This is a genomic window from Pseudomonas sp. N-1-13 (genome assembly GCF_057787095.1).
The window spans coordinates 5,165,726-5,222,029 of sequence record NZ_JBYNRI010000001.1 but is presented as its reverse complement, the minus strand read 5'-3'; the positions used below and the strand labels follow the sequence as shown (position 1 = coordinate 5,222,029).

Below are 56,304 nucleotides of genomic sequence, written 5' to 3'. Positions count from 1 at the left end.
CGCATGACGACGGTCAATCGCAACAAACTGGTAGTGGACCATTCGATCAACCCCCACGCGCCGCTTCATGAGGTCGAAACCAATCGGGCGCTGGCCCGTTGGCTGGCGCAGATTCTCGGCCTTGAATACGGCGGCAGTTATGACCAACAGCATCATGCTGGCCATGATCTGTACTTGCTGCCCACGCAAACCGTCATAGGTGCCGAAGCCGCCCTGCGCTTGGGCGTCAAAGGGCCGGAGGATCTATGGGGCGGTTACGTCGAGCATGATTTTATCTGCACCAAGGCAATCACCCACGGTCTGTTGAACAGGCACGCGGTCGCGCCCTTGGGCTGGTCACCGCTGTTTGCCAAGTTGACCCGGGGGGCGGTGCTCGATGGCGTGACTGTGTTTGCGCTCCAGGATGCGCGCCAGGCGGCCGAGCACCTGCTGTACACCGGAGCGATCCGCTTCAAGCCTATCCATGCCTGTGCCGGACGCGATCAGCGGGTGATCAAGAGTCTGGCGCAATTCGATGAAATCGCCGCCGGCCCCGAGGCTCAAGCGCTGTTTCGCGACGGTGTGGTGCTTGAGCAGAACCTCGAACAGGTCAAGACCCAAAGCGTCGGCCAGAGCTTCATCAACGGCAAGGTCTTGAGCTATTGCGGTGTGCAACATCTGACGCGGGACAGTGAAGGGCTGGAGGTTTACGGCGGCTCGGACCTGTTGGCGGTGCAGGGCGGCTATATTGAATTGCTCAAGCTTGAGTTGCCCGACGATGTGCGTGAGGCGGTGCGGTTGGCGCAGGTGTTTGACGATGCCGCCAATCAGGCCTTTCCAAGGTTCTTTGCCTCGCGGCGCAATTACGACATCGCCCAGGGCATTGATGTCAGCGGGCAGCCTCGCGGTGGCGTGCTGGAACAGTCATGGCGCATGGGCGGCGCCAGCAGTGCTGAGCTCGCGGCGTTGCAGGCGTTCATTGAGGATCCTGCGTCCAGCGCGGTTCGTGTGTCCTCGGTGGAGACCTACACTGACCAGCCGCTGCCCCCTGGGGCCAGGGAGGTCTATCGCGGCCCGGCGCACAATGGTGACTTTCTTCTTAAATACGTAACGGTTCATTCCTATGACGGCTAGAAGCGAAACCATTCAGATCGAGATCGACGACGAATACATGAACGGCACCTTTCTGAGCCCTAAATCCAAGGTTCCAGGGGTGTTGTTCGTCCACGGTTGGGGCGGTAGCCAGGAGCGTGACCTGGAGCGCGCCAAAGGCATTGCCGGCCTGGGTTGCGTCTGTCTGACCTTTGACTTGCGCGGGCATACCGGCGGGGCGGGCATTCCGTTATCCCGGGTAACCCGGGAAGATAACCTGCGGGATTTGCTCACCGCCTATGACCGGCTGCTCGCCCATCCAGCCTTGGACACCTCGGCGATCGCCGTGGTGGGCACCAGCTACGGCGGTTACCTGGCGGCGATCCTGACGTTGCTGCGGCCAGTGCGCTGGCTGGCTTTACGAGTGCCGGCGCTGTATCGCGACGAGCAATGGCACACGCCCAAGCGTGACCTGGACAAGACTGACCTGCTGGATTATCGCAGTACCCTGGTGCACGCCGACACCAACCGCGCCTTGCACGCATGCTCGCAGTTCACCGGTGATGTGTTGCTGGTGGAGTCGGAGACCGACGACCATGTGCCCCACGCGACGATCATGAGCTACCGAGCGGCGTGCCAGCAGACCCATTCGCTGACGCACCGGATCATCGACGGCGCCGACCATGCCTTGAGCGACCCAGTGTCCCAACAGGCCTACACCTCAATCCTGGTGGACTGGATCACCGAGATGGTAGTGGGTGAGCGGTTGAGCATTATTCAGGCGCGGTGATTGCGTTGTGTTCATGCGGCCCTTATCGCGAGCAGGCTCGCTCCCACAGGAGATCTTTGGTGGACAGGAATCCTATGTTCGCCGCAGATCAATTGTGGGAGCGAGCCTGCTCGCGATGAGGCCCGCTCAGACAACCCATACTCAGAACCCTGTCACTTAGGCCCCGGCTTGACCCGCAACGCCTTGGCCTTCGCCTCGATCACCAGGTACATCACCACCGTGATCAACAACGGCAAGATGAAGTAGATCGCTCGATAGGCAATCAGCCCCGCCAACAGGCCTCCGCGAGAAACCTCGTGCTGCAGCAGGGCAATGAACACCGCCTCCAGCACCCCCAATCCCGCCGGAATGTGCGTGATGACCCCGGCAATGCTGCTGATCATCAGCACCCCGAGCACCACCGGATAATCCAGCTTGCCCGGCAGCAGGGTGAAGATCACCGCCGCCATCAACGACCAGTTCAACGCCCCCAGCGCCAGTTGCAGCCCCGCCATGCGCAGCGACGGCAGGTTGATTTCCATGCCACGGATGGTCCAGGCCCGACGTTTGGAAAACCGGCAGGCCACCAGGTAACCGGCACTGATGCACAACAGCAGCACGCCCACGCCTTGCAGCGCAGTGCTGCTCAGTTTCCAGCCCGGTGGCATCGTCACCAGGCCACTGCTGAACACCACCCCGGCCAGGGTCATGTAGCCGAACCAGTTCGTGGCCAGGCTCAGGCCGAGGATCTTGGCGATGTTCCCGTTGCTGACCCCCAGCCGTGAATACAGCCGGTAGCGCATGGCGATGCCGCCGACCCAGGCACTGAGGTTCAGATTGAAGGCGTAGCTGATCACCCCCACCGGCAATATCTGCCGCCAGCCCAGTTTCTGCCGTATGTAGGTGCGGCCGATCAGGTCGTAGCAAGCGTAAGTGATGAAACTGGTAACGGTGAGCGCAGCGGCAATGAGCAACGTGCGCAGTTTGAAGTCCGCCAGGGTCGCGAACACTTCGGCCCAGTCAATGCGCCGGGCCAGGGCAGTGAACAACACGATCAGCAGCAGGAAGAAGGCCAGGGTCAGTGGGCGTTTCCAGCGGCTCCAGCGTGATTTGGGTTTGCTGTGTTCGGCCGCGTGGGCATCAGATGCGTGGGCATCACTTGGCGCCGTGTGCGCGTCAGAGTGGTTCATGGGGTTCGCTCCGAACCGCCGTGGGCGGCGAAAAAGGTTTCAGGCGCGGCTTATGGGCTGGCAGCCAGCCGGCCCAGGCCGGAAAGTGGCGCAGGAAGTGAAACACCATGAAGCCGATGGTCATGCGCCACAGCAGGCCCCGAGGGGCAGGGTTGGCCGGCATGACGGTGCAATGGTTGCTGCTCAGATCATCGAGGCGCTCGAACAATTCACGGTTGAAGGCCCGGTCGCGGATCAGCACATTGGCTTCCAGGTTCAGGGACAGGCTCAGGGGGTCGAGGTTACTTGAGCCCACCGTGCTCCAGTCCTCATCCACCAAGGCGACTTTGCCGTGCAACGGCCGTTCGCAATACTCGTAGATCACCACGCCGGCCTTGAGCAGATAGTTGTACAGCATCCGCGCTGCGAGCTTGGCGATCATCATGTCCGGCTGGCCCTGCAGGATCAGTCGTACTTCCACGCCACGCCGCGCGGCATTGCGGATCTCGCGCAGCAGCCGGAAACCGGGGAAGAAATAGGCATTGGCAATGACCACGCGTCGCTGGGCGCTGCGCAATACTTGCAGGTACACCTCTTCGATGTCGGTCTGATGCTCATGGTTGTCGCGATAGACCAGCCGCACCTGACCATCATGATCGTTGAAGGCCAACTCGTTGCGGCGGCTGCGGCGGCGTTGCCACCAATATTTGGCCCGGCTGGGCCGACCGCTCTGCAACAGCGCGAAGTGATGGATATCCACCACCGCCGGTCCTTTGACCTCCACGGAATAATCCTGCTTGGCCTCGGGACCGAAGTCGCCCAGATGGTCTGCGGAAAAATTGATCCCGCCGATAAACGCGATCACACCGTCCACCACGACGATCTTGCGGTGCAGGCGCCGGAACCAGTTGGTGCGGATGCCCAGGTGCCGGGGTGCGGGATCGAATATCTGCAAACGCACCCCGGCGTCGCTCAATGTCGCCAGAAATTCCGGGGTCAGCTCGCCGCAGCCAAAACCGTCCAGGCTGACGGTGATGCGCACGCCACGTCCGGCCGCGTCCACCAACAGGTCCCGGAGTTCGATACCGACTTTGTCCTCGAACAGAATGAAGGTCTCAAGGAGGATTTCCTTTTCGGCCCGGCGTATGGCCTCAAAGACCCTGGGAAAATATTCCTCGCCGTTCTCCAAAAGCGTGACCCGGTTATTGCCGTGCCAACCGTACTCGATGTCCACCAGCGCCGGATTGCGCTCGGTCGGCGGAACCTCTACCTGTTCCACCGTCGCCTTGTTCATAGTCGCGCTCATAATTCGATCTCCACCGAAAGCGGTGCATGGTCGGAAAGGTGCGACCAGGGGCGTACGTTCAATACCTTGGGATGACGGGCCTTGAGGTTGCGCACGTAGATGCGGTCCAGACGCAGGACCGGCAGGCGCGCCGGAAAGCTGCGGGCCGGCTTGCCCCATTGCTCGGCGAACACCTCCCGCAGGCCGCTGGGTTCAAGCAGCTCGCTGGCTTTGCCGCGCCAGTCATTGAAATCCCCGGCGACGATGACCGGCGCCTCGGGCGGCAGTTCGCTCAAACGCTGGCAAAGCAGTTTCAATTGCTCGACACGATGTCCCTCGCGCAACCCCAGGTGCACGCAGATGGCGTGGATTTCCCGCTCATCGCCGCCCGGCAGACGCAGCACGCTGTGGAGCATGCCGCGGCTTTCATGGCCGCTGATAGACACGTCCAGGTTGTCGTGGCGAATGATCTGGAATTTGGACAGCAATGCGTTGCCATGGTCCCCCGCCGGGTACACCGCGTTGCGCCCGTAGGCGAACTGTGGCCAGAGGCTATCGGCGAGGAATTCGTATTGCGGCATGCTCGGCCAGTTGGAATAGCGCTGCGGGTGGTGCTCGTGGGTGCCGTGGACTTCCTGCAAGAACACCACGTCGGCGGACACACTGCGCACCGCCTCGCGCAGTTCCGGGAGGATGAAGCGCCGGTTCAGGGCGGTGAAACCTTTATGGGTGTTGACCGTCAGGACGGTGAAGCGATTGATCCGGTCGAGGCCTTGCGTCCGTTCCTGGGTTGGATCGCAGGTCGTTTCGGTGAACTCCGGGATGCTCATGGCAATACCCCCTCGGCCGGGCGCTCGCCGGGCGTGGTGGCCAGGTCCTTGTCCAGGTCGAAGTGCTCCAACAAGTGACGCGCGTCATAGGGCGCACGGACTTTGATGTCATTGTCGAAATAGCAGAACACCTCCCGGCTCTTGCGGGCGCGGGGTTTCTTTTTCGGGTCGATCAAATGGGCATCGCGCGGTTGTGTGCCGTGGCTCCAGGCCTCGATCCGCTCGCCCCAGCGTTTCAAGGCCGCATCGGTGTAGCCGCTGGCGTATAGCTCCTCGGCTCCGTGCAGGCGCAAGTACACAAAGTCGCTGGTAACGTCTTCGCGATACGGCCATTTTCCCGCGGTGTCAGCGATCACCAGTGCCACGTCGTAGCGTTTGAGCAAGGTGATGAAGTGTGGATCGATAAAGCTTTCATGACGGATCTCCACCGCGTGACGCAGCGGCCGCTTCTTGTCGGCCTGGGTGCTGGCGTGGCCGTTCAGGCGCGGTTCGTGCTCCCGGGCCAGGGCGGCGGCATCTTCGGTGTTGTGGGGCAGTTGCTTGAGAAAGTCTTCGAACAACTCGGGATCGAATTTGAAACTGGGAGGAAACTGCCAGAGGATCGCGCCGAGTTTCTCCTTGAGCTCCAGCACGCCGGAAGCGAAGAAATTGGCCAACGGCTTGTGAATGTCCCGAAGACGTCTGATGTGGGTGATGAAACGCGGCGCCTTGACGCTGAAGACGAAGCCGGGCGGGGTCTCGGCGTACCACTGGGCATACCGTTCGGGGCGTTGCAGGGCGTAGAACGATCCATTGATTTCGATGCTGTTGACCGCTCGCGAGGCGAATTGCAATTCCCGTTTCTGGGTCAGCCCCTTGGGGTAGAAATCCCCCCGCCAAGGCGTATAACGCCAACCGGAAATGCCAATGTGGATCGCCGTCATGTGTCCCTCCCGTGCCAATGACCTCGTACCGCCTGTGTCTTTTGATGACTGTCGCGCGGGGTAGAAAGTTTCGATGGAGTTACCGACGGTGAGGGCAGGTGAAGTCCTGCAGTCTTGTTCGCTGTGTTTCAGTAGTTGCTGAATGGGCCCCCAGCGCAGATCAAATGTGGGAGCGAGCCTGCTCGCGATGAGGTCCGTCCAGACACCCTCAACTTCTCTGGATCAGCTTGTTCCTTGCCTCAGTCATGCCCTGCGCATCCAGCTCCAGCCACACATGCTGTTTGCCCGCGATCTGCGCCGCCGCCGGCAGGCCATCGCGATACACCAGCCGATTGCTCGCCAGCGCCGGTACTTTCGCTCCCGGCAACAAGGTGCCGGCCAGGTTCAGCGGGTCGACACCGCACACCGCGACCAGTGCGCCGTCGCTGGGGCGGCGGCGCACTTCCCGCAGCAATGGAATGGCTTCGGGCAGGGCGAATTGCTCGCCCGCCAGGCCGCTGACAAAACGTCCGCCACGAATCTCTCCCCGCGCCTCCAGGCGATGAAACGTGCGCAGTAACTCGCGCCAGCTCGGCAACCAATCCGCCTCCCGCTCCAACAGGCGCCAGAACACCACGCCATAACGGCGCAGCAAGGTCATGGCGATGTGTTCGAGGGTGTCGGGTGGTATCGCCGCTGGCCGGTTTCCTTCCTCGGGCTCTGGTGTGCTACGGCGTATTAAGGCCCAGCGCCCGGCATCGTCCATGCCGCCAACGAATGCCCCGCGCCCGCGCCGACTGCTGCGCGCCTGGCGCTTACTGGCAGGGGTGATCAACGCGCGCAACCCGGCGAAGCTGTCGGCATTTACCAGCCCGGCGCCTACCAGTTCCTGTAGCGCGATTTCCAGTTCGCTGCGCAGCAAGTGCGCCTCGTGCAACAACTCATCGAAAAACAGCGCGCCGTGTTCGCTGAGGGCCTTATGGACTTTTTGCGTCTTGGGTGACAGCTCGCTGGGTGGGGTCTGTTCAGTCAGGCTGCTCCAGAGGGCGACCTGATTGCGCGGCAGCAACACAATCGGCGTGCTGCGCAAGGCGCTGGAAGATTGCTTCTGACGAGCGCTCAGGCGCGTCCACACCAGCTTGCCGCTGCGGCACAGCTCATCGAGCCAGCTCGGGGAATAGTCCTTGATCCGCGCCGGCAACAGGTCGCTGTCCCACGCCGAGGCGGCGGCCGGATAGCCTTCGAACTGGCTGATGATCGACGGCAGCACCGCGTTGCCCCGGCCTTGGGTGGACGGCGACAGATGCTGCCAGTCGAACAGGAACCGCATGAAATCCTGCAACATCACCGGCTCGATTTCCCGGCGCAGGCGCTTGACGGTGTAGCGGTGGATACGCGCCAGCAAATGCCGCTCGCACCATTCTTCCTGTCCGCTGCCGGGGGTGAATCGGCCACGCAGCACGTAGCCTTGCTGTTCCAGTTGCGCCAGGGCCTGGGTGATGGGCGGGGGCGTTAGCCCCAGCGGGTAGGCGATGGCCTCCAGCGGCAGTGGACCAAAGGCGCTGAGCCGCGCGCGCAGTACCTCCACCATGGCCTCATCGCGGTCCCAGGGTTCATCGAAACCCGCCAGCGGCGTCAGCGGCGGTCGCCATTGAGCCTGTGGATAAATGGCTTGCAGACACGTCAGCCGTTCCAGCGCCACCCACACACCTCGTTCGGCGCTGATCTGTACATGACTGGCGCGGCCGCGCTCGACCAGGGCCTGCAGCCAGTCCAGCCACGACGGCTGAGCACTTGCCTCGCTGTCGGCGATGCAGGCCAGGCTCATCAGTGCTTCGTGCATTTCATCGAGGTTGGTGGGGGCCGGCCAGGCTTCGTCCCGTACCGCCTGGATGGCGTCGGCGTCGAGTGCACCGAGGTCGTCGGTAGACTGCGGGTCGCTCCAGCGCCGGTTGATCACCGCTTGAGTGCGGCGTTCTTCCAGCGGGGCGTCGTCGAGAAAGGTGTAGGGCCGGGCGCTGAGGATTTCCGCCGCCAGGGGCGAGGGCGCCGGCAGATCGCGGCTGATCAGACGAACCTCGCCGGCTTTCATGCGCCGCAACAGCGTCAGCCAGCCTTCGCTGTCCATGGCTTCGTGCAGGCAGTCGTCGAGGGTCTGTTCCACCAGTGGGTGATTGGGGATTTCCCGTTCGCCGGCGAGGTTCTCCAGGCAGGCGATCTGGTCCGGGAATACGCTGGCGATCAGGTCTTCGCTTTTCATGCGCTGGATCTGCGGAGCGACTTTGCGTCCGCCCGAATAGCGCGGCAAGGCCAGGGCGACACTGGCATTCCAGCGCCAGCGCACGCCGAACAGCGGCGCATCCAGCACTGCCTGGATCAATATCTGTTCGGCACTATGGCTATTGAGATAGCGCCAGACCTCGTCCAGCTCGAAGCTGTGGCTGGTGGACAGCGACAGCACGATGGCGTCTTCGCTGGCGGCGGCCTGCAATTCGAAATTGAAGGTGCGGCAGAAACGCTTGCGCAGGGCCAGGCCCCAGGCGCGGTTGATGCGGCTGCCGAACGGCGTATGGATGATCAGTTGCGTGCCGCCGGACTCGTCGAAAAACCGCTCCATCACCAGTGTGTCCTGGGACGGCAGGGCGCCGAAGGCCAGGCGTGCCGGGGCCAGATAGTCCACCAGTTGTTCGGCACTGGCCAGGTTCAGTTGCAAGGTGCCGGTCAGCCAGTCGAGGGCCGGTTGCAAGTTTCCCGGCGTGGCACCGAGCAGTTGGTCCAGTTGGGCTTGCAGGCGGGCTACCGCCAGGGACAACTCGGCGCTGCGGCCAGGGGCTTCGCCAAGCCAGAACGGAATGGTCGGCGGCTGGCCCTGGGCGTCCTCGACCCGCACCCGACCGGTCTCCACGCGAATGATGCGGTAAGAGGTATTGCCCAGTTGGAACACGTCGCCGGCAATGCTCTCCACGGCGAAGTCTTCGTTGACGCTGCCGATGTTCAATCCTTGGGGTTCGAGCAGCACGCTGTAGTCGGCGTTGTCCGGGATAGTGCCGCCGCTGGTCACGGCGGTCAGCTTGCTGCCCCGGCGCCCGCGCAGGGTGCGGGTGACGGCGTCGCGATGCAGGTACGCACTGCGCACGCCCTGACGACCATTGAGGCCCTCGGCGAGCATGTGCAGCAGCGCCTGATAGTGGCCGTCGTCCAACTCGGCATAGGGCGCGGCGCGGCGAAAGGTTTCCAGCAGCGCCTGTTCCGGCCATTCCTGGCAACTGACCTCGGCGACGATCTGCTGGGCCAGCACATCCAGTGGCGCCTTGGGGATGTGCAGAATGTCCAGCTCGCCACGGCGCACGCAATCGAGCAGGGCGACGCATTCGATCAAGTCGTCGCGGGTGGTGGCGAACAGGCGTCCCTTGGGCGTGCCGCCAACCTGATGGCCCGAGCGGCCGACCCGTTGCAAAAACGCCGAGATCGACCGCGGCGAGGCGATCTGACACACCAGGTCGACGTCGCCGATATCGATGCCCAGTTCCAGGGACGCGGTGGCGATCAACACCTGCAACTCGCCGCGCTTGAGCCGTTGTTCGGCGTCGAGGCGAAACTCCTTGGCCAGGCTGCCGTGGTGGGCGGCCACGGCGTGCTTGCCCAGGCGTTCGCTCAAATGACGGCTCAGGCGTTCGGCCAGTCGCCGGGTGTTGACGAAAATCAGGGTGGTGCGGTGTTCCCGGGCCAGTTCGGCGAGGCGGTTGTAGACCAGTTCCCAGACATCATTGGCCATCACCGCCGAAAGCGGCACCGGCGGCACCTCGATGTCCAGGTCCCGGGGGCGGGCGTGGCCGATGTCGACGATTTCACAGCTGCGCCCCTGGCCGACGAGAAAACGCGACACCGCTTCGATGGGTTTTTGCGTGGCGGACAGACCGATGCGCATCAACGGTTCGGCGCACAGCGCTTGCAAACGCTCCAGGCTCAAGGCCAGGTGACTGCCGCGTTTGCTGGCGGCGATGGCGTGGATCTCGTCGACAATGACGGTGCGGGTACTGGCGAGCATTTGCCGGCCGGAATCGGAGCCGAGCAGCACGTAAAGCGATTCGGGGGTGGTCACCAGAATGTGCGGCGCGGTCTTGCGCATCGCTGTGCGGTCTTTTTGTGGCGTGTCTCCGGTGCGCACGGCGGTGGTGATGTGCAACGGCGGCAGGCCCATCTGCCGCAATTGTTCGGTAATGCCGGCCAGTGGGTTTTGCAGGTTGATCTGGATGTCGTTGCTCAATGCTTTGAGCGGCGAGACGTAGACCACCAGGGTCTGGTCCGGCAGACCGCCCTGTTCCAGGCCTCGGTGTACCAGGTCATCCAGTACGGCAAGAAATGCTGTGAGGGTCTTGCCCGATCCCGTGGGCGCAGCCACCAGGGTCGAACGGCGCTGCCCGATCAACGGCCACGCCCGGGCCTGAGCGGCCGTGACCGCCGGGAATGTCTGGCTGAACCAGGCGCGAACGGCGGGATGAAAGCCTGCCATGGCGTGGTCGGCTGGGAAGGGCAGATTCATGTGGGCAGTTATGCGGGTGGGATGGGGAAGATGCAAGTACCTCTGAGCGATGCCTGGCCTGGGAGGGCCTCATCGCGAGCAGGCTCGCTCCCACATTCGACCGCATTCTTTCTGAAGAGACTCGCTCCATTGTGGGAGCGAGCCTGCTCGCGATAGAGCCTGTGAACCTTACACAAATACCGGATCTGCACTTTACGGATGACGGTTGCGCACTAAACCCGCAAAATGCAACGATTCCGACAACGCCTGCGGGCGTTGTCGACCCAATTCTTTTGCCAACAGACCGGGCCTGCTGACTTTATGCGAATGCGCCTTATGTTACTGGGCGGCGGAAATGCCCTTGGGCAGGCGCTGATTCGCCTCGGTGCGGAAGAAGACATCGGTTTTCTTGCCCCCCGCCCCCCCGAAGACGGCTGGGATGCCGCGAGCCTGACGCAGCTGCTGGACGACACTCGACCGGACGCCTTGATCAACCTGGCGTACTACTTCGACTGGTTCCAGGCTGAGACCGTCAGCGAGCAGCGCCTGGCCAGCCAGGAGCGCGCCGTCGAGCGGCTGGCCGAGCTGTGCCAGCATCACAACATCATTTTGCTGCAACCGTCGAGCTATCGCGTGTTTGATGGATCCCGCGCTACGGCGTACAGCGAAAAGGACGAACCTGTGCCCTTGGGGCTGCGCGGGCAGGCGTTGTGGCGGATTGAGCAGAGCGTGCGCGCCACCTGTCCACAACATGTGCTGTTGCGTTTCGGCTGGCTGCTGGACGACAGCGCCGACGGCATCCTGGGACGTTTCCTGGCCCGGGCCGAACAACCCGAAGACCTGCTGTTGGCCGACGACCGTCGGGGCAATCCGACGCCGGTGGACGACGCGGCGCGGGTGATCATCTCGGTGCTCAAGCAACTCGATTGCGCCGCGCCGTTGTGGGGCACCTACCACTATGCCGGGCATGAGGCGACCACGCCGCTGGCGCTGGGGCAGGCGATCCTCACCGAAGCCCGGGCCCTGCATCCCCTGGCAATCGAATCGCCTACTCCCCAGGCACACGTCGCACGGCCGGACGCCGCGGAAGAACCGCAGCATGCGGTGCTGGCCTGCAAGAAAATTCTGCACACGTTCGGGATCAAGCCCCGCGCCTGGCGCGCTGCACTCCCGGGCTTACTGGATAGGTTTTATCGTCATGGCTGAAGGTCCTGTTTTAATCACCGGCGGCGCTGGTTTCATTGGTTCGCACCTGACCGACGCCTTGCTTGCCAAGGGCCATTCGGTGCGCATCCTCGATGACCTGTCCACCGGCAAGCGCAGTAACCTGCCACTGGACAACCCTCTGGTTGAACTGATCGAAGGCGACGTGGCCAATGCGGCGCTGGTAGCCCGGGCCGTGGCCGGTTGCAGCGCCGTGGCGCACCTGGCAGCGGTGGCTTCGGTGCAGGCCTCGGTGGACGACCCGGTGCGTACGCACCAGAGCAATTTCATCGGCACCCTCAATGTCTGCGAAGCCATGCGCCAGGCCGGGGTGAAGCGGGTGCTGTTCGCCTCCAGCGCAGCGGTCTATGGCAACAACGGCGAAGGTGAGTCCATCGACGAAGACACGCCCAAGGCTCCGCTCACGCCATATGCTTCGGACAAGCTGGCCAGCGAGTTCTACCTGGACTTCTACCGCCGCCAGCACGCACTGGAGCCGGTGGTGTTCCGCTTCTTCAACATCTACGGCCCGCGCCAGGATCCGTCCTCGCCCTATTCCGGGGTCATCAGCATCTTCAGCGAACGGGCACAGAAAGGCCTGCCGATCACGGTGTTCGGCGACGGCGAGCAGACCCGGGATTTTGTCTACGTCGAAGACCTGGTGGACCTGTTGGTGCAGGCTATCGAAACACCTGAGGTGCAAGTGGGCGCGGTGAACGTCGGCTGGAACCAGGCCACGACCCTCAAGCAATTGCTCCAGGCCCTGGCCACGGTGGTGGGCGATCTGCCGCCGATCAGCTACGGCCCGGCGCGCTCCGGCGACATCCGCCATTCCCGGGCTGACAATCGCCGGCTGTTGGAGCGCTTCAGCTTTCCACAACAGACGCCGATGAGCGTGGGGCTGGCGCGGCTGCTGGGACGCTGAATCCTACGCCACCAAAAACTGTGGGAGCGAGCCTGCTCGCGATAGCGGTTTGTCAGCTGGCATCAATGCCGGCTGATCCAACGCAATCGCGAGCAGGCTCGCTCCCACAGGTTTTTTCTTACTCTCAAGAATGATTTAGAACTTGTAACCCAACCCCACCATGTAGATCCAAGGGTCCACATCGACATTCACCTTGGCCCGGGTTCCGCTGGCCACGGCGTTGTTGTCCACATAGGCGGTGGTGTCGATGTCGATGTAGCGAATCTGGCCGTTGACCATGATGTTGTCGGTCAGCATGTAGTCGGCGCCCACTTGCCACGCCATGCCCCAACTGTTGCTCGCCCGGAAGTTGCTGAAACCGTTGGCGCTGGCTTCGCTGCCGACGTGCTCATCGTAGATCCAGGTGTAGTTGATGCCGGCGCCGACGTAAGGCTGGAAGGCCGACGTGGCGTCGAGCGGGTAGTAGACCAGGCTCAGGGTTGGCGGCAGGTGCTTGAGGGTGCCGAGCTTGTTGTTGGCCGCACCCAGGGCGGTGCCTTTGATCTTCACATCGTGCTCGAACGGCGATGCGGCCAGCAGTTCGATGCCCAGGTTGTTGGTGATCATGTAGGCGAAGTTCAGGCCCAGCTGTGTGTCGCTGCTCATGGTTGCCTTGCCGCCAAGGTCGGCGCCGGCCAGCGGGCCACGATCGACCTTGACGCTGGAACTGTCGGCTTCCGGGTTGACGGTGATGGCGCCGGCGCGAACGATGATGTCGCCAGCGGTATGAGCCTGGGCGAGCGGGGAGGCGAGCGCGAGGGCCACGAGGGAAGCGCTGAGCAGAGACTTTTGCATGGGAGCTCCAGAGGGCATCTAAAATTGATGTCTCATGGTACGCAGCGCTCTAGGGCGGTCTTTTGACTCAGCTCAATGAGTCTGGGTCTATTAATTGACTCAGCTCAATAAAATGATGATGAGGAAATCTTGAGGGCCCCATCGCGAGCAGGCTCGCTCCCACATTGGACCGGATTCCTTCTGAAGCAACTCGGTCAACTGTGGGAGCGAGCCTGCTCGCGATAGCTATTCCATTGCCAACACATCACCACCAGATTCACTCCGGCAGCTCATACACATAAATCTTCTCAGCCGCCATCTGATACCCGGCATCGGCCAGTTCACTGGTGGACGGCTTGACCTGCATCGGCCCTTCGACCCAGTACGGCTGGTACAACTCGTCGAGCTTGACCCCGATTTCACTTTTCACATGCACGATCTGATTCGACGGCGGTGGCGGTACGTGGATGCAAGCGCCGAAATACGGCACCAGCAAAAAGTCCGTGGTGCGGCCTTCTTCGCTGACTTCCAGCGGCACGATGTAACCCGGCAAACGAATCTGCTGGCCGTCGAGTTCCTTGACCACCGGCGCGTTGGGCAGATCCTGCTTGGCCGCGGGGGCCGCTTCGGCGGCCAGGGCATCGCTCATCTGCGACAGGTCGTGCAGCGGCGTCATGTTCGGCACTTCCGGCGGTGCGTCCGGCGGGATCATTTCCTGCCACGACAAGTCCCTCGGTTCGGCCGCCCACAGCGGTAGGGCGACCGTCATCAACAGCGCAAGCAAAGCGCGGGGCATCTTCAACGTCCTCATAAACGGATCGACAGGCCATCGGCCAACGATTGGCGATAGGCGCGCCAGGCCGGCACGCTGCCCATCAGTAGAGCGGCGACCAGAATGCCAGCCATCAGCGTCCATTCATATTCGCTCGGCCAGGCCAAGGGCAGATACAACCCATAGGCCGACTGCACATAACCCTGCGCGGCGGCGATGCCGATGTACAGCAGGGCCAGCCCGGCGGCGACCCCGGCCAGCGCCAGGGCGAAGGCTTCGAGCACCAGCAGGGTCGCGATGTGCCACGGCCGCGCGCCCACCGAGCGCAGGATCGCCATCTCCCGCCGCCGCTCGTTGAGGCTGGTGAGAATCGCCGTGAGCATGCCGATCAGACCGGTCAGCACCACGAACAGCGAAATCACGAACAAGGCTTTTTCCGCCGTGCCCATCAGGCTCCATAACTCCTGCAACGCCACGCCGGGCAGGATCGCCAGCAACGGCTCGCCGCGGAACTCGTTGATCTCGCGCTGCAGGGCGAAGGTGGAAATCTTGCTGTTGAGGCCAAGCATGAACGCGGTGATCGCCTTGGGCGTCAGGTCCATGTTGCGGGCCTGGTCGGCGCTGATGCGGCCCTTGCCCTGGGCCGGCACACCGTTTTTCCAGTCGATGTGGATCGCTTCCATGCCGCCGAGGCTGATGTGCAGCGTGCGGTCCACCGGGGTGCCGGTGCGCTTGAGAATACCGACCACGGTGAAGGGCTTGTCATCGTGCTTGACCAGGCTGACCACCGCCACGCCGTGGGCCAGCACCAGTTTGTCGCCCAGCGTGTAATGCAGCGCCTCGGCCACTTCGGCGCCGAGCACCACTTCGAATGGATCGGTGGCGAAGGCGCGGCCCTCGGCCAGCGCCAGGTGTTGCCGGCGACCGTATTGGTAATGCTCGAAGTAGGCCTCGGTCGTGCCCATCACCCGGTAGCCGCGATGGGAATCGCCCAGGGACATGGGGATCGCCCACTTCACTTTCGGGTTGCTGGCGAACTGCTCGAAGCTGTCCCAGCGGATGTTGTTGGTGGCGTTGCCGATGCGAAACACCGAATACAGCAGCAGGTTCACCGAACCCGAGCGGGCACCGACGATCAGGTCGGTGCCACTGATGGTGCTGGCGAAACTGGCCCGCGCCTCGGTGCGTACCCGCTCTACCGCCAGCAGCAGGCACACCGAAAGGGCAATGGCGAATGCGGTGAGGATCGCGGTGAAACGGCGGTTCGCCAGGCTGGCGATGGCAAGACGGAACAAATACATCTCAGACCTCGAGTGGCGTGGCGGCGCGATTGAGATCGGCCAGCGAGAGGTTGCGGTCGAACAGCGGCGCCAGGCTCTGGTCATGGCTGACGAACAGCAGGCTCGATCCAGCCTCGCGGCATTCAGCGAACAGCAGCCGCAGGAAGTTTTCCCGGGCGTCGTAGTCCAGTGCCGAGGTGGGTTCGTCGGCGATCACCAGTTCCGGCTGGCCGATCAATGCCCGGGCGGCTGCTACCCGTTGCTGCTGGCCGATGGACAGCGAGTCGGCGCGGCGCCCAAGCAGATTCGTGTCGGTCAGGCCCAAGTGCGCCAGCAGCGTGGCAGCGGCTTGATCGACGCTGCCGTGACGCTGGATCGCCCGTTGCGCACGCAGTTTCGAGAAGTGACAGGGCAGTTCAACGTTCTCGCGCACCGAGAGAAACGGCAGCAGGTTGAATTGCTGGAAGATGTAGCCTGTGTGGTCGACGCGAAAGCGGTCGCGGGCCCCGGCGCCCAGTTCGGTGAGTTCCTGGCCGAGCAGGCGAATGCTGCCCCGGTCCGGTGTCTGCACACCGCCCAGCAGCCCCAGCAGCGTGGTCTTGCCGCTGCCGCTGGGGCCTTTGAGAAACAGCGTCTCTCCCGCCTCCAGGCGAAACGCCGGGATATCCAGCAAGGGTGGATGTCCGGGCCAACTGAAGCCCAGGTCGGACAGTTCGATGAGTGCTTGAGTCATGTTTGCGGGTTCAAAAGATGAATACCTGTGGGAATACCGGTGGGAGCAAAGCTTGCTCGCGATGAGGCCGTCACATTCAACTTGGGTGTCGACAATCGAACCGCCATCGCGAGCAAGCTTTGCTCCCACCAGGCTCGCTCCCACATTGGTTTTGCGGTCAATCAGAATTTCAGGGTGGGTGCCTTGGCCGTCACTTCCACGCCTTGCTGGCCGCTCGGGCTGATCAGTTGTACCTGAATTTTCTGGGTGGCCGGGAAGGTTTTGAACAGGGTCGCCAGGTCCAGGTTTTTCAACGCGCCCGGGGTGGCGCAGGTGAACTGGTAGTGGGCATGGATTTCACTGTGTTCGCCGTGGTGTTCGTCGCCATGCTCATCTTCGTCGTGGTCGTCGTGGTCCGGTTCATCGCCAAACAGCGGACTCTCCAGTTCCTGCTGGGCCACGGTGCATTTGGCGGCGGCGGGCAGGCTGAACAGCGCCAGCGGCTTGTCCAGTTGCGCACGCACGGCGGCGACCTTGGCCTTGTCGGCATCGCTGGTGGCAGCGTGTTCGAAGCCCACCAGGTTCATCGCCGGGCTTTCCAGCTCCAGTTCCAGGGTTTGGCCATCCAGGGCGGCATTCAGCCGGCCGACACCGTGTTCATGGGCGCCGAGGCTGCCGTGCTCGTGATCATGATCGTGGTCATGCTCGACCGCCGCATGGGCGACAGCCAAGGGCAGCAGGGCGAACGGCAGGGCGAGAAGCAGACGGCGCATGACGAGTCTCCAGATAAAATGTGTGTTCTGTTATGTAATCTTATAACGAAAGTGCGCAGAGTTTGACCGGCTGCTTGGCGTCGCGCAAGGCCCATGGGAGCATGGGCACATGAAATTTTCAGGAGCACGGTAATGTTGCGGATACGCGGAACCGTCGGTGATTGGCCGGTGGACTTGTCGATCGACATGGATGAGGGCGACTGGGCGCAGCTCGGCGCGCAGTTGCAAACGGTCAGGCCCGATAACACGGCGACGGCTGCGGCCAGGCCGGCCAACCAGGACGATGCCTTGTGGCAGATCGCCAGGGAATTGCTGCGCAAGGCCGGGCAACTGAGCGGTCCGGACCTGCTGGAACAGCTCGAAGGCCTGACCGGCAGCGCCCCGGCCGGCAAACGCCTGTTAGTGCGCTTGCGCCATAGCCCGGACGTGAAAGTCATCAGCGGCGGCGATACACCGCTCTACAGTTGGCACGCAGATTGAGCCGCAAGCCCCAAGCTGAAACGAATCGCCGCTTGCAGCTCGAAGCTTACAGCTTGCAACGGCTCCTCTAGTACAACGCCGCAAACAGCTTGCGGCGATAGGTCGTCACCAGCGGATGGTCGTTGCCCAGCAATTCGAAGACTTGCAGCAACGTCTTGTGGGGTAGGCCTTCGCTGTAGCTGCGGTTGCGGATGAACAGCTTGAGCAGCGCATCGAGGGCCGGCTCGTACTGCTGGCGGGCCAATTGCTGGATTGCCAGTTGATACACCGCTTCGTCGTCCTGCGGATCTTTCGCCAGGCGGGCCTTGAGATCGGCGGCGTCCGGCAGATCCTTGGCCAGGCCGAGAAACTGGATCTGCGCCTTGGCCCCGGCCAGCGCGGCCTTGTGCTCGTCGCTTTTCACCGCGTCGAGCACGGTTTGTGCCTCAGTCAGCTCACCGCGCTCGGTCAGGCAGCGGGCATACAGGATCAGCGCCTTGGCGTTGGTATTGTCTTCCCCCAGCAGTGCAGTGAGCACGGCCTCGGCATCAGCGAAACGCCCCTCGTCGAACAGCGCCTGGGCCTGTTCAAACGGGTCGGCGGCGGCCGGAGGCGGCATCTGTACATGAGGTTCGAGCATCGCCCGCACGGCGGACTCCGGCTGGGCCCCGGCGAAACCGTCGACGGGCTGGCCGTCCTTGAACAGCACCACGGTAGGCAAGCTGCGAATGCCGAAGCGGGCGACGATGTCCTGCTCGATGTCGCAATTGACCTTGGCCAGCAGCAGTTCGCCTCGATAGCTCTCGGCAATGCCTTGCAGCATCGGCATCAACGCCTTGCACGGCGCGCACCACTCGGCCCAGAAATCCACCAGCACCGGTTTGTGAAAAGAGTTGGCGATCACCGACTGGTCGAAATCGGCGGTGGTGGCTTCGAAGATGTACGGGGTGTCCTGGGTCATGGGGAATCTCGTAGAACGCTTGAATGGGGCAACTATACGGCTTGGTGGGGGGCGGCTGAAAGCGGGGGGGCGGTGCCTTATCGCGAGCAGGCTCGCTCCCACATGGGATTTGTGATGAACACACATTTTGTATTCGACACAAAACCCTGTGGGAGCGAGCCTGCTCGCGATGCTCTTGAGGCTAACGCCGCGCGTGGTACAGGCTCACATGCCGAAACTCCTCGGGCTCGGCCAGATCCGGCAAGGTCATGGCTTCGAGCATTTCGATGCGCCGGTACAGCGGATGCTGGAAATCCCGCACCCGGGAGTCGGCCACCAGGGCCTCGCGGCCGCGACTGAGGAACTGGTCGAGCAACGGCAGGTTGGCGCGGTCGTAAAGCACATCCGCCACCAGGATCAGGTCGAAGCGATCGTCCTCGGCGAAAAAATCCTCCGAGTACCCAAGCGTTACGTCATTGAGCAGGGCATTGGCCTGGCACGCAGCAAGCGCCAGAGGATCCAGATCACAGGCCACCACCTCCAGCGCCCCGGCCTTGAGCGCGGCAATACCCGCCACGCCGGAACCGGCGCCGAAGTCCAGCACTCGCTTGCCTGCGACCCAATGCGGCTGTTCGACCAGATAGCGTGCCATGGCCAGGCCGCTGGCCCAGCAGAAGCTCCAGTAAGGTGGCTCGTGGAGAATGCGCCGGGTTTCTTCCGGGCTGAACGCGCGGTCCATGTTATCGCCGTCGATCAGCCACAATTTCAGCTCAGTCTCAGGCAGTGGGCAAGCCACTAGGCGCGCGTCTCCAAGCAACTGGCCCAACGCGTGTTGCAGGTCTTGCGGTGAATTCATGGCGCTTTGACAAATTGCAGCGCGCCCAGCGCCTGAGTGGTCGGCTGGCTGATGCGTTGCTCCGGCAGATGCAGGATCAACTGGCCCGACTGGCTGGCGCGGCCGCGCAGTTCCACGCGGGCGCCAACCGGGAAGGCTTCGGGGTTGAAGCGCAGGCGAAAGGGCAGCGCCTGGTTGGTGCCGATCAGGCTCGAGCTGGCGAGCAATTGTTGCGGACGATCCTTGTCATCGATCACCAGCAGCGCCAGTTCGACCTCGGCCCCGGCCGGTATCCCTTGCAGGGTGCCGCTCAACTCCCGCTGGTGCGCCGGTAGCGGCCCCAGTTCGGCGGCCTGGCGGGCTTTTTCCTGGGCCTGTTTCGGCGCAGGGGGCTTGGCCGGGGCGGGGGCATCGGGTTTGGGGGCGTCGCTGCTGCACGCCATCAGCAGGCTGAATAGACTGAGCAAAACGAGCGATCGTAGCGGCATGTGTGGCTCCAGCAAGGTAAATTCCAGGGGGCTGACGGTAACCCCGTCTGTATACCGTAAACCCTATGGCTTGTCTTGCCAGTGGGATGCGCTACCATGGCCCTCCCTTTTTTTGTTGCCTGCCACCATGCACTGTCCCTTCTGCGGTGCCAACGACACCAAGGTCATCGACTCGCGACTGGTCGCCGAGGGCGAACAGGTCCGCCGCCGGCGCGAATGCCTGGCCTGCGGCGAGCGTTTCACGACGTTCGAGACCGCTGAACTGGTGTTGCCGCGCCTGATCAAGACCGACGGCAGCCGTCAGCCGTTCGACGAAGACAAACTGCGCGCTGGCATGCAGCGCGCCCTGGAAAAACGCCCGGTGAGCGTCGAGCGCCTGGAAGCGGCGCTGGTGCACATCAAGCACAAGCTGCGGGCCACTGGCGAACGCGAGGTCAAATCCCTGGTGGTCGGTGAACTGGTGATGGCCGAGCTGCAGAAGCTCGATGAAGTCGCCTACATCCGTTTCGCCTCGGTCTATCGCCGTTTCCAGGACTTGAACGAATTTCGCGAAGAAATCGACCGCCTGGCCCGCGAACCGGTGAAAGAATGACCAGCCCGGCGCAGCAGGCGGTCCTCGACGCCCAACACATGGCCCGTGCCCTGGAATTGGCGCGGCGCGGTCACTACACCACGCATCCCAATCCCCGGGTAGGTTGCGTGATCGTGCGTGACGGTCAGGTTGTCGGCGAAGGCTGGCACATTCGCACCGGCGAACCCCATGCCGAAGTCCATGCCCTGCGCGCCGCCGGTGAACAGGCTCGGGGCGCCACGGCTTACGTGACCCTCGAACCCTGCAGCCATCACGGGCATACGCCGCCCTGTGCCGATGCGTTGGTCAATGCCGGCGTGGCGCGGGTGGTGGCGGCGATGCAGGACCCGAACCCGGAAGTCGCCGGGCGCGGCCTGCAGCGGCTGGCCCAGGCCGGTATCGCCACCGAAAGCGGCGTGCTGGAAGGCGAAGCCCGCAAGCTCAATGAAGGTTTTCTCAAGCGCATGGAACACGGCTTGCCGTTCGTGCGGGTCAAGCTCGCCATGAGCCTCGATGGCCGCACCGCCATGGAAAGCGGCGAAAGCCAGTGGATCACCGGCCCGGCTGCACGTTCGGCGGTGCAACGCCTGCGCGCCCAGGCCAGTGTGGTGCTGACCGGCGCCGATACGGTGCTGGCCGACAACGCCCGGCTGACCGTGCGCGCCGATGAACTGGGCCTGGATGCGCAGCAGACCGCGCTGATCATGAGTCGTCCGCCGTTGCGGGTACTGGTGGACGGTCGTCTGCGCGTGCCGCTGGACGCACCTTTCTTCAAGGCCGGCCCGGCGCTGGTCGCTACCTGCATGGCGGTGGAAGAACAATACGCCAATGGCCCAGAATGCATGATCGTGGCGGGCGACGATGGCCGGGTCGATCTGCGTCGCCTGCTGATGGAGCTGGCGGGCCGCGGCGTCAATGAAGTGCTGGTGGAAGCCGGCCCACGCCTGGCGGGGGCTTTTGCCCGGCAAGGATTGGTGGATGAGTTCCAGATTTTCATCGCCGGCAAGTTCCTCGGCTCTTCGGCACGACCGTTACTGGATTGGCCGCTGGCGCAGATGAAAGATGCCCCGGAGCTGAAAATCACCGAAATCCGTGCCGTGGGCGATGACTGGCGAGTCATCGCCGTTCCCGTTTCGCAGGCCCGCGTATAATTCCCGGCTTTCGCTCAAGCGGCGGCCCGTTCTCGAGGAGGACTCCATGTTTACCGGCATCATCGAATCCATCGGCAGCATCCGTGCACTGACCCCCAAGGGCGGCGACGTGCGGGTTCATGTCGAAACCGGCAAGCTCGACCTGAGCGACGTCAAACTGGGCGACAGCATCGCGGTAAACGGCGTGTGCCTGACCGCCGTCGAACTGCCGGGCAATGGTTTCCTGGCGGACGTCAGCCGCGAAACCCTCGACTGCACCGCCATGAACGATCTCAAGAGCGGCAGCCCGGTCAACCTGGAAAAAGCCCTGACCCCTACCACCCGCCTGGGCGGACATCTGGTCAGTGGCCATGTCGACGGCGTGGGTGAAGTGGTTTCGCGCAGCGATAACGCCCGGGCCGTGGAGTTTCGCATCCGCGCCCCGAAAGAGCTGGCCAAGTACATCGCCCATAAAGGCTCGATCACCGTCGATGGCACCAGCCTGACGGTCAATGCGGTGGATGGCGCCGAGTTCCTGCTGACCATCATTCCGCACACCTTAAGCGAAACCATCATGGCCTCGTATCGGCCCGGTCGCCGGGTCAACCTGGAGGTTGACCTGCTGGCCCGTTACCTGGAGCGCCTGCTGTTGGGCGACAAGGCCGCAGAGCCTGCAACCGGTAACATCACTGAAAGCTTTCTGGCCGCCAACGGCTACCTCAAATCCTGACCCAAGGGGGTGCCGCGTGGCGCTCAATAGCATCGAAGAACTGGTTGAAGACATCCGCCAAGGCAAGATGGTCATCCTCATGGATGACGAAGACCGCGAGAACGAAGGCGACCTGATCATGGCCGCCGAGTGCTGCAAGGCCGAACACATCAACTTCATGGCCAAGCACGCCCGTGGCCTGATCTGCATGCCCATGACCCGCGAGCGCTGCGAGCTCTTGAAGCTGCCATTGATGGCGCCGCGCAACGGTTCCGGCTTCGGCACCAAGTTCACCGTGTCCATCGAGGCCGCCGAGGGCGTGACCACCGGGATCTCCGCCGCTGACCGTGCTCGCACTGTGCAGGCTGCCGCCGCGAAAGACGCCAAGGCCGAAGACATTGTCAGCCCCGGCCACATCTTCCCGCTGATGGCCCAGGCCGGCGGCACCCTGGCCCGTGCCGGCCACACCGAAGCGGCGTGCGACCTGGCGCGCATGGCCGGTTTCGAAGCCAGCGGCGTGATCTGCGAAGTCATGAACGACGACGGCACCATGTCCCGTCGCGCGGAACTGGAGGCCTTTGCCGCCGAACACAACATCAAGATCGGCACCATCGCCGACCTGATCCACTACCGGATGATCCACGAACGTACCGTTCAGCGGATTGCCGAGCAGCCGCTGGACAGCGAACTGGGCCAGTTCAACCTGGTGACCTACCGCGACTCGGTGGAAGGTGACGTGCACATGGCGCTGACCCTGGGCACCGTGTGCGCCGAAGAACCGACCCTGGTGCGCGTGCATAACATGGACCCGCTGCGCGACCTGCTGATGGTCAAGCAGCCCGGCCGCTGGAGCCTGCGGGCCGCCATGGCCGCGGTGGCCGAGGCCGGCAGCGGCGTGGTCCTGCTGCTCGGACACCCGCTCGATGGCGACGTGTTGCTGGCGCACATCCGTGAAACCGGCGATAACACCATCGTGAAAAAACCGACCACCTACAGCATCGTCGGCGCCGGTTCGCAGATCCTGCGGGACCTGGGCGTACGAAAAATGCGCCTGATGAGCGCACCGATGAAATTTAATGCGATATCCGGTTTCGACCTGGAAGTTGTAGAATACGTGCCCTCCGAATAATGGCCCGGGATTTCCGGCTCAGTATTCGCGGCTAATATCACTAAGGAGCGCGTATTCGAACGCGCTCTGGCTCTTTAAGAGATCTGACGAATGACCCTGAAGACCATCGAAGGTACCTTCATCGCCCCTCAAGGCCGCTACGCTCTGGTAGTGGGCCGTTTCAACAGCTTCGTGGTTGAGAGCCTGGTTGGCGGTGCGGTCGATGCCCTGGTTCGCCATGGCGTGAGCGAAAGCGACATCACCATCATCCGTGCGCCTGGCGCCTTCGAAATCCCCCTGGTTGCGCAAAAAGTCGCTCAAAAGGGCGAATATGCGGCGATCATCGCCCTGGGCGCGGTCATTCGTGGCGGTACTCCGCACTTCGAATACGTGGCCGGCGAATGCACCAAGGGCCTGGCCCAGGTGTCCATGGAATTCGGCGTGCCGGTCGCCTTCGGCGTGCTGACCGTTGATTCCATCGAGCAAGCCATTGAACGTTCCGGCACCAAGGCCGGTAACAAAGGCGCCGAAGCTGCCCTGTCCGCCCTGGAAATGGTCAGCCTGCTGGCGCAGTTGGAGGCCAAGTGATTAGCGACGAAAGCGATCGTTTCAACCCGCGCGATCCCAAGCCAGCCGATGCCGGCAAGCCTTCGAAGAGCGTCAAGCGTCGCGAAGCCCGTCAGCTCGCGACCCAGGCGCTGTATCAATGGCACATGGCCAAGCAATCGCTGAACGAGATTGAAGCGCAGTTTCGGGTCGACAACGATTTCAGTGACGTTGACGGCGCGTACTTCCGCGAGATCCTGCATGGCGTCCCGGCCCACAAGACCGAAATCGACATTGCCCTGGCCCCTTGCCTGGACCTGACCATCGAAGAGCTGGACCCGGTTGAACTGGCCGTGTTGCGCTTGTCCACCTGGGAGCTGATGCAGCGCGTCGACGTTCCTTACCGCGTAGTGATCAACGAAGGGATCGAGCTGGCGAAAGTCTTCGGGTCCACCGATGGGCACAAGTTCGTCAACGGTGTACTCGACAAGCTGGCCCCGCGTCTGCGTGAAGCTGAAGTGAAGGCGTTCAAGCGCTGACCGGCGTTTGCAGCGACTATGGGCGAATTTGAGCTGATCCGTCATTACTTCGCCGCTGCGTCTTGCGCGCAGGGCGGCGAGGGCGTTGCGCTCGGGATCGGCGACGACTGCGCCTTGCTGGCCGTTCCACCCGGGGAGCAGTTGGCGGTGTCCACCGATACCCTTGTGGCCGGTGTGCATTTTCCAGACCCTTGCGACCCGTTCCTGCTCGGCCAGCGCTCGCTGGCCGTGGCGGTCAGTGACCTGGCCGCCATGGGCGCTACTCCTTTTGCATTTACCCTGGCCCTGACCTTGCCGACGGTGACCGCCGATTGGTTGCAAGCCTATGCCCGTGGTTTGAACCAGATGGCCCAGGCGTGTGATGTCGCGCTGGTGGGCGGTGACACTACGCGTGGGCCGTTGAGCATGACCCTGACGGTGTTCGGTCGCGTGCCGTGCGGCCAGGCCCTGACTCGCGGCGGCGCGCAGCCTGGTGATTGGCTATGTGTCGGTGGCGAGTTGGGCAATGGCGCTGGCGCATTGCCGCTCGTGCTGGGGCAGCGCACCGCCGAACCTGATATCGCCGAGCCGCTGCTGGCGCATTATTGGTCGCCACGCCCGCAAATCGACCTCGGCCTGGCGCTGCGGGGCAAGGCTGGCGCGGCGATGGATATCTCTGATGGCCTGCTGGCCGATTGCGGGCATATCGCCCTGGCGTCAGGTGTGGCGTTACACGTTGAACGTGACCGCCTGCCATTGTCCAAGGCTTTGGTAGCGTTCCTGGGCCGAGCGAATGCCGCGCACGCCGCGTTGAGCGGTGGTGACGATTACGTGTTGCTATTCACCTTGCCATCTGTCCGACTGATGGCGTTGCAGGCCGAGGGCTGGCCGATCCATGTGATCGGTCGCGTGGTGGCCGGGCAAGGTGTTGCGCTGCTCGACAGCGATGGACACGACATCACCCCGCAAATCCGGGGCTATCAACATTTTCGGGAGACACCGTGACAGATCATCCCAACCAGGTCCCGGCGGAATTCGTTCCGCCCTCGGTCTGGCGTAATCCCTGGCATTTCCTGGCGTTCGGCTTCGGTTCGGGCACTTTACCTAAAGCTCCGGGCACCTGGGGCTCGCTGGTTGCGCTACCCTTTATACCGTTGTGGCAGATGTTGCCGGACTGGGGCTACTGGCTGATGCTCGGCATCACCATGCTGTTCGGCTTCTGGCTGTGCGGCAAGGTGGCGGATGACCTGCGGGTGCACGATCATGAGGGCATCGTCTGGGACGAAATGGTCGGCATGTGGATTACCCTGTGGCTGGTGCCTGAAGGATGGTATTGGCTGTTGGCGGGTTTTCTGATGTTCCGCTTCTTCGATATCCTCAAGCCATGGCCGATCCGCTGGATCGACCGCAAGGTGCATGGAGGCGTAGGCATCATGCTTGACGATGTATTGGCCGGTGTCTTCGCCTGGCTGGCGATGCAAGGATTGGTGTGGTGTTTCTCCTGAGGGATTCAGGCATGGGCGCAAGCCGCGCACTCTTACTGCTGTTGTGTCTGGTGGGCTGCTTCGGCGCGCGGGCGGCCGAGCCGACGGCGCTGCCCGACAAGGTGCGCGCGGCCAGCGAGGAATGGGCGGATTACTCCCAGGCTGATGGCAAGGGCATGGCGTGGGACATCTTGCGTGAAGTGTTCGAGCCCGCAGGCGTGAGGCTGGAAACCCGCAGCGTGCCGTACACCCGTTCAATCGGGCTGGTGCAGCGCGGTGAGGTCGATGTGCAGGTGGGCGCTTATCTCGATGAGTCGGAGGGGGTGCTTTATCCTCAATGGCACTACGATGTAGATCACATCTACGCCTTGGGGCTGGCCTCCAAACCGTCTCCTACATTGGCAACGGTCGGCAACTATCGGCTGGTGTGGATGCGTGGCTACGAATACGACAGCTACCTGCCTAACATCCGCAAATTCAACGAAATTCACCGTGCTGTGGGTATCCTGCCGATGCTGGTCCATGATCGCGCCGATTTTTATATCGATGCGTTGATGGAAATCGAGAACTTGCTTGCCAAGGCCGAGAATCCCCAGCAATTCAAACTTTCGCCGCTGATCAATCTGCCGCTCTATCTAGGGTTTGCCAACACCGAAAACGGTCGGGTGCTACGGGGCCTGTTTGACCGGCGCATGGCTGAGCTGGTGAAGAACGGTCGACTGAAGCCGATTTTTGCACGCTGGAAACAACCCTATCCCTTCGACGAGCACGGCAGGCCACCAAAGCCGTAATCAATCTTTTCGATGTTTATGGCCGATAATTCAGCCTGAGCGTCGGTCGGGACGTGCTGTTACAATGCCCGCCTCTGCGAATCTCCAGTAATAGATCAGGAGCACACCGGTGCCTGTCGTTTTTGTTGCCGCTTCCAAGCTGCCAACGCCTTTTGCGCAATTCACCATGCATGGTTTTCTCGATGAAGCCACTGGCCGCGAGCACGTCGTGCTGAGCCTGGGTGATTTCGCCGACGGTGCCCCGGTACTGGGCCGCCTGCACTCTGAATGCCTGACGGGCGATGCCTTGTTCAGCCAGCGCTGTGATTGCGGCTCGCAACTTGAGGCCGCGCTGCGGGCCATTGCCCGCGAAGGGCGTGGCGTGCTGCTTTACTTGCGCCAGGAAGGCCGCGGCATTGGCCTGCTGAACAAGATTCGCGCCTATGAGCTGCAAGATGGCGGCGCCGACACGGTCGAAGCCAACGAGCGCCTGGGGTTTGCGGCCGACCTGCGTGACTACAGCATCTGCCTGCCGATGCTCGAGCATCTGGGCGTCAAGTCGCTGCGCTTGATGACCAACAACCCGCGCAAGGTCAAGGCGATGTCCGATATGGGCATCGTGGTGGCCGAGCGCGTGCCACTGCACACCGGGCACAACCCCCACAACAAACTTTACCTGGCGACCAAGGCCAGCAAGCTCGACCACATGATGGGCAACGAGCACCAGGGCGAGGTTGATCGGGCGTGACGCGCGGTCAGGTTCGGCGGCGACTGTCCGTCAGTTGGTGGCAATACCTGGCGCTGGCCTTGCTGCCGCTGTTCGTGATCAACGCGGTATTCGGCCAGGGCGAAGCGATTCTGCCGGTGCTGGCGATGCCGCTGTTTATCGCTGGCGTGGCCTCCATGTTCGTCAGCCTGCGCTTCTTTGGCGCTTACAAACACGCCTTGATCGCCACCCAAAAAGCCCTCGACACCCCCGAAGAGCCTCAAGCCTGGATCGCCTTGGCGGCCCGGCGGCGTGTGGCCTTTCTCGCTGCTGGCCTGCCGGCCTGGATCGGCGCCCTGGCGGTGTTCGTGGGCCTGGAAGCGGTGCCGTTGATGCTGCTGGCATTGTCCACGACGGTCTTGTTCTACCTGTATCGCATCCCGCGTCAGCTCGGTTGATGATCCGCTGGCTGGCGGTCCTGCTGTTGGCCGTCAGCGCCTCGACGGTGGCGGCCCAGCGTGTGGTCAGCCTGGCTCCATCCCTGTCTGAAATCGTGGTTGAACTGGACTCCGCCGACCTGCTGGTGGGCGTGCTGGATGGCGGCGATCGGCCCTTGGTGTTGAAAGACCTGCCTTCTGTGGGGCGTTATGGCCAATTGGACATGGAGCGCTTGCTCAGTCTCAGGCCCGATCTACTCCTGCTCTGGCCCGGCAGCGTCGGCAACGCCCAACGCCAGCAGCTCAAGGGATTGAAGATTCCTGTCTACGTCGCCGAACCCCACAGTCTCGACCAGCTCATCACCCAAATCGAAGCCATCGCCACGCAACTCGGCCGCCCGGAACGGGGCGTGGAGCGAGCGGCGCAGTTGCGCGGGCGTCTTGAGGCGTTGCGTCAGCGCTACCGGCGCGACACGCCGTTGCCGGTGTTCTATCAGGTCTGGGACCGGCCGCTGTACACCGTTGGCGGCGAGCAGATCATCAGTGATGCGCTGGCGGTTTGCGGGGCACGCAATGTGTTTGCCGACCTGACCTTGCCGGCGCCGCAGGTGAGTGTGGAGTCAGTGTTGCAGCGCAATCCGCAGATCATCCTGGCCACGGACCAAGCCCAGCTCGACGCGTGGAAAGCCTGGCCGCAGCTGGCGGCAGTGGCGCAGGGGCGGCTGCTGTTGGTCAGTGACAAGGGGCTGGAGCGGCCCAGTGGGCAGATGATCGAGGCGACGGCGCGGTTGTGCGGGCTAATTGCGCCGGACAGATAAACCGCGGTGCTCCCAATCGCGAGCAGGCTCGCTCCCACAGGGATTTGTGGCACCGCTGATTTTTTATTCACATCGGATCAAATTGCGGGAGCGAGCCTGCTCGCGATGAGGTCAGTCCCGGCACCACAATCTCTGGATCAAAGCGCCGGCGTCCAGGTCACCCCAAACAACCAGGCCCGGCCTTCCTCACGATACCCATACTGCCCACCTTCATGGCTATACAGCGCCCGGCTGTAACCCTTGTCCAGCAGGTTATCGACCTTCATCTCCAGCTTCACCTCGCGGTTCAACGTCCAACTGCCGCGCAACCCGAGCAGGGCGTATCCGCCCAGGGTGTTGCGGTTGTTCTCATCGTCGTAGCTGCTGCTCACCGCTTGCCAGCTGGCGCCCAGGCTCAAGCGGTCAAATTGGCGATCCAGATCCAGGCTCAAGGTCCGGCGGGCGCGGCGGGCCAGGGTGTGGCCGCTGTCGCGGTCCCGTGGGTCGATGATGGCCAGGCCCAAATTGCCCTGCCAGCCGAATAACTCTTGGCTCAGGGCTGCTTCGAAACCGTTGATTCGTGCCGAGGCGACGTTTTGTGGGCGTGAGTTGCTGCCGAAAATAATCGCGTCTTCCAGGTCCGTGCGGTACAGCGAAGTCTCCAGGCGGGCGCTGTCGCTCAGTTGGCTGCGCCATTGCAGTTCGTAGCTTTTGGCGGTTTCGGGCGCAAGGTCCGGGTTACTGAAGTCCGGGTAGTACAGGTCGTTGAAGGTCGGTGCACGGAAGCTTTCGCTGTAGGTCAGCAGTACATCGTTGTCCGGATTCACCGGTAGGGTGAACGTGCCGCTCCAACTATTCTGGGCGCCGAATTGCTGGTTCTGATCGCGGCGCACGCCCAGTTCGGTGGAGAACGTTTCGCCCCGGAAACGATGCTGGATAAACGCCGCACGGTTCCAGCGGCTGTCTTCGTCATACGGCGTGCTGCTGTTGATCCGATCCTCATACCAATCACCACCGACAATCAGGCTGTTGCGATCGTCCAGCGTTACATCGTTCTGCCAGGTCAGCGAGTCGCGGTAGGTGTTGAACACTTCCCGGACATCGCTGAGCTTGTCGAAGGTTTTTTCGCGGTTTTCGCTGTGGCCCAGTTCCAGGCGCGATTTCCACGCGTCGGTGATGCGCCCATCGACATAAGTGCTGAAACTGCTCACCGCAAATTCACTGTAGGGCTGCTGGGGCAACGACTCGAAGGTGTTCGGGTCGAAGCGGCCGAACGGGTTGTCGTATTCGCTTTTGCCGCGGTTATCCAGCAGGTTCAGGCCCACTTCCAGGTCAGCGTTGAGCTCATGACTCAAGCTCAGGCTCAAGGACTGGTTGCGGTTGGCATCAAGGTCACGGTCGCTGGCGTAGGACTCATGGGTGCGATTGGTCCCATCGCTTTCATCCAGGCTGGCGCCGAGGCTGAAGCGTGTTCGATCATCACCGTCGGACAGGCCCAGGCTGCGCTCCCAGGTCTGGTGGCTGCCGAAACCCAGGTGCAAGCGCGGTTGCAGGCCTTGTTCGTTACCGCGACGGGTGAAGATCTGGATCACCCCGCCCACCGCGTCGGCGCCGTAGATCACTGAGCGCGAACCGCGCAGCACTTCCACCCGTTCGATCTGGTTGATGTTCAGGCGTTGCAAGTTGCTGTCGCCGGAGGTGGAATTGCCGATGCGCTGGCCGTCCACCAGCACCAGGCTCTGGGCCGATTTGGTGCCGCGAATGTAAATCCCCGGCAGGCTGCCACGCCCGCCCAGCGGCGCCACCTGAACCCCCGGCACACGGCTGAGCAGGTCGGTCACGCTGGCCGGTTGCAGGCGTTCGATGTCGTCACGGGTGAATACCGTGTTGGCGGCGCTACTGTCGTTGCGGGCCTCGACCTGGCGGTTGGCGCTGATGACCACGTCGGGGAGCTTGAGGGCCTGGTCGCGTTCGAAGGTGTCGGCCAGCAGTTCGGTGGTTGGTAGCAGTGAGAAGGTCAGGGCGAGGCGCAGTTTCATGGGTGTTCCGAGAAATATGGCTCCACGCATACCCCTGTGGGAGCGAGCCTGCTCGCGATGGCGTAAGACCAGTCGACATCTATATTGACTGACGCACCGCTATCGCGAGCAGGCTCGCTCCCACAAGGGATTTGTGTGGTCTGAAGATTTACCGGCCCAGCACCTGCAACCGCTGGCGCACGGCCGCTTCGATCCCGGCCTCGTCCAGCCCGCATTCAGCCAGCATCTGCGCCGGTTTGGCGTGTTCGACGTAGATGTCCGGCAGGCCCAGGTGCAGCACCGACTTGAGGATGTTTTCCCGGGCCAGGAACTCGCTGACCGCCGCTCCGGCGCCGCCCATGATGGCGTTTTCCTCGACAGTCACCAGCAGTTCGTGACTGCCGGCCATCTCGCGCACCAGGGTTTCGTCCAGGGGTTTGACGAAGCGCATGTCCACCACGGTGGCGTCCAGGGTTTCGGCGACCTTCAAGGCCTCGGCCAGTTGCACGCCAAACACCAGCAGGGCGGTCTGCTTTCCCTGGCGGCGAATCACGCCCTTGCCGATTTCGATCGGCTCAAGATCAGCTTCAATGGTCGCATTCGGGCCGCTGCCGCGAGGGTAGCGCACCGCCGCCGGGCCATTGAACAGGTGACCGGTGGTGAGCATTTTGCGCAACTCGTTTTCATCGCTCGGCGTCATCAGCAGCATGCCGGGGATGCAGCGCAGGAACGAAAGATCGAAGCTGCCGGCGTGGGTCGGGCCGTCTTCGCCTACCAAACCTGCACGGTCGATGGCGAACAGCACATCGAGGTTCTGCACCGCGACGTCATGAACAAGCTGGTCGTAGCCGCGTTGCAGGAAGGTCGAATAAATCGCCACCACCGGTTTTGCGCCTTCACACGCCATGCCAGCGGCGAGGGTGACAGCGTGCTGCTCGGCAATCGCCACGTCGAAGTAGCGCTGCGGGTAGCGTTCGCTGAAGGCCACCAGGTCCGAGCCTTCCTTCATCGCCGGGGTAATGCCCACCAGGCGCGGGTCGGCGGCGGCCATGTCGCACAGCCATTGGCCGAACACGGCGGAATACTTTGGTCCGCTGGCCTTCTTCGGGGCGCTGGCCGGGGCGTCCACCGGCTCAAGCTTGGTGATGGCGTGGTAACCGATCGGGTCGACTTCCGCCGGGGCGAAGCCTTTGCCTTTCTTGGTGACCACATGCAGGAACTGCGGGCCTTTGAGATCGCGCATGTTGCGCAGGGTGGCGATCAGAGTGGGCAGGTCATGGCCGTCGATGGGGCCGATGTAGTTCCAGCCCAGCTCCTCGAACAGTGTACCGGGCACCAGCATGCCCTTGGCGTATTCCTCGGTGCGGCGGGCGATTTCCCAGGCGCCTGGCAGGCGCGAGAGCACCTTTTTACTGCCTTCACGCATGCTGGCGTAGGTGCGGCTGGAAAGAATCTTCGCCAGGTAGTTGGACAACCCGCCGACGTTGCGCGAGATCGACATGTCGTTGTCGTTGAGGATCACCAGCATGTTGGCGTTGACTTCCGGCGCGTGGTTCAGCGCCTCGAAAGCCATGCCTGCCGTCAGAGCGCCATCGCCGATCACGGCAATCGCCTTGCGCTCGCTGTTTTGCAGACGGGCGGCAATCGCCATGCCCAGGGCGGCGCTGATGGAGGTGCTGGAGTGGCCGACACCAAAGGTGTCGTACTCGCTCTCGGAGCGCCGCGGGAACGCTGCCACGCCGTCCTTCTGGCGCAGCGTGCCCATGCGCTCGCGACGGCCGGTGAGGATTTTGTGCGGATAGGCCTGATGACCGACGTCCCACACCAGCCGGTCGTCCGGGGTGTCGAATACGTAATGCAGCGCGATCGTCAGCTCGATGACGCCAAGGCCGGCGCCAAAGTGGCCACCGGTCTGGCCGACCGTGTAGAGCAGCTCCAGGCGCAACTCATCGGCCAGGGTTTCCAGCTCGGCTTCACCCAGGCGACGCAAGCCGTCCGGCGTGTTGGCGCGGTCCAGCAGCGGCGTGGTCGGGCGTTTGCGGGGAATCTCTTGAAACGTCGTGGGCATCAGGCGAATCGTTATAGGTATAGAAAGAGGCGGCAGTTTACCTTATGCATCGCAAGCTGCCCACGCGTAGGCCGGAACTTGGCCGATACGCAGTCTGACCCCGTATCAGCTACGGCGTTCGACGATATATCGGGCCAGCTCGCGCAACGGCTCGGCCGCCGCGTCAAAGGGTCGCAGCGCGCTCAAGGCCTGGTCGCGCAACTCCAGGGCATAGGCCTTGGCAGCGTCGAGGCCGAGCAGGGCCGGGTAGGTCGGTTTGTCGCGAGCGATATCGGCGCCCTGGCGTTTGCCCAGGGTCTGGGTATCGCTTTCGACGTCAAGGATGTCGTCCTGCACCTGGAACGCCAGGCCAATGGCCCGGGCGTAGGTCTGCAAGGCTTGCAATTGGTCAGGCGTGGCCCGACCGCTGGCCAGGGCACCAAGTTTGACGCTGGCCTCGATCAAGGCGCCGGTCTTGTGCCGATGCATGTATTCCAGCGCGCTCTGATCCAGCTTGAGGCCCACCGAACCGAGATCGATGGCCTGGCCGCCGACCATTCCGGCCGGGCCTGCCGCCAGCGCCAGGGCGCTGACCATGTCCAAGCGAATCTGCGCCGGGCAATCGTTCAGCGTCGGCTCCAGCAGGGCGCTGAACGCCAGGCTCTGCAAGCCGTCACCGGCCAGGATCGCGCAGGCTTCGTCGAATTTCTTGTGGGTGGTGGGTTGGCCGCGACGCAAATCGTCGTCGTCCATAGCCGGTAAATCATCATGGACCAGCGAATACGCGTGGATCAGCTCCACGGCGCAGGCCGCTCCGTTGGCCTGTTCAGGGGCGCCGCCCAAGGCTTCGCACGCCGCGTAGGCCAGCAGCGGACGCACGCGCTTGCCGCCGTTCATCACGCTGTAGCGCATGGCCTCGTACAACCGCGCCAGCTCAGGGCTTGGGGCGGTGAACAGGGTGTCCAGTGCCGCGTTGACCCGGGCCTGACTGCCGGCCTGATAAGCGCCGATCATTCAGGCTGGTCCGCGTCGAAAGGCTCTTCGGTCAGCTCACCATCGCGTTCGAGCAACAGTTGTACCTTTTGCTCGGCCTGGGCCAGCGCCGCCTGGCAGTCGCGAGTCAAGCCGATACCCTGCTCGAAGGCGGTCAGCGAGTCTTCCAGCGACAACTCGCCGTTCTCCAGCCGCTCGACCAGCGTTTGCAGGTCGGCCAGAGATTGTTCGAAGTCCAGTGCAGCTTTTTTGCGGGCCATGGCGGCGATTCCGGTTGACTGTTAAACGGGCGCGACACTAGCAGACATGGGGTATTGGGGCAATCAGAGCAGGACCTGCGCGGTCTGTGAAACACTGCTTTTTGGTAAGGGGCAAGCTCCTGCTGGACTTGTAGGAACTGTCGAGTGCAACGAGGCTGCGATCTTCCCCCTGCCAATTGAATCTTGAGCGAAAGTTAAAAGATCGCAGGCTTCGCCAGCGCCAATAGAGGCAACGGGATTACCTCCGAAGCTACGTCAGTTTCCGTATTCGGCTCATTTCGTGAGCCGAATAGCCGCGCTAATCGGCTCACGCCCCCCTCAGTACGTGATTTCCCACACAGATTCGCGCGTTCCCTGATTGTGAATAATCCGCCGAATCGCTAACCTTCGCCGCATCTACGGGCCCCTTGTGGCGGGGCCTTCAGACGTAACCCGAATAATGACAGGCAGCGCCGAGGAAGGGCGCCGGGTTGGGTCATGCATGGCAGGAGGCAGACATGCGTTTTCTTTCATTGTTGATCGTGCTGGCGGGCGCGCCACTGGCGTGGGCCGAGCCTGCCGCCGAGCTGTCGGAACCGGTGGGCGGCTGGCGCTACAGCGGCTTGCTCGATCGCACTGAAAACCCACGCGTGGCCTATCCCACGCCGCCCATCGACCGCGGCGTGCAGCGCAATCGCACGATGATCGAGGGTCGGCTCAAGGCCATGGGCACGGCCCGGGCGCCCCACAGCCTGGCCGTCAACGGCAATCCACTGAATCTCTATACCGACGATGAAGGGCGTTTCGCCCGCCCGTATGCCTTTGGTGCTGGCTCCAACAGCGTCGAGGTACGCAGTTCCGCAGGCCAGTCCCTCAAGCGCGTGCAGTTCTATGAAGCCAACAATCAGCGAACCCCGGCGCAGATCCGCGTGGTGCTGGGCTGGGACGATCCCAAGGCCGAGCTGGACCTGCACATCGTCACCCCCGACGGCCAGCATGCGTTCTTCGGCCGGCCGGCGCTGAGCAACGGCGGCGGCCTCGACCCCGATGGCGTCGATGGCCCTGGCCCTGAGATGTTCACCATGACCGCGCCGATGCACGGTACCTACCTGGTCTACGTGAACTACTGGGGCAACTACAGCAACGGTGGCTACAACTTCGAAGAAACCAGCAACCAGAACGAGGTGATCACCTCGCAGATCAACCTGGTGCTCAACGAAAACACCGTCGATGAAAAACGCGAAGCCTTTGTCGTGCCCCTGCGCGCCATCGGCGATCTGTTGCTGGTCAAGACTTTCAACTACTAAGTATCCGCTCCACGGATGAACAGGCCCTTGTGAATATGAGCGACAACACTGCTTCCCCGACCGCGCCGGCCCCCGCCACCAAACCTGTGCGCCGCTGGCCGGCGCTGCTGATCGGGCTGTGCCTGGTGGCCGGTGTCGCCGCCGGACTGGGTTGGTTCATGACCAAGCCCAAGGCACCGCCCATGGAACTGGCGTTGGAAAAACTCGGCCTGAGCCGCCCCGACGGCCTGCTCGAGGCCCACTCCCTGAGCCAGTTGCCCAAGGACTTGCTGGCGGTGCCGTTCCTCAAGGCCACGCTCACCGAGGATTTCGTCTTCTATTACGAAACCCATGCCGACCGCCTCGGGCTGATCGGCAGCCTGCGGCGGATCATCTACGAGCATGATCTCAAACTGCAGGACAGCCTGATCGAGCAGCTTTTCGACCAGCCGGCCGATGTAGCGCTATGGCGCGGCGCCGACGGGCGGCTCAAGGATTTTCTGCTGGTGATGGATCGCGGTGGCCTGGCCAAGGTGCTGGAGCCACTGGCAAAAGTGGCGCTGGATGATTCACAGCTCAGCCAGCTTGGTGAGATGAACGTGGCCGGCGACGTGGTGCCGGTCTATCAACTCACCTATAACGCCAGCAAAGCCCTGGTGTTCGCTTCTCATGGCGACAAGCTGGTGGTGTTGTCCAATCCGACCAGACTCTACGACCTGGGAAGTGGCCCCACCGACGAACCCGGCATGGTCTCGACCCAGGCCCTCGAAGCGCTGCTGGCCGGTGAAAAACTCTTCCCCGAAGCCTTTGGTCTGCTGCCCAAGGCGCCTGAGGTCAAGCAACGCATCTCGGTCAATGCCAGCGTGCTCGCCATGGGCTATCAGCGTTTCATCCCGAACTTCGCCGGGTTGCGTTTCGACATGGACGACAAGGGCTGGCACAGCTTCCTGGCCATGGATGAGCTGGAAGACCAGCCGGACTTCGACTTCAAGCCAATTTGGCAAGCCATGCCCATGGGCGCCAGCGCCTGTGTCGCTTTGCCCCTAGCCGCCGAACAACAGAAGCCATTGCTGGTGAAACTCGGTGCCGACGACAACGCGGCCCAGGTCATGATCGAGCACATGGCCGGCGCGGCGGGGCTGTGCTGGTACGCCGATTCGCGGCTTTACACACCACTGCTGGTGGCGAACCTGAACGATGACGGCGGCAAGCTCGATGCCGACCTGGGCAACCTGTTCGGTTCGATGGTGGGCGCCTACGAAAACAACGTGGCCGAACATGCGTTTCCCGTTGTTGAGACACAGGAAGGCCCGATGCACCGCTGGCAACGCCAGGTCAGCTCCAACTTCGGCCCTTACCCGGCCAAGGACGCCGCGCAGCCCGAGTCGATCACCGGCAAGGCGTTCATGCAAGTCAGTCTGGCGCGGCACGGTTCGACCCTGTTGTTTTCCCTCGACGACAAACTGGTAGACAAGGCCCTCGGCACCCTCGACAAACGTTTCCCGCCCATGGCCGACGTGGTGCCCAAGGACCTGCTGATGCCGGTCTACTTCGGCCCGGATGCCATGGCGCAACTGATGCAACGCGAAACCCTCGACAGCCTGCCCCAGGACATGGAACCGGTGTTCTACAACGCCGCGCAAACCTACCTGATTCCGAAGCTGCGCACCCTTGGCGGCTACGGCAAATACGCCCTGACGTTGCCTGAAGGCCGCGAACCGGACGGCCACTGGCAGTGGTTGCCACTGGAATGGAAAGCGCTGTGACCGGGTTGATCCGCCGCCCCGGATGGGTGTTGATGCTGGCGCTGCTGCTGGGCGGGCAGGCGTTTGCCGCTCAGACACCCGCGCTGGATGTGCAGCAATCGAAGGTCTTTCGTGCCTGGTTCGTGCGTATTGCCCAGGAACAACTGACCAAAGGCCCGAGCCCGCGCTGGTACCAACAGGACTGCGCCGGGCTGGTGCGCTTTGCGGCCAATGAAGCGCTGAAGGTCCACGACCAGAAGTGGTTGCGCAGCAATGGCCTGTCCAATCGCTACCTGCCGCCAGAGCTTGAACTGAGCGATGCCCAGCGACGTCTGGCGCAGCAGTGGCAACAGGGCGGCGGCAAGGTCGGACCCTACGTCAACGCCATCAAGCTGATCCAGTTCAACAGCCATCTGGTGAGCCGGGACGTCACCCAGGCCCGTCCGGGCGATCTGATGTTCTTCGATCAGGGCGATGACCAGCACCTGATGATCTGGATGGGCCGCAACATCGCCTATCACACCGGCACCACCACCCCAACCGACAACGGCATGCGCTCGGCAAGCCTGCAACAACTCATGAACTGGAAGGACACCCGATGGATACCCGACGCAGCCAACCCCAACTTCATCGGCGTCTATCGACTCAACTTTCTCTCCCAATGACCGGTGCCCACATGCTGCGCTTGTGTTCAAAATTGCCCCTGCTGCTGGCCCTGTTGCTGGCGCCGATCGTTCATGCCGAAGACACTGTGCAGCCCAGCGGCTACACACCGTTGGCCGGTGAAAGCTTCTTCCTGCTGGCCGACAGCAGTTTTGCCAGTGACGAGCAAGCCATGGTCCGCCTCGAAGCGCCGGGGCGCGACTATCGGAAATTCCGCATGGAGCCGTACGGCGGTGCCGATATCCGCGTTTATCGCATCGAAAAACCGCTGGATTTCCTCAAGCGCCAGAAGAACTTGCACCGGGTAGTCAGCGACGGCCAGTTCAAGGGCGAAGGGCTGTCGAACACCCTGGCGTACCTGTGGGACAACTGGTACCGCAAATCCCGTCGGGTGATGCAGCGGGCGTTTTCCTACGAGTCGCGCCAGCAAGTCACCGAGCAAGTGCCGGAACTGAAAATGGGCGGCGCCATCGCCGCGCCGACGCCGTACGACGCGCAACCACAGTTCGCCCTGATTCCGGGTTTGCCGGTGGTCAGCCAGTTCCGTTATCCGCTGTGGCAGGCCAAGCCGATCCAGCCGCCAGCGGGGGTCAACCTGGCGGGTTCGTCGAGTGAATTCATCAGCGTCGCGCCAGGCAACGTCTACGTGCCTCTGGGCCAGTTGAAACCCGGTCTCTATTTGGTCGAAGCGCTGATCGGGAAATACCGGGCCACCACCATGGTGTTTGTTTCCAACACCGTAGCGGTGAGCAAGATCGCCGGGGACGAGCTGCTGGTCTGGGCCGCGCGTAAACACGAAGGTCGTTCGGTGCCCAAGGTCAACGTGCTGTGGACCGACGGCCTGGGCGTGATGAGCAGCGGCGCCACCGATGAAGACGGCTTGCTGCGCCTCAAGCATGTCAGCCCGGAGCGTTCGTTCGTCATCGGCGAGGACGAGGAGGGCGGGGTATTCGTCTCGGAAAACTTCTACTACGACAGCGAAATCTACGACACCAAGCTGTTCGCCTTCACCGACCGGCCGCTGTATCGGCCGGGGGACTGGGTGTCGTTGAAAATCGTCGGCCGTGAATTCAAGAATGCCCGGGACTCGGTGCAGCCGACGGCCGCCGACGTCAATGTCAGCGTGCTGGATGCCACCGGCACCGAGTTGCAGACCCTGGCCCTGAAGCTGGACTCCAAGGCCGGCACCCAAGGCCGTTTCCAGTTGCCGGAAAACGCCATGGCCGGTGGTTATGAGTTGCGCTTTGGCTACAAGGACCAGCTCTACAGCAGTGCCTTTCGCGTGGCCGAATACATCAAGCCGCACTTCGAAATCGCGCTGAACCTCGCCAAGCAGGATTACCGCACCGGCGAGCCGGTCAAGGGCGCTCTCGTGCTGCTGTACCCGGACGGCAAACCGGTGGCCAACGCCAAGGTGAGCCTGAGCCTGCGGGCCCAGCAACTGTCGATGGTGGATAACGAGCTGCAGTACCTGGGGCAATTCCCGGTGGAGCTGACCAGCAGCGAAGTGACCACCGATGCCAAGGGCAGCGCCACCCTCGATCTGCCGGCCGCCGACAAGCCGAGTCGCTATACGCTCACTGTGTTTGCCAGCGATGGCGCGGCGTATCGGGTCAAGACCACCAAGGAAATTCTCATCGACCGTGGCGCGGCGAACTTTCGCCTGAGCGCGCCCCAGCGTTTCAGCGCCGCCGGCGAGAACGTCTCGTTCAGCTACACCAACGAGGGTGGCAACGCGCAAAGCAACGCCGTGACGCCGGGCAGCTACGCCTGGGTGCGGCTGGAAGACCAGACCACCGGCGAAGGCAAACTGGCGGCCAAGGACAAGGGCTTCAGCCTGACCTTCGAGCGTCCGGGCACCTACAACCTAACCCTCAAGGATGACCACGGTCGGGTCATTGGCGCCACTGGCCATTCGGTGACCGGCGAAGGTATCAAGGCCGTGCCGGGCACGGTCGAGATCGTTCTCGACAAAGCCCAGTACCAGGCCGGTGACGAAGCCCTGGCGCTGATCACCTTCCCGGAGCCGGTCAGTGATGCGCTGCTGTCACTGGAGCGGGACAAGGTCGAGGCCACGGCGCTGCTGTCCAAGGGCGGCGACTGGCTGAAAATGGAAAAGCTCAGCGACACTCAATACCGCGCGCGCATCCCGGTGAAAGACGCTTTTGCGCCGAACCTGACCTTCTCGGTGCTGTACACCAAGGGTGGCCAATATAGCTTCCAGAACGCCGGTATCAAGGTGGTCGCGCCGCAGATCGACGTCGCCATCGTTACCGACAAAGCCACTTATCGGCCTGGCGACACGGTGACCGTGGACTTGAGCACCCAGTTCGTCGGCAAGGCGATCCCGGCGCACCTGACCGTCAGTGTCGTGGATGAAATGATCTACGCCCTGCAACCGGAAGTGGCGCCCACCATCGATCAGTTTTTCTACCATCCGCGCCGCAACAACGTGCGCACCAGCGCCAGCCTGTCGTTCATCAGCTACGACGTCGCCCTGCCGGGCAGCCCCGGCGCGCCGGGCAAGGCCAACCGCAGCGAGCGCGGGGTCAAAGTGCTGGAGCGGCCTCGTCGTGAAGATGTCGACACTGCCGCGTGGCAACCGGAGCTGGTCACCGACGCCAACGGCAAGGCCCGTTTCACCTTCAAGATGCCGGACTCCCTGACTCGCTGGCGCATCACGGCCCGGGCCATCGCCGATGACGGCCAGGTGGGGCAGAAAAAGCAGTTCATCGGTTCAGAGAAACCGCTGTACCTGAAGTGGAGCGGCCCGACCCGGTTCCGCAGTGGTGACAAACCGCAAATGGGCCTGTTCGCTTTCAGCCAGTCCGAACAGCCGTTGAAGGCCGAACTGCTGATCCGTTACGCCGGTACTGAACAGCGCGTGGTGGCGGACCTGAAGCACGGCATCAACTATGTGGCGCTACCGTCTCTGGAGTTGAGCAACGGCGACTTGAACGTGCAGTTGCAGGTCAATGGCGAAACCCAGGACACCCTGGCCGTGCAACTCAATGCCATGGGCAACGGTTGGCAAGTCACCCAGAGCCAGCGCCTTGACGTGGCGAGCGGTGACACACCGCTGAGCCTGCCGCTTGATGCCAGCGATATCCGCCTGCGCCTGGACGACAGCCCGCAAGCGCTGTTCCGTTCGGCCCTGGATGACTTGTTGAACTACCCCTACGGCGGCGTCGAGCAAACCGCCAGTCGTCTGCTGCCGCTGAGCATCGCCTACCCGACGCTGGCGGCGAACCCGCAGATTCGCGATCGCTTGCGGCTGATCATGCAAAACAGTCGCCTGCGTCTGGTGCAAATGGCCGGGCCTGCGGCGAGCTTCACCTGGTGGGGCCAGGCTGGCGAACCGGATGCGTTCCTCACGGCCTATGCTTATTACGCCGACTGGCACGCCAGCCAGGCCCTGGACCTGAGCCTGCCGCCGGAGCACTGGCAGCGGGTGCTGGAGGTCTACGCCAAACAGGCCGGCGATACGCCGTTGCTGCAGCGTGCGCTGATCCTGTCGTTCGCCAAACAGATGCAACTGCCGGTGAACACCTTGCTCAGCGGCTTGATGGACGACCTGGCGAAAGCCGGCGAGGGCAGCGATTCGAGCGTGATGGACAGTGGCGAAGACAGCCTGGTCATGAGCGCGCCGGATTCGGCCCTGGGCTTGGCCAGCGCCCGCATGCTGACGGCGTCCCTCGCCAGGCAGGTGAAGGTGCCGCTGCCGGAGGCCTTCAGCCGGCAACTCGACGCCGCACAACAGCAACTGGACGTCAGCTCCCAGCCGTTCGTCGAGGCCTTGAGCCTGTCACTGCAAAGCTTCGATCAGGCGCGTGCCAAGGCATTGCTCGAACGTCTGCTGCCGCAGCAATCGACCCTTGAACGGGCCCTGGCCTTGACCTGGCTGCAACGCAGCATCGAGCAGGCCGCGCCCGCCGTGGCCCTGACCCCGGGCGAAGGCTGGAAGGCCCGGCAAGGCGCCACCGGTGAAACCTACTGGCAATGGCAGGGCGCGCAGCTACCGACCCTGCTGACCTTAAGCGGTGCCGAGGAGCGCCCGTTGCAGGCGGCACTGAGCTACCAGAGCCAGCAAGCGCCCGTGACGCCGATGGCGGTGACCATTACCCGGCGCTTGTCCCGTCTGGTGCCGGGCGACGAGGCCTTCACCTTCAAGCTCGAAGCCGTGGGCAGCAAGCCGCTGTCCAGTGACAGCCTTTATCTGGATGAAGTGATCATCAACAGCAAGGCCTCTACGCCGCTGCGCTACGGCATGCTCGAAGTGCCGCTGCCGCCGGGTGCCGATGTGGAGCGCACCACCTGGGGCATCCAGTTGCTGGGCAAGGCCGGCAGTGAGCCGACTTCCCTGGAGAAGGCGCGCTTCGAGCCGGGTCAGATGGGTTACGCGGTGCCGCTGGACGCCCTCAGTGGCGAGCTGCGCTTGCGGCATCTGGTGCGCTTCTCCCAGAAGGGCCAGTTCAGCTTGCCGCCGGTGCGTTTCACCCAGGTCTATGCGCCGCAGCATCAGGCTCGGGAACAGAAACCGGCGCTCGGTCAGGTCACGGTCAACTGACGTGCGCTGGCAGCGGCTTGGGTGGTTGTTGTGCTTGATCCCTGCGCTGGCCACAGCGCAGGAGGAATCGTTGCGCCTGGCTTTCGACGGTCAGTTGCTGCGGGTGAGCCAGACCCAGGTGCTGGACCGACAGCCCTTGCCCGAGGCCTTGCAGGCGCCGCTGGGCAGTGTGTGGAAGCTATTTGTCTACGCATGGCTGGTGGACACCGGCGCTCGCGAACCGGCATATGAATGTCGCGGTGAGTCCAAAGAGGAAGTCTATTGCTGTAGCGCCGGGCAGAGCATCGGTCGCGATCAGGCGTTGGTGAAATCCTGCGGCCTGTATTTCGAACCGCAGCGGCTTGGGCTTTCGGCTTCGAACTGGCGCGATTACTGGCAGGCCCGCCAAGCGCCGTCGTGGCTGCTGGACCTGCCGAGCCTGCAACCGCAAAAACAGGTACGCGTGGCTGAACTGCTCAAGGCACTGGCGATGCTGCCGGCTCAGGATCAGGCCCGTCGGGTACTGCTGGACGTGGTGCTCAACGCGGCGGATGGGCGTCTCGTCGGCCAGTTGGGCAGTCGTCTGCGGGTCAAGACCTGGAGTTGGCTGGGTGAACAGGATCCTTCATCGCGTCAGGGCGGTTTCGCTGGTTGGCTGGCCGACGGCACGCCGGTGTGGGCTGGTGGGCGTGGCACCAGCGAGCAGATATTGAAGGCATACGGTGATGGATTGGCGGCGGCGCTGCCGTCCCGTTGGCCGGCGGAAACGGGGCGATGTGTGGAAGTTGACCTGTTCGCCCGGTATCCCTTGCTGCGGGTGATGGCGAGTGACGGGCCGGCCACCCCAGGCCCGTTGCGCGGCGATTACCGTGTCGAATTCGCCAATGGCAACCAACTAGATATCCACAGCGACGGCGAGCTGTTTCTGCTGCCCGGCAAACTGGTGGCGCGACTGGATCGGGAAGAGTACGTCGCCCGGGTCCTGCAGCGCGAAGCCAAGGCTGAACCCGTCGAAGCGGCCAAGGCCCTGGCCGTGGCGATCCGCAGCTACCTGCTGCAAAACGCCCAGCGTCACGGCGATTGCCTGAGCATCGATGACAGCAGTCATCGCCAGCGCGTCGCCCCACGTCCGGCGACGCCGCAAACCCGCGCCATCGCCGCCTGGACCAGCGACCTGGTGCTGGCGGGCACCGACGTGACCTACCACTCGGACCAATCCGCCCCGGACAAACTGTCCTGGGCGCAAGCCGTGGAGCAGGCCAGCGCCGGCCAGCGCTACGACGCCATCCTGCTGCATGCCTACCCGCGCGCCAGCCTCAGCCGCTGGGACAATCCGGTGGCGTCCTGTGAAGCGTTGCCCGCCGCCCAGGACTGGCTGTTGAAACAGCGACGCGGCTGGCGCCCCCGTCTGGCAGGTGAAGTGGGTTACAACGAAATCAGCGCGTTTGCCGTCTGCCGTGTCGCCTTCGGCCGGCCCTATGTCGACCGCGAACGCCGGCGCATCTACGTGCGCGGTGTGCTGTCGTTGCAAGACCGCCTCGACCTGACCCACGAATACTTGCACCTGGCCTTTGAAGCTCACCCCAACGGCCAGGACGAAACCTACATCGAAGGGCTCGCCCGTCACCTCTTGCTGGAATAGACCATGACACTCCGTTATCCACAGGCCTTGCTGTTGCTCTGCGCTTTGGCCGTGTTGCCGCCAGCCATTGCGGGCGAGGGCATCAAACTCGACACCCCGGTCGGCGGCTGGCGCAGTGGCGCGCCGGGCGGTGAAGGCGAAAGCTTCAGCCAGACCGTCAACTACCCGGCTTCTTCGGTCAACACACCTCAGGGCCAGGCCAGCACCGCCCGCATCAGCGGCCAGATCAAAGGCACGCCCAAGGACAGCAACGAGCCGGGCAAACTCATCATCAATGGCGTGACCCTGCCGCTGAAACTCGACCCGCAAGGGCGCTTCGACCGACCGTTCTCGTTCCCCAATGGCAGCAACAGCATCGAAGTGCGCAGCCCCGACGGCCAGCAACGCCACCGTACGCAATTTCTCAACACCAGCGGCGGCGCCACCCCGGCCAAGCTGCGGGTCTTGTTGACCTGGGACAGCGACGGCACCGACCTGGACCTGCACCTCGTCACCCCGGACGGCGCCCACATCTGGTACGGCGACCGCGTCGTCCCCAACGGCGCCGCGCTCGACGTCGATGTCACCACCGGCTACGGCCCGGAAATCATCGCCATGCCCGCGCCGATCAAAGGTCAGTACCTGGTGTACGTGAACTACTACGGCGGCGGTTATCGCAGTGACGAGGACGGCGAGCAACAAGCGGCACAAGCCCTGACCACGGCGCAGATCACCGTCATCACCGAAGAGGGCACGCCAAGCGAGAAGATGGAAACCTTCGTGGTACCGATGCGCACGGCGGGGGAGTTGATGTTGGTCAAGAGCTTCAGTTACCCCTAAGGCGCCATCAGCAAGATGTCAGCCTGGGGGCAGTGGGAGCGGGCTTGCTCGCGAAGACGACAGTACATTCAACATCAATGCAAACTGACCCGCCGCCTTCGCGAGCAAGCTCGCTCCCACATTGGATCTGTGGTGGACTGCGGATTTGTGACCACCCTAAAAATTGGGGGGGTGAGCTTTGCTCCCACAGGGGTGTCCGTCGTTTGTGACAATTAAAAATCTCACGCGTGAGCTATTGAGGGCACTGGGTATTCCCTGTAGTGTTTCTCACGCGTGAGTTTTTTCGCAGTGAGGTCAGCACCATGAACAGCCGCTCTCCAACAGATCCTGCGGGGTCTGTTACCGATTCAGCGAGCCGCAAGGGAGAGCGCTCGAAACCGTCCGTGAAAAAACCATCCAGCTTTTACATGAAGCAGATGCGCGCGGGCTTGAGTGCCGCCGGGTATGTGAAACACGAAACTTGGGTGCTTCCCGAAAACCGGAGCCTGCTCAAGCAGATGGAGAAACAGCTACGCCAACCGATTCTGGCTGGCTCATTCATGTCGGAGAATTACATGAGCGCAGGTAACAACTGGAACATTGATCGCCTCTTCAGTGCCCTTCAGGCCCTCGACGAAGTGGTGGCGAACGACATCACGCTTTCCCTTGTTCAAGGCTCCGAGTCCAGCATCAAGCTGGAAATGAACGACTTTGGCGGCTTGCCGATTTACATCGCAGTGGTGGGTGATCAGATCATCGTCGACACCGTTCTGGTGGATGTCGAATCGATCAACGATGTCGCGGCCTTCAATGATGCCGTGCTGCGCAGCCGGGAAATGTTCCCGCTGTCCTCGATCGGTATCGAGTCCATGCCCAACGGGCAGATTGTCTACAACATGTTTGGCGCACTGAGTTCCGACTCCAGCCTGACCAACGTCGTGACCGAGGTCAAAACCCTCGTCGACAACGTCCAGCGCGCCAGCGAAGCCTTCGAACGTTTCTTCATCTAATTTTTCGGGAACAGGAAATATCCAATGACTCAGTCCATCTGGAGCAAATTGTTCACCGCGCTGCGTGGTGGTGCCAACGAAGTCGGCGAGTCGATCGTCGATCAACAGGCCCTGCGCATCCTCGACCAGGAAATTCGCGATGCCGACAGCGCGCTGGCCAACGCCAAGCGTGAGCTGGTCACCATCATGGCCAAACACAAACTGTCGACTGACCGCGTCAGCGAGTACAACGCCAAGATCCAGGACCTGGAGTCCAAGGCGCTGGCGGCCATCCAGGCCAACCGTGAAGACCTGGCACTGGAAGTGGCCGAAGCCATTTCGACCCTGACCTCTGAGTTGGACGCCGAGCAAAAGCACGCGACCGAGTTCGGTGGTTACGCTGAAAACATGCGCAAGGACATCGTCAAGGCCGAGAACCGCATCAAAAGTCTGCGTCAGCAAGTGGACATGGCCAAGGCCCGTGAGAGCGTGCAGAAAGCCCAGGTCAGTGCTTCGATTGCCAGCGGCGGCGCCAATGGCAAGCTGGAAACCGCCGTCGGTACGCTCAACCGCCTGCAGGCCAAGCAACAGCAACGTGCCGCTGAACTGCAAGCCCAGGACGAACTGGCCGAGGCTTCGACCGGCAACGACCTGGAGCGCAAACTGCGTGATGCCGGCATCACGCCGAACGAAGGCAGCGCCAATGCGATTCTGGAGCGCCTGAAGAAAAAATCGGCGGAGTAATCGGCTGGGCTTTGCCTTGGTGGGGACAGGCCAAGGCAGCCAGGCACAGACCTTGTGGCGAGGGGATTTATCCCCGTTGGGCTGCGAAGCAGCCCTGAAACCTGACACCCTCGGTGTGTCAGCTGGGTCGAGTTCGCTGTTATTGGGGCTGCTCCGCAGCCCAGCGGGGATAAATCCCCTCGCCACAGGGTTTTGTGTTCAGCTTCAGGTTTTGTGTCTTAGTCCTGTTTTCCTGAAAATTCCCGGATTTATTGTCACCAAAGCTCTTCTATCCAATCCCCGCAGCAGGTTTAATGCTGCCCCGTGACCGCACTTGAGCACTCCGCTGCCCGTGCGATGACGTCGCCAGGAATGAACCCACGGAGTCAGGGACGAAATGTCGATTTTCCTTTTGCTGCGAACCTACGCCTCGTCCTTCTTCCATCGGTTCGGCTGGGCGGGCCTGGCCATTGCGTTGGGCGTACACCTGTCCATCGCCTGGATCGGCCTGGTGCTTCTGGGCGAACAGCACCTCATCGCTGCCGCCACGTTTATCTACTTCTATCTCACCACCACGCTCACCGTCGGCTATGGCGATCTGTTGCCACAGACATCCGCCGGGCGAATTTTCGTGGCTACCTGGATCATGCTCGGCGGCATCGCCCTGTTGACGACGGTCATCGGCAAAACCACCAGCAGCGTCATTGATGTATGGAGAAAAGGCATGAAGGGCAAAGGCGATTTCACCGGCAAGACCGGCCACACCGTTCTCATCGGCTGGGAGGGCGCCTCCAGCGAACGGGTCATCGAGTTGCTCCTGCAGGACGAGACGTCCAATGACAACCTGATTGTCATCTGCGATTGCGTGCTTGAAGAAAACCCCATGCCCGGCAAGACGACTTTTATCAAAGGTGAAAGCCTGTCCTCTGTCGCACTTTTGCAGCGTGCCGGTGTGCCGGGTGCCGAACGCGTCCTGGTGCGCACCCACTCAGACGATCTGACCCTGTCCACCGTGCTGGCGGTCAATCAACTGAACCCGGTCGGGCATGTGGTCGCCCATTTCAATGACAGTGAAGTGGCCGCCCTCGCCAGCGCCTACGCGCCCAGCCTAGAGTGCACCTCCAGCATGGCCATCGAGATGTTGGTGCGTGCTTCACAGGATCCGGGTTCGTCAGTGGTCATCAATGAATTGCTTTGCGTGGGCGAGGGCGCCACTCAGTACCTGATGAAACTGCCCGAAGCGTTTGATGCCGCGTTCGGCGATCTGTATGTGCAGATGAAAGAACACCACAACGCCATTCTCATCGGCTACCGCGCCAAAGGCGCCCGGCACCCGTCGATCAACCCGCCCTGCGACACGCGCGTCGGGGGCGGCGGCGACCTCTTCTATATCGCCTCCGCGCGTCTCAAGGAAATCTCCAATGGGCTGGTTTAAACGGTTGATGGGCATGGAGGCGCCGAACTCGGGCAAGGACTCCAAATGGGTCGCCAACCCAATCCCGGCCTCCGTCGGGCCGCTGGGCCTGGCATCTGGCAAAGAACTCAGGTTCGATAGCACGTTGAAGTTGTTGCTCGACGGCAACACCGGCGTGGTCATCCCGGATGCCCAGCAGATCTGGAGCACCGGCATCGTCGACCTCGGGCAATCGAACTGGCTGACGCGCTGTTACATGAACGACGAGGACTACTGGCTGCAAGTGCACACCAGCGGCGATGTCGCCGGGCAGGTCGAGTCGGTGATCCTGTTCAATTACCTCAGTTACGTCACCCTCAACAGCGAAGCGGAGTTGCGACGGCTGGCCGGACCCGAAAGCCTGATCGGCCTGCCGACCTACAACCAAGACGGTGTCGAGTACAGCCGCGAATGGGGCACCGAGGAAGGTCAGACAGAACTGGTGGCGTTGAGCGAGCGCGTGAGCAATCCGGATGAGTCCTACAGCGTCGAGCACCGCTCAATGCTGTATGCCCGCGAAACCGGCCTGACCGATCGCCGGGAGTTCCTGCTGTTTTCCGTCGAAGAAGATGCCGAAGGCACCATCAGCTTGAGCACGTCGCTGGGCATTTCGCTGTACACCACTGACCTGAACACTTTTTAAAAAAGGAAGAAGTCCATGCTTGAAGCGCTCTCGATTTCCCTGAACAAAGCCGCCGTGCTCGGGTTTGTGTTGTACATCCTCGGTGCGGCCGTGCTGTTCGCTCTGTACCAGTTCATCTACACCCGGATCACGCCGCACAAGGAATTCGAACTGATCCGTTCGGGCAACGTGGCCGCCGCCATCGCGCTGGGCGGCGCCATCATCGGCTTCGCCATTCCGGCCAGCAATGTGATTGCCTATTCCGTCAGCATTCTGGACTTCGTCGTTTGGGCGGTGATCGCAGCGTTCGTGCAACTGCTGGCGTTCCTGGTGACCAGCCTGGTGCTCAAGGGCGCCTCTGAACGCATTAAAAAGGGTGAACTCGCCGCGGGTATTTATATCGCGGCAGTGGCCATCAGCGTCGGCATGTTGAACGCCGCGTGCATGACGCCTTCCCAGAACTGATTGCGCCACGGAGATCCCATGAAACGAAGCAAGTACGTTCAGCTTTCGCTGGCCGCGTCGGTCGCCATGGCGATATCAGGCTGCGGCCCGACGGAAAAAACCTACCCAGTACAGAAGAAATACAACTTCCAGTCCGTGCAGCAATGTGCCGATGAAAAACTCCCGGTAGACGTGTGCTCCGACGCCTACATGACCGCCATGGCCGAGCATCGCCGCATCGCACCGACGTACAGCAACCAGGCCGATTGCGATGCCGACTTTGTTGCCGATTGGTGCCAACAGGATTCCACCGGCCAGTTCATCCCCAGGCTGGGTGGTTTCGAACTGACCGCCGATGGCCAGGTTACCCAAGCCCAGGTGGATGCGGCCAAGGCACAACTGCCGGCCTCCGAAGCCAATGCGCAAGGCTCAGGGTTCTCCGGCACCAGCCTGCTGACCGGGTTGCTGATCGGCAACATGCTGAGCAGCAACCGCAACAGCTATTACTCCCAACCGGTCTACCGCTATCGCGATGATCGCGGCAACTACGCGTCCTCAACACTCGCCCAGCGGATTTCCAAAGGCTCGACCTTTACCAAGTCCAATCAGGCGAGGTATGGCAACTACACCGACACGGTCCGCTCCGCCAGCAAGCCGATCTCTGTTGCTTCCTCCACCTCCCGTGGCGGTTTCGGCAGCAAAGCCAGCGCCCGCAGCGGTTGGGGCGGCTCGAGCAGCTCCGGGCGATCGAGCAGTTAAGGAACGCGCGTCATGAAGAAAGTCCATTGCGCCGAACGTCATGACTGGAAACAGACCGCCGAGAGTCTCGGCTTTCTGTTCCACACCATCGACGACGAACCCTATTGGGACGAGAGCGCGTACTACCAGTTCACGCTCAAGCAGATCGAAGACGATCTGGAAGACCCGACCACCGAGATCCATGAGATGTGCATGGACCTGGTGGCCCGGGTGGTTCAGAGCGAGGAGCTGCTGGAGCGCCTGAGCATTCCCGCGCCGTTCTTCGACATGGTTCGCACCTCATGGCTCGAAGGGCATCCGCACCTGTATGGGCGCATGGACTTCTCCTACAACGGCAGCGGCCCCGCCAAGCTGCTGGAACTGAACTACGACACGCCGACCAGCCTGTACGAGGCGTCGGCGTTTCAGTGGGGCTGGTTGGAGCAATGCATCGAGCGCGGACTGTTGCCTGGGCATGCCGACCAGTTCAACAGCATCGACACCAAGCTGCATCAGGTCTTTGCCCAACTGCAACTCAAGCAGCCTTTTTACTTTGCGTCGATGAAAGACTCGATCGAAGACAAGGGCACCACCGACTACTTACGCCTGATCGCGGAAAAAGTCGGCATCGAATCGCGGCACATCGATATCGAGGACATCGGCCTTACAGGCGAAGGCCGTTTCGTCGATCTGGAAGATCGCTGGATCCCTCACCTGTTCAAGCTGCATGCCTGGGAGTTCATCTTCCACGAGCCTTTTGGTGCGGCGATTGCCCAGAGCGACACGCAGTTTTTCGAGCCGGCCTGGAAATCGATCATCTCCAACAAAGGCATCCTGCCGTTGCTGTGGGAATTCAACAAAGGTCACCCGAACCTGTTGGCAGCCCATCTCGACACTGACTCGAGCAAAGCCGTACCTAAGGGCTGGGTACGCAAACCGTTCTTTTCCCGGGAAGGCGCCAACATCGAGCTGCAAACCGCTGATGGCCTGGTCGTCAAAGAAGACGGCCCCTACACCGACGCCCCCTTCATCCTCCAGGAATTCGCCCCGCTGCCGAAGTTTGGCGACAGCTACACATTGATCGGCTCCTGGGTTATTGGCGACCAGGCCGCCGGCATCGGCGTGCGGGAAGACAACAGCCTGATCACCAAGGATTCGAGCCGGTTCCTGCCGCATTTGATTCTCGACTGATTGCCGATCGTCCATCGAGGATCAAGGGACGAGAATCCCATGTGGGAGCGAGCCTGCTCGCGATGGCGGTGGATCAGCCAACATCAATGTCGACTGACTTTCCGCTATCGCGAGCAGGCTCGCTCCCACAGGTCAGGTGTTCACCAAAGATTCTTCAGGTCCACCAGTACCGCACCAGATGAAAGAAGATCGGTGCGGCGAAGCACACCGAATCCAGCCGATCCAGCATGCCGCCGTGGCCTTCGATCATGTGCCCCCAATCCTTGACGCCACGGTCGCGCTTGATGGCCGACATGACAATCCCACCGGCAAACCCCAGCAAGTTGATCAGCAAGGCGATGAGGAACGACTGCCACGGATTGAACGGCGTGATCCACCACAACGCGCCACCGATCAGCGAAGCCAGCAGAATGCCGCCGACAAAACCCTCGACGGTTTTCGACGGTGACAGGTTCGGGGCGATCTTGTGTTTGCCGAACAACTTGCCGCACACGTACTGCAGCACATCCGACAGCTGCACCACGATCACCAGGTAAGCGATCAGCAACAGGTTGCGCCCTTCGAAACCGGCGATGTCCAATGTCAGCAGCGCCGGCACAAACGAGATGCAGAACACCGCGATCATCAGCCCCCACTGGACCTTGGAAGCGCGCTCCAGAAAGTGCGTGCTGTCGCCGCCCAGGGACGCCAGGATCGGCAGCAGCAGGAACACGTACACCGGGATAAAGATCGAAAACAGCCCGTACCAATCAAAATAAATCAGCAGGTATTGCAGCGGCAGCGCCAGGTAAAACGCCGCCACCAAGGCCGGGTAGTCGCTGCGCCGGGTCGGTGTCAGGGTCAGGAATTCCCGCAGGGCGTAAAACGACACGGCGTAGAACAGCAGGATGACCGCGGCGTTGCCCAGCCAGAACGCGGTGCCGATCACCAGCACCATCACCCACCAGGCGTTGATCCGTGCGTTGAGGTTATCGATGACCGAATTCGGCGCGCCTTTTGTCCGCAGTTTGAGAATGAAACCAATCACAGAGGCCAGCAGCAGAATCGCGCCGATCCCGCTAAACAGCATCAGGGTATGTCTATCCATGTCAGACGTGCTCCGGGGCCAGTGCCAGCAGCGCGGCCCGGCTGCGTTCAAGAAATTGCTCTTTGCTTTCATCTTCTTCGATGCACAGCGGCGCGCCGAAACTGGTGGTGCACAACAGCGGCAACGGCAGTACCCGACCCTTGGGCATGACGCGGTTGAGGTTGGCGATCCACACTGGAATCACCTCGACTTCAGGGTGGCTTTTCATCAAGTGATAGATCCCGCTCTTGAACGGCAGCAGGCCGTCCTCCGGGTTGCGCGTGCCCTCGGGGAAGATGATCAGCGAGTCGCCGTTTTCCAAGGCATCGAGCATCGGCTGCAAAGGGTTGTACGAAGGGTCCTTGCGCTCGCGGTCCACCAGCACGCCGTTGAACACCCGGTTGATGATGTAGCGCCGCAGCGGGCTGGTCTGCCAATAATCGGCGCCCGCCACCGGCCGGGTAAGCTTGCGCAGCGCCGGCGGCAACGAGGCCCACAGCAGCACGAAGTCGCCGTGGCTGCTGTGATTGGCGAAGTAGATCCGCTGCACCGGTTGCGGCGCGCAACCGAGCCACAGGCTGCGAGCGCCCGTGACCATGCGGGCGGCGGAGGTGATGAGGCTGGCGACCACGGGTTCGAACATGAGGATTCCTTGTCCTGAGAAACATAAGCGTAACTGTGGCGAGGGAGCTTGCTCCCGCTGGGCTGCGCAGCAGCCCCCAAGAGGCTGAACACAATCAATCTGATACACCACAGTGCTTGGTTTTGGGGCTGCTTCGCAGCCCAGCGGGAGCAAGCTCCCTCGCCACAAAAGCTATCTAGATACCTGAAGTTAGCCAGGGACTTGCGAGGATCACGCCCAGCGTCAAGACAACTTGCGTGGCCAGCAACAACGACTGGCGGCGCAGCAGTAACAACGCGCCATGCCGGCGCTCGGTCCAGAGGCGACCGCTGCGTTCGACCGGTTGCAGGCCCAGCGCGGTGAGGGCTTGATCCAATGTATAGGTTCGTTCGGCCAGCGATTGGGTGCTGTCCGCCATGCGCTGGAACAGGTCGGCATCAAACGCCACGCGCTGCGCCCAGTACTTTTGCAGCACGCCAAGCATGAATATCACGACGCTAAAGCACAGCAGCCACGGATTGACGCTACCGACCAAAAGTTGAGCCAGCCCCAGCAGCGCCGCCAACAGGGTCAGCCCCGTGGAAAGCTGATCCAGCGAGTGACCTCGGCGCAACAGGCTCGCCACCATGTGGAGTTCCATATCACTGATCATGGTCATTCCTCGTGCTTGTGGATAACCGTTCCAACGCCCGCCGGTGCGCCGGATGCAAAACAACCTGCGGGCGGACCCGCTGGATTTGGACGATGGCCGCATCGACGCTGGCGGCCCGGCCAGTGTGCAACAACCACGCTGCCACAGCGCTGGCGCTGCGTGAATAACCCAGGGCACAGCAGACCAGCAGCGGCCCATGCTGACGCAGGTTCTCGATCATCCGTGCAGCTTCCAGGCACTGCTCGGCACTGGGCGCGGTCAGGTCAAGCACCGGCAATGCGCGATAGGCGATGCCGGTGCTGTCCATGGACATTTCGGCGCAAAGGTCGAGCACGCCGGTAAACGCACTGTCCTTCAATTCCATCGGCGTGGGAATGCGCCCCAGCCAGACGTTATCGGCCACCTGATCGGCCTGCGGATGCTTGCGCGTCCACCATCGGGAATTGATCCACGCCGCCGCCAGGTAAGGCGCCAACAGCCAGCGCACCGCCGGGCTCAATCGGCCATCCGCGCGCTTCTGAAAGCCATCGGCACCGAACACCAGGTAATTCAGCGTCACCCCCAGCACCGCCACTGCCGGCCAGATCAACCAGAGCCACGCGCCACCCAAGGCAAACGCCGGAACAAAAAACGCCGCAGCCCCTAAACCATAGCGCAAAGCCAATCGCAGACGAGCCGGGTCCGCGGTCACACGTGCATTTTTCAGCGGGCTGGGCCGATCCAGCGGCCACAACCAGACACACAACCACCCGGCCAACGCACCTGTGGGCAGGTCAATAAAGTGATGTTGATACGTGGTCAGCACCGACACGCCAATCAGCGCGAACCAACCGTGCATCAGCCAACGCCAGAGCCCTTGCAGGTGCCGCTGATAACACACCCACAGCACCACCAACAACGCGATGTGCAGCGACGGTGCCTGATTGAACGGCTTGTCGAACCCGGCCAGCACGTCGAACAGCCAACCAAACACCCCATCCATTTCCGGCCGGGCGAAGGTGAAGCGCAACGGCCAGATCAGAAAACAACTGACCGCAATCGCCTGGGCCGTGAGCAGACGCAAGGCGTGGCGTTTGAGTTCTTCGCGGCTGTTGGGCAACAGCAGGGACAGGCCGTACAGCAGATCAATCGACCAATAGGGCACGATGGTCCAGGCCATGAACGGCATGTAGCTTTCCCAACCAAACACCAAACTGCCCACGTCGTCCCGCTGGGACGTCACCCAAGTGGCGAAGCCATAGGTGCTGAAAAACAACGGCGCCAACAGCAGCAACCACAGCACCGCCGGTTTCAGCAGGCCGGGCTCGCGGGCCGGGGCGATGACGGCGCTCATCACTGCACTCGCTGAGCCAGCGAAACGCTGAAGATGCCCCACTCATCGACCCGCAAAGTGATCTTGCGGAAACCCGCCGCCTCCACCAGTTGATCCATCTCCGCCTGCGTGCGCCGGCGCATCACCCAGGCCTGCCCGGCGCGATGGCTGGTGAGGGCGCGGGCGATCAGTTCCAGTTGCGGGTGCCACGGCTGGCCGGTGTAGACCAGGAACCCGCCAGGCTCCACCGCTTCGGCCAGGCCGGCGAGGGAGTCGCCGACCATCTGATTATCGGCAAACAACTCATACAAACCGGACACCACCGCGAGCGTCGGTTTGGGCTCCAGCGCCGCCAGATCCGAGCGATCAAAGGCATCACCTTTGACGAACCGAGCGATATCGCCCAAGCCCTTCTCAAGAATCAGCGCACTGCCGTCCCGCACGTTGATGTCGCTGTAGTCGCGCAGCAGGATCGACTCCGGCAACGGACTGACGCCTTGCAGCGCTTCGAGAATGTAACGGCCATGACCCGCGGCGATGTCGACAATGCGCACTTCGCGGTCCTGCTCGCGCAACTTGCCCATGGCCAAGCGCAGCAGTTCCTCGACGTGTAACTTGCGCTGACGAATCCCGCGCCAGCCGATGGAGTTCAGGTAATTCTGGTCAATCATCCGTCCCACGGCCGAGGTGCCGGTGGGGCGATTGCGGTAGACGTAATCCAGCGTGCTGCCGGAATCGAAGCCGGTGTCGAAACCCAACTTCACCCCAGCCGACAACTTGCTGCCAAAGCGCATGCTGGCGCGGGTCATGCGCCAGTACAGGTCGCGCAACGAATTGTGCGGCAGCGGCGTCGCCAAGGCTTCGGACTCGGCGCAGGTCGCGCCCAGGCGATCAGCGTCCAGCAGGGAAGGGTGGTCCAGCGGGCGGGCAAAGTTTTGCAGAATGAACCGACGGGCACTGGCGATGGCCGGTGCACGGTTCTTCTCGCCGAGGGTGTCGTGGAAGAACCCCGGCAGAATGTGTTTCTCCTTGTGCACACTGCCCAGCCGCTCGAAGAACTGCTCCTGGGGTTTGCGCTGCACCACAAAGTCGGAACCTGAGATCAATAACTGCGTCGGCACCTGAATCGCCTGGGCATCGGCCACCACGCGGTCGGCGGCTTCGTAGAGACCCAGCAGCACGTTCACCGAAATCGCCTTGGTGATCAGCGGATCGCTGTCGTAGGACGCCACCCGCTCCGGGTCATGGCTGAGGAATTTCGCCTTGACGTAACTGTTGACGAAAAAGTTGCCGCGAAACCGACGCATCAGCGCCAGGCCCGGACGAGCGAAAGGCACGTAAAGCTTGACCTTGAACGCCGGCGACGCCAGCACCAGCGAGCGAATTCGCGGCGCGTAATCGTGAACCCAGGTCGACGCAATCACCGCCCCGACACTCTGCGCCACCACGGCGATGTTCTGCTCGTCGATCTGATGCGTTGCGCCGATGTGATCGCAAAACGTCTGCACATCCCGCGCACTGGTGGCAAAACTCGGACTGTCGCCGCGTGCGCCCGGCGACTGGCCATGGCCGCGTGCATCCCAGGCAAAGAAGTCGAACCCGGGCAAATCCAGCTCATCCACCAGATGCGCAATGCGCCCGGAGTGTTCATGACCCCGATGAAACAACAACACCGCCTGACGAGGCTCACCCTGCGGCGCATCGACGGCCGGCCAATGCCGGTAAAACAAATCCACGCCGTCAAAGGTGGTAAACGTCAGTTCCTGGGCTTCGCGCATTGCAACTTCCTTATGCTGAGGGAGCGTTTTCCGTCACTTGATTCAGGCCATGACGCACCCGATTGACCAAGGTATAAACCAGCAGGGCGGCTACCACCGCCATCACACCATCAACCCACCCGGCCCCGAGCCAGCCCAGGGCAATCCCGGTCGCCAACACGCCCAACACAAAGGCGCGATCACTCTTGCCCATCGGCCCGTCATAGCGCCGCG

At 62.5% G+C, this 56,304-nt stretch carries 53 protein-coding genes (1 of these 53 running past the window's edge); 30 read left to right on the top strand and 23 right to left on the bottom strand.

Features of this window, described 5'->3' with window-relative positions; translation table 11 throughout:
* Positions 1-3: 3 nt before the first annotated feature.
* Positions 4-1,113 carry a DUF3182 family protein gene (locus AC3I65_RS23380; protein ID WP_488524220.1) on the top strand — a complete coding sequence of 370 codons (1,110 nt, stop codon included), beginning with the start codon at positions 4-6 and terminating at the stop codon, positions 1,111-1,113.
* Positions 1,103-1,861 (top strand): alpha/beta hydrolase family protein, encoded by a 759-nt coding sequence (locus tag AC3I65_RS23375; RefSeq protein ID WP_047229762.1) that lies wholly within the window; start codon positions 1,103-1,105, stop codon positions 1,859-1,861. Before AC3I65_RS23380 ends, AC3I65_RS23375 begins: the two co-directional genes overlap by 11 nt.
* 152 nt (positions 1,862-2,013) lie before the next feature.
* On the opposite strand, the gene AC3I65_RS23370 is transcribed toward AC3I65_RS23375, so the two are convergent.
* The 5 genes from AC3I65_RS23370 to AC3I65_RS23350 form a co-directional block, all read right to left on the bottom strand.
* Entirely contained in the window at positions 2,014-3,030 is a 1,017-nt protein-coding gene (locus AC3I65_RS23370) for a lysylphosphatidylglycerol synthase domain-containing protein (RefSeq protein ID WP_047229761.1), read from the bottom strand.
* Entirely contained in the window at positions 3,017-4,315 is a 1,299-nt protein-coding gene (gene clsB, locus AC3I65_RS23365; protein ID WP_488524219.1) for a cardiolipin synthase ClsB, read from the bottom strand. The genes AC3I65_RS23370 and clsB overlap by 14 nt, the downstream gene beginning before the upstream one ends.
* Entirely contained in the window at positions 4,312-5,124 is an 813-nt protein-coding gene (locus AC3I65_RS23360; RefSeq protein ID WP_488524218.1) for an endonuclease/exonuclease/phosphatase family protein, read from the bottom strand. The genes clsB and AC3I65_RS23360 overlap by 4 nt, the downstream gene beginning before the upstream one ends.
* Positions 5,121-6,047: a DUF72 domain-containing protein gene (locus AC3I65_RS23355; RefSeq protein ID WP_047229758.1), complete on the bottom strand. Its 927-nt coding sequence runs from the start codon at positions 6,045-6,047 to the stop codon at positions 5,121-5,123. The genes AC3I65_RS23360 and AC3I65_RS23355 overlap by 4 nt, the downstream gene beginning before the upstream one ends.
* 208 nt (positions 6,048-6,255) lie before the next feature.
* On the bottom strand, positions 6,256-10,569 hold the full coding sequence (locus AC3I65_RS23350; protein WP_488524217.1) for a DEAD/DEAH box helicase: 4,314 nt from the start codon (positions 10,567-10,569) through the stop codon (positions 6,256-6,258).
* A 300-nt stretch (positions 10,570-10,869) separates the two neighbouring features.
* Between AC3I65_RS23350 and AC3I65_RS23345 the strand changes: the two genes are divergently transcribed.
* The gene (locus tag AC3I65_RS23345) at positions 10,870-11,754 is read left to right on the top strand and encodes a sugar nucleotide-binding protein (protein ID WP_488524216.1); all 885 of its coding nucleotides are present in this window, start codon (positions 10,870-10,872) and stop codon (positions 11,752-11,754) included.
* Positions 11,747-12,676 (top strand): NAD-dependent epimerase/dehydratase family protein, encoded by a 930-nt coding sequence (locus AC3I65_RS23340; RefSeq protein ID WP_076383450.1) that lies wholly within the window; start codon positions 11,747-11,749, stop codon positions 12,674-12,676. The genes AC3I65_RS23345 and AC3I65_RS23340 overlap by 8 nt, the downstream gene beginning before the upstream one ends.
* A gap of 135 nt (positions 12,677-12,811) precedes the next feature.
* Here the strand turns inward: AC3I65_RS23340 and AC3I65_RS23335 are convergent, their stop codons facing one another.
* The 5 genes from AC3I65_RS23335 to AC3I65_RS23315 all read right to left on the bottom strand — a co-directional run bounded on the left by AC3I65_RS23335 (position 12,812) and on the right by AC3I65_RS23315 (position 17,026).
* Entirely contained in the window at positions 12,812-13,510 is a 699-nt protein-coding gene (locus tag AC3I65_RS23335; RefSeq protein WP_107321784.1) for an OmpW/AlkL family protein, read from the bottom strand.
* A gap of 256 nt (positions 13,511-13,766) precedes the next feature.
* Positions 13,767-14,285, bottom strand: coding sequence for a DUF3299 domain-containing protein (locus AC3I65_RS23330; RefSeq protein WP_047229754.1), 519 nt, complete (start codon positions 14,283-14,285; stop codon positions 13,767-13,769).
* Positions 14,286-14,296: 11 nt separating this feature from the next.
* Positions 14,297-15,562 (bottom strand): ABC transporter permease, encoded by a 1,266-nt coding sequence (locus AC3I65_RS23325; RefSeq protein WP_488524215.1) that lies wholly within the window; start codon positions 15,560-15,562, stop codon positions 14,297-14,299.
* 1 nt (position 15,563) lies between these two features.
* Positions 15,564-16,274 carry an ABC transporter ATP-binding protein gene (locus AC3I65_RS23320; protein ID WP_076383452.1) on the bottom strand — a complete coding sequence of 237 codons (711 nt, stop codon included), beginning with the start codon at positions 16,272-16,274 and terminating at the stop codon, positions 15,564-15,566.
* 161 nt (positions 16,275-16,435) lie between these two features.
* Entirely contained in the window at positions 16,436-17,026 is a 591-nt protein-coding gene (locus AC3I65_RS23315) for a DUF2796 domain-containing protein (RefSeq protein WP_047229751.1), read from the bottom strand.
* 132 nt (positions 17,027-17,158) lie between these two features.
* Between AC3I65_RS23315 and AC3I65_RS23310 the strand changes: the two genes are divergently transcribed.
* Entirely contained in the window at positions 17,159-17,506 is a 348-nt protein-coding gene (locus AC3I65_RS23310) for a hypothetical protein (protein WP_047229750.1), read from the top strand.
* Positions 17,507-17,573: 67 nt separating this feature from the next.
* On the opposite strand, the gene trxA is transcribed toward AC3I65_RS23310, so the two are convergent.
* From trxA to AC3I65_RS23295, 3 genes are all read right to left on the bottom strand, one after another.
* Positions 17,574-18,446, bottom strand: a complete 873-nt coding sequence (gene trxA, locus AC3I65_RS23305; RefSeq protein WP_488524214.1) for a thioredoxin — start codon at positions 18,444-18,446, stop codon at positions 17,574-17,576.
* Between the two features lie 181 nt (positions 18,447-18,627).
* Positions 18,628-19,281, bottom strand: coding sequence for a class I SAM-dependent methyltransferase (locus AC3I65_RS23300; RefSeq protein WP_076383455.1), 654 nt, complete (start codon positions 19,279-19,281; stop codon positions 18,628-18,630).
* The gene (locus AC3I65_RS23295; protein ID WP_173406495.1) at positions 19,278-19,748 is read right to left on the bottom strand and encodes a YbaY family lipoprotein; all 471 of its coding nucleotides are present in this window, start codon (positions 19,746-19,748) and stop codon (positions 19,278-19,280) included. Before AC3I65_RS23295 ends, AC3I65_RS23300 begins: the two co-directional genes overlap by 4 nt.
* A gap of 127 nt (positions 19,749-19,875) precedes the next feature.
* On the opposite strand from AC3I65_RS23295, the gene nrdR reads away from it, so the two are divergent.
* The 12 genes from nrdR (at position 19,876) to AC3I65_RS23235 (ending at position 28,545) form a co-directional block, all read left to right on the top strand.
* Positions 19,876-20,340 carry a transcriptional regulator NrdR gene (gene nrdR / locus AC3I65_RS23290; protein ID WP_024778359.1) on the top strand — a complete coding sequence of 155 codons (465 nt, stop codon included), beginning with the start codon at positions 19,876-19,878 and terminating at the stop codon, positions 20,338-20,340.
* Complete coding sequence (ribD, locus tag AC3I65_RS23285; protein ID WP_488524213.1) at positions 20,337-21,470, top strand: bifunctional diaminohydroxyphosphoribosylaminopyrimidine deaminase/5-amino-6-(5-phosphoribosylamino)uracil reductase RibD; 1,134 nt, start codon at positions 20,337-20,339, stop codon at positions 21,468-21,470. Before nrdR ends, ribD begins: the two co-directional genes overlap by 4 nt.
* A gap of 46 nt (positions 21,471-21,516) precedes the next feature.
* Positions 21,517-22,179, top strand: a complete 663-nt coding sequence (locus tag AC3I65_RS23280; protein ID WP_160893665.1) for a riboflavin synthase — start codon at positions 21,517-21,519, stop codon at positions 22,177-22,179.
* 16 nt (positions 22,180-22,195) lie between these two features.
* The gene (gene ribBA / locus AC3I65_RS23275; RefSeq protein WP_076383459.1) at positions 22,196-23,287 is read left to right on the top strand and encodes a bifunctional 3,4-dihydroxy-2-butanone-4-phosphate synthase/GTP cyclohydrolase II; all 1,092 of its coding nucleotides are present in this window, start codon (positions 22,196-22,198) and stop codon (positions 23,285-23,287) included.
* Positions 23,288-23,377: 90 nt separating this feature from the next.
* Positions 23,378-23,854, top strand: a complete 477-nt coding sequence (ribH, locus tag AC3I65_RS23270) for a 6,7-dimethyl-8-ribityllumazine synthase (protein WP_047229743.1) — start codon at positions 23,378-23,380, stop codon at positions 23,852-23,854.
* Positions 23,851-24,351 carry a transcription antitermination factor NusB gene (gene nusB, locus AC3I65_RS23265; RefSeq protein WP_047229742.1) on the top strand — a complete coding sequence of 167 codons (501 nt, stop codon included), beginning with the start codon at positions 23,851-23,853 and terminating at the stop codon, positions 24,349-24,351. The genes ribH and nusB overlap by 4 nt, the downstream gene beginning before the upstream one ends.
* An 18-nt stretch (positions 24,352-24,369) precedes the next feature.
* The gene (thiL, locus tag AC3I65_RS23260; RefSeq protein ID WP_047229741.1) at positions 24,370-25,335 is read left to right on the top strand and encodes a thiamine-phosphate kinase; all 966 of its coding nucleotides are present in this window, start codon (positions 24,370-24,372) and stop codon (positions 25,333-25,335) included.
* Positions 25,332-25,835 carry a phosphatidylglycerophosphatase A family protein gene (locus AC3I65_RS23255; RefSeq protein ID WP_047229740.1) on the top strand — a complete coding sequence of 168 codons (504 nt, stop codon included), beginning with the start codon at positions 25,332-25,334 and terminating at the stop codon, positions 25,833-25,835. The genes thiL and AC3I65_RS23255 overlap by 4 nt, the downstream gene beginning before the upstream one ends.
* 11 nt (positions 25,836-25,846) lie before the next feature.
* Positions 25,847-26,605 (top strand): substrate-binding periplasmic protein, encoded by a 759-nt coding sequence (locus AC3I65_RS23250; protein WP_188251925.1) that lies wholly within the window; start codon positions 25,847-25,849, stop codon positions 26,603-26,605.
* A gap of 109 nt (positions 26,606-26,714) precedes the next feature.
* Entirely contained in the window at positions 26,715-27,332 is a 618-nt protein-coding gene (gene ribA / locus AC3I65_RS23245) for a GTP cyclohydrolase II (protein WP_047229738.1), read from the top strand.
* The gene (locus AC3I65_RS23240) at positions 27,329-27,748 is read left to right on the top strand and encodes a hypothetical protein (RefSeq protein WP_047229737.1); all 420 of its coding nucleotides are present in this window, start codon (positions 27,329-27,331) and stop codon (positions 27,746-27,748) included. The genes ribA and AC3I65_RS23240 overlap by 4 nt, the downstream gene beginning before the upstream one ends.
* Complete coding sequence (locus AC3I65_RS23235; protein WP_047229736.1) at positions 27,748-28,545, top strand: cobalamin-binding protein; 798 nt, start codon at positions 27,748-27,750, stop codon at positions 28,543-28,545. Before AC3I65_RS23240 ends, AC3I65_RS23235 begins: the two co-directional genes overlap by 1 nt.
* 137 nt (positions 28,546-28,682) lie before the next feature.
* On the opposite strand, the gene AC3I65_RS23230 is transcribed toward AC3I65_RS23235, so the two are convergent.
* The 4 genes from AC3I65_RS23230 to AC3I65_RS23215 form a co-directional block, all read right to left on the bottom strand.
* On the bottom strand, positions 28,683-30,563 hold the full coding sequence (locus AC3I65_RS23230; RefSeq protein WP_488524212.1) for a TonB-dependent receptor domain-containing protein: 1,881 nt from the start codon (positions 30,561-30,563) through the stop codon (positions 28,683-28,685).
* A 148-nt stretch (positions 30,564-30,711) separates the two neighbouring features.
* Positions 30,712-32,610, bottom strand: coding sequence for a 1-deoxy-D-xylulose-5-phosphate synthase (dxs, locus tag AC3I65_RS23225; RefSeq protein WP_417692954.1), 1,899 nt, complete (start codon positions 32,608-32,610; stop codon positions 30,712-30,714).
* A gap of 105 nt (positions 32,611-32,715) precedes the next feature.
* Positions 32,716-33,603, bottom strand: coding sequence for a (2E,6E)-farnesyl diphosphate synthase (gene ispA, locus AC3I65_RS23220; protein ID WP_047229734.1), 888 nt, complete (start codon positions 33,601-33,603; stop codon positions 32,716-32,718).
* A complete protein-coding gene (locus AC3I65_RS23215; protein ID WP_047229733.1) occupies positions 33,600-33,842 on the bottom strand; it encodes an exodeoxyribonuclease VII small subunit in 243 nt (80 codons plus the stop codon). Before AC3I65_RS23215 ends, ispA begins: the two co-directional genes overlap by 4 nt.
* A 497-nt stretch (positions 33,843-34,339) precedes the next feature.
* Here AC3I65_RS23215 and AC3I65_RS23210 point away from each other — a divergent pair, with 497 nt between their 5' ends.
* The 13 genes from AC3I65_RS23210 (at position 34,340) to AC3I65_RS23150 (ending at position 50,661) form a co-directional block, all read left to right on the top strand.
* On the top strand, positions 34,340-35,128 hold the full coding sequence (locus AC3I65_RS23210) for a YfaP family protein (protein ID WP_488524211.1): 789 nt from the start codon (positions 34,340-34,342) through the stop codon (positions 35,126-35,128).
* A 35-nt stretch (positions 35,129-35,163) separates the two neighbouring features.
* The gene (locus AC3I65_RS23205; protein WP_488524210.1) at positions 35,164-36,873 is read left to right on the top strand and encodes a DUF2138 domain-containing protein; all 1,710 of its coding nucleotides are present in this window, start codon (positions 35,164-35,166) and stop codon (positions 36,871-36,873) included.
* Entirely contained in the window at positions 36,858-37,517 is a 660-nt protein-coding gene (locus AC3I65_RS23200) for a DUF1175 domain-containing protein (protein WP_047229730.1), read from the top strand. Before AC3I65_RS23205 ends, AC3I65_RS23200 begins: the two co-directional genes overlap by 16 nt.
* Positions 37,514-42,082 carry an alpha-2-macroglobulin family protein gene (locus AC3I65_RS23195; RefSeq protein WP_488524332.1) on the top strand — a complete coding sequence of 1,523 codons (4,569 nt, stop codon included), beginning with the start codon at positions 37,514-37,516 and terminating at the stop codon, positions 42,080-42,082. Before AC3I65_RS23200 ends, AC3I65_RS23195 begins: the two co-directional genes overlap by 4 nt.
* Positions 42,021-43,703, top strand: coding sequence for a DUF2300 domain-containing protein (locus AC3I65_RS23190; protein WP_488524209.1), 1,683 nt, complete (start codon positions 42,021-42,023; stop codon positions 43,701-43,703). The genes AC3I65_RS23195 and AC3I65_RS23190 overlap by 62 nt, the downstream gene beginning before the upstream one ends.
* Before the next feature lie 3 nt (positions 43,704-43,706).
* Positions 43,707-44,522: a YfaP family protein gene (locus AC3I65_RS23185; RefSeq protein ID WP_281459794.1), complete on the top strand. Its 816-nt coding sequence runs from the start codon at positions 43,707-43,709 to the stop codon at positions 44,520-44,522.
* 407 nt (positions 44,523-44,929) lie between these two features.
* Positions 44,930-45,511 (top strand): YjfI family protein, encoded by a 582-nt coding sequence (locus tag AC3I65_RS23180; RefSeq protein ID WP_092394936.1) that lies wholly within the window; start codon positions 44,930-44,932, stop codon positions 45,509-45,511.
* 24 nt (positions 45,512-45,535) lie between these two features.
* Positions 45,536-46,234, top strand: coding sequence for a PspA/IM30 family protein (locus AC3I65_RS23175; protein ID WP_047229446.1), 699 nt, complete (start codon positions 45,536-45,538; stop codon positions 46,232-46,234).
* 376 nt (positions 46,235-46,610) lie between these two features.
* Positions 46,611-47,648 carry an ion channel gene (locus AC3I65_RS23170; RefSeq protein ID WP_188251933.1) on the top strand — a complete coding sequence of 346 codons (1,038 nt, stop codon included), beginning with the start codon at positions 46,611-46,613 and terminating at the stop codon, positions 47,646-47,648.
* Positions 47,635-48,309 carry a DUF2491 family protein gene (locus tag AC3I65_RS23165; RefSeq protein WP_454864327.1) on the top strand — a complete coding sequence of 225 codons (675 nt, stop codon included), beginning with the start codon at positions 47,635-47,637 and terminating at the stop codon, positions 48,307-48,309. Before AC3I65_RS23170 ends, AC3I65_RS23165 begins: the two co-directional genes overlap by 14 nt.
* A gap of 15 nt (positions 48,310-48,324) precedes the next feature.
* On the top strand, positions 48,325-48,753 hold the full coding sequence (locus AC3I65_RS23160) for a DUF350 domain-containing protein (RefSeq protein ID WP_047229449.1): 429 nt from the start codon (positions 48,325-48,327) through the stop codon (positions 48,751-48,753).
* An 18-nt stretch (positions 48,754-48,771) separates the two neighbouring features.
* Positions 48,772-49,491, top strand: coding sequence for a DUF1190 domain-containing protein (locus AC3I65_RS23155; RefSeq protein ID WP_076383471.1), 720 nt, complete (start codon positions 48,772-48,774; stop codon positions 49,489-49,491).
* 12 nt (positions 49,492-49,503) lie between these two features.
* The gene (locus AC3I65_RS23150) at positions 49,504-50,661 is read left to right on the top strand and encodes a glutathionylspermidine synthase family protein (protein ID WP_160893651.1); all 1,158 of its coding nucleotides are present in this window, start codon (positions 49,504-49,506) and stop codon (positions 50,659-50,661) included.
* Positions 50,662-50,815: 154 nt separating this feature from the next.
* Here the strand turns inward: AC3I65_RS23150 and AC3I65_RS23145 are convergent, their stop codons facing one another.
* The 6 genes from AC3I65_RS23145 to AC3I65_RS23120 all read right to left on the bottom strand — a co-directional run.
* Positions 50,816-51,748 carry a phosphatidate cytidylyltransferase gene (locus tag AC3I65_RS23145; protein ID WP_047229452.1) on the bottom strand — a complete coding sequence of 311 codons (933 nt, stop codon included), beginning with the start codon at positions 51,746-51,748 and terminating at the stop codon, positions 50,816-50,818.
* A 1-nt stretch (position 51,749) separates the two neighbouring features.
* On the bottom strand, positions 51,750-52,370 hold the full coding sequence (locus tag AC3I65_RS23140) for a lysophospholipid acyltransferase family protein (protein WP_076383473.1): 621 nt from the start codon (positions 52,368-52,370) through the stop codon (positions 51,750-51,752).
* Between the two features lie 175 nt (positions 52,371-52,545).
* Entirely contained in the window at positions 52,546-53,001 is a 456-nt protein-coding gene (locus tag AC3I65_RS23135) for a hypothetical protein (RefSeq protein WP_488524208.1), read from the bottom strand.
* Positions 52,991-54,334 (bottom strand): phosphatase PAP2/dual specificity phosphatase family protein, encoded by a 1,344-nt coding sequence (locus AC3I65_RS23130; protein ID WP_076383475.1) that lies wholly within the window; start codon positions 54,332-54,334, stop codon positions 52,991-52,993. The genes AC3I65_RS23135 and AC3I65_RS23130 overlap by 11 nt, the downstream gene beginning before the upstream one ends.
* Positions 54,334-56,091: a bifunctional alpha/beta hydrolase/class I SAM-dependent methyltransferase gene (locus AC3I65_RS23125; RefSeq protein ID WP_488524207.1), complete on the bottom strand. Its 1,758-nt coding sequence runs from the start codon at positions 56,089-56,091 to the stop codon at positions 54,334-54,336. The genes AC3I65_RS23130 and AC3I65_RS23125 overlap by 1 nt, the downstream gene beginning before the upstream one ends.
* Before the next feature lie 10 nt (positions 56,092-56,101).
* Positions 56,102-56,304, bottom strand: partial view of a CDP-alcohol phosphatidyltransferase family protein gene (locus AC3I65_RS23120; RefSeq protein WP_274090070.1) — the 3' portion only. 421 nt of this gene lie beyond the right edge of the window; only the last 203 of its 624 coding nucleotides appear in the window; its start codon lies off the right edge, out of view; it ends in the stop codon at positions 56,102-56,104.

Excerpts from the sequence above, each read along its gene's own strand:
- ispA (WP_047229734.1), bottom strand. The coding sequence starts at position 33,603 with ATGATCGGCGCTTATCAGGCCGGCAGTCAGGCCCGGGTCAACGCGGCA.
- AC3I65_RS23205 (WP_488524210.1), top strand. The coding sequence starts at position 35,164 with ATGAGCGACAACACTGCTTCCCCGACCGCGCCGGCCCCCGCCACCAAA.
- AC3I65_RS23335 (WP_107321784.1), bottom strand. The coding sequence starts at position 13,510 with ATGCAAAAGTCTCTGCTCAGCGCTTCCCTCGTGGCCCTCGCGCTCGCC.
- AC3I65_RS23350 (WP_488524217.1), bottom strand. The coding sequence starts at position 10,569 with ATGAATCTGCCCTTCCCAGCCGACCACGCCATGGCAGGCTTTCATCCC.
- AC3I65_RS23250 (WP_188251925.1), top strand. The coding sequence starts at position 25,847 with ATGGGCGCAAGCCGCGCACTCTTACTGCTGTTGTGTCTGGTGGGCTGC.
- thiL (WP_047229741.1), top strand. The coding sequence starts at position 24,370 with ATGGGCGAATTTGAGCTGATCCGTCATTACTTCGCCGCTGCGTCTTGC.
- clsB (WP_488524219.1), bottom strand. The coding sequence starts at position 4,315 with ATGAGCGCGACTATGAACAAGGCGACGGTGGAACAGGTAGAGGTTCCG.
- AC3I65_RS23345 (WP_488524216.1), top strand. The coding sequence starts at position 10,870 with ATGCGAATGCGCCTTATGTTACTGGGCGGCGGAAATGCCCTTGGGCAG.
- ribH (WP_047229743.1), top strand. The coding sequence starts at position 23,378 with ATGACCCTGAAGACCATCGAAGGTACCTTCATCGCCCCTCAAGGCCGC.
- AC3I65_RS23130 (WP_076383475.1), bottom strand. The coding sequence starts at position 54,334 with ATGAGCGCCGTCATCGCCCCGGCCCGCGAGCCCGGCCTGCTGAAACCG.
- nrdR (WP_024778359.1), top strand. The coding sequence starts at position 19,876 with ATGCACTGTCCCTTCTGCGGTGCCAACGACACCAAGGTCATCGACTCG.
- AC3I65_RS23330 (WP_047229754.1), bottom strand. The coding sequence starts at position 14,285 with ATGCCCCGCGCTTTGCTTGCGCTGTTGATGACGGTCGCCCTACCGCTG.
- AC3I65_RS23215 (WP_047229733.1), bottom strand. The coding sequence starts at position 33,842 with ATGGCCCGCAAAAAAGCTGCACTGGACTTCGAACAATCTCTGGCCGAC.
- AC3I65_RS23230 (WP_488524212.1), bottom strand. The coding sequence starts at position 30,563 with ATGAAACTGCGCCTCGCCCTGACCTTCTCACTGCTACCAACCACCGAA.
- AC3I65_RS23360 (WP_488524218.1), bottom strand. The coding sequence starts at position 5,124 with ATGAGCATCCCGGAGTTCACCGAAACGACCTGCGATCCAACCCAGGAA.
- AC3I65_RS23375 (WP_047229762.1), top strand. The coding sequence starts at position 1,103 with ATGACGGCTAGAAGCGAAACCATTCAGATCGAGATCGACGACGAATAC.
- AC3I65_RS23200 (WP_047229730.1), top strand. The coding sequence starts at position 36,858 with ATGGAAAGCGCTGTGACCGGGTTGATCCGCCGCCCCGGATGGGTGTTG.
- AC3I65_RS23320 (WP_076383452.1), bottom strand. The coding sequence starts at position 16,274 with ATGACTCAAGCACTCATCGAACTGTCCGACCTGGGCTTCAGTTGGCCC.
- AC3I65_RS23150 (WP_160893651.1), top strand. The coding sequence starts at position 49,504 with ATGAAGAAAGTCCATTGCGCCGAACGTCATGACTGGAAACAGACCGCC.
- AC3I65_RS23190 (WP_488524209.1), top strand. The coding sequence starts at position 42,021 with ATGCGCCGCAGCATCAGGCTCGGGAACAGAAACCGGCGCTCGGTCAGG.
- AC3I65_RS23325 (WP_488524215.1), bottom strand. The coding sequence starts at position 15,562 with ATGTATTTGTTCCGTCTTGCCATCGCCAGCCTGGCGAACCGCCGTTTC.
- AC3I65_RS23380 (WP_488524220.1), top strand. The coding sequence starts at position 4 with ATGACGACGGTCAATCGCAACAAACTGGTAGTGGACCATTCGATCAAC.
- AC3I65_RS23370 (WP_047229761.1), bottom strand. The coding sequence starts at position 3,030 with ATGAACCACTCTGACGCGCACACGGCGCCAAGTGATGCCCACGCATCT.
- AC3I65_RS23140 (WP_076383473.1), bottom strand. The coding sequence starts at position 52,370 with ATGTTCGAACCCGTGGTCGCCAGCCTCATCACCTCCGCCGCCCGCATG.
- AC3I65_RS23125 (WP_488524207.1), bottom strand. The coding sequence starts at position 56,091 with ATGCGCGAAGCCCAGGAACTGACGTTTACCACCTTTGACGGCGTGGAT.
- AC3I65_RS23165 (WP_454864327.1), top strand. The coding sequence starts at position 47,635 with ATGGGCTGGTTTAAACGGTTGATGGGCATGGAGGCGCCGAACTCGGGC.
- AC3I65_RS23155 (WP_076383471.1), top strand. The coding sequence starts at position 48,772 with ATGAAACGAAGCAAGTACGTTCAGCTTTCGCTGGCCGCGTCGGTCGCC.
- AC3I65_RS23310 (WP_047229750.1), top strand. The coding sequence starts at position 17,159 with ATGTTGCGGATACGCGGAACCGTCGGTGATTGGCCGGTGGACTTGTCG.
- trxA (WP_488524214.1), bottom strand. The coding sequence starts at position 18,446 with ATGACCCAGGACACCCCGTACATCTTCGAAGCCACCACCGCCGATTTC.
- AC3I65_RS23355 (WP_047229758.1), bottom strand. The coding sequence starts at position 6,047 with ATGACGGCGATCCACATTGGCATTTCCGGTTGGCGTTATACGCCTTGG.
- AC3I65_RS23210 (WP_488524211.1), top strand. The coding sequence starts at position 34,340 with ATGCGTTTTCTTTCATTGTTGATCGTGCTGGCGGGCGCGCCACTGGCG.
- ribD (WP_488524213.1), top strand. The coding sequence starts at position 20,337 with ATGACCAGCCCGGCGCAGCAGGCGGTCCTCGACGCCCAACACATGGCC.
- AC3I65_RS23175 (WP_047229446.1), top strand. The coding sequence starts at position 45,536 with ATGACTCAGTCCATCTGGAGCAAATTGTTCACCGCGCTGCGTGGTGGT.
- AC3I65_RS23135 (WP_488524208.1), bottom strand. The coding sequence starts at position 53,001 with ATGATCAGTGATATGGAACTCCACATGGTGGCGAGCCTGTTGCGCCGA.
- AC3I65_RS23315 (WP_047229751.1), bottom strand. The coding sequence starts at position 17,026 with ATGCGCCGTCTGCTTCTCGCCCTGCCGTTCGCCCTGCTGCCCTTGGCT.
- AC3I65_RS23145 (WP_047229452.1), bottom strand. The coding sequence starts at position 51,748 with ATGGATAGACATACCCTGATGCTGTTTAGCGGGATCGGCGCGATTCTG.
- AC3I65_RS23295 (WP_173406495.1), bottom strand. The coding sequence starts at position 19,748 with ATGCCGCTACGATCGCTCGTTTTGCTCAGTCTATTCAGCCTGCTGATG.
- AC3I65_RS23160 (WP_047229449.1), top strand. The coding sequence starts at position 48,325 with ATGCTTGAAGCGCTCTCGATTTCCCTGAACAAAGCCGCCGTGCTCGGG.
- AC3I65_RS23300 (WP_076383455.1), bottom strand. The coding sequence starts at position 19,281 with ATGAATTCACCGCAAGACCTGCAACACGCGTTGGGCCAGTTGCTTGGA.
- AC3I65_RS23340 (WP_076383450.1), top strand. The coding sequence starts at position 11,747 with ATGGCTGAAGGTCCTGTTTTAATCACCGGCGGCGCTGGTTTCATTGGT.
- AC3I65_RS23180 (WP_092394936.1), top strand. The coding sequence starts at position 44,930 with ATGAAGCAGATGCGCGCGGGCTTGAGTGCCGCCGGGTATGTGAAACAC.
- AC3I65_RS23235 (WP_047229736.1), top strand. The coding sequence starts at position 27,748 with ATGATCCGCTGGCTGGCGGTCCTGCTGTTGGCCGTCAGCGCCTCGACG.
- AC3I65_RS23195 (WP_488524332.1), top strand. The coding sequence starts at position 37,514 with ATGACCGGTGCCCACATGCTGCGCTTGTGTTCAAAATTGCCCCTGCTG.
- dxs (WP_417692954.1), bottom strand. The coding sequence starts at position 32,610 with ATGCCCACGACGTTTCAAGAGATTCCCCGCAAACGCCCGACCACGCCG.
- AC3I65_RS23280 (WP_160893665.1), top strand. The coding sequence starts at position 21,517 with ATGTTTACCGGCATCATCGAATCCATCGGCAGCATCCGTGCACTGACC.
- AC3I65_RS23185 (WP_281459794.1), top strand. The coding sequence starts at position 43,707 with ATGACACTCCGTTATCCACAGGCCTTGCTGTTGCTCTGCGCTTTGGCC.
- AC3I65_RS23170 (WP_188251933.1), top strand. The coding sequence starts at position 46,611 with ATGTCGATTTTCCTTTTGCTGCGAACCTACGCCTCGTCCTTCTTCCAT.